Origin of the sequence: Bacillus sp. Nf3, from assembly GCF_003028545.1 — a bacterium.
GTDB lineage: Bacteria > Bacillota > Bacilli > Bacillales > Bacillaceae > Bacillus > Bacillus safensis.
Map to the genome: position 1 here is coordinate 1 of NZ_PYUA01000005.1, position 57,234 is coordinate 57,234.

The 57,234-nt window shown below is 41.1% G+C and carries 65 protein-coding genes, 2 tRNA genes, 1 riboswitch and 1 other annotated feature (1 of these 69 only partly in view); of the genes, 53 read left to right on the forward strand and 14 right to left on the reverse strand.

What is annotated here, in order from left to right; genetic code table 11:
• Positions 1-2 precede the first annotated feature (2 nt).
• The 17 genes from C9414_RS14420 to C9414_RS14505 all read left to right on the forward strand — a co-directional run bounded on the left by C9414_RS14420 (position 3) and on the right by C9414_RS14505 (position 15,403).
• Positions 3-87, forward strand: a tRNA-Tyr gene (locus C9414_RS14420).
• A 4-nt stretch (positions 88-91) separates the two neighbouring features.
• Positions 92-163, forward strand: a tRNA-Gln gene (locus tag C9414_RS14425).
• Between the two features lie 136 nt (positions 164-299).
• Positions 300-1,211, forward strand: a complete 912-nt coding sequence (gene rocF, locus C9414_RS14430) for an arginase (protein ID WP_107163888.1) — start codon at positions 300-302, stop codon at positions 1,209-1,211.
• A gap of 183 nt (positions 1,212-1,394) precedes the next feature.
• A complete protein-coding gene (gene sigW / locus C9414_RS14435) occupies positions 1,395-1,958 on the forward strand; it encodes an RNA polymerase sigma factor SigW (RefSeq protein WP_024424449.1) in 564 nt (187 codons plus the stop codon).
• A gap of 14 nt (positions 1,959-1,972) precedes the next feature.
• On the forward strand, positions 1,973-2,599 hold the full coding sequence (gene rsiW, locus C9414_RS14440) for an anti-sigma-W factor RsiW (RefSeq protein ID WP_024424448.1): 627 nt from the start codon (positions 1,973-1,975) through the stop codon (positions 2,597-2,599).
• A gap of 217 nt (positions 2,600-2,816) precedes the next feature.
• Positions 2,817-3,638: a diadenylate cyclase CdaA gene (gene cdaA, locus C9414_RS14445; RefSeq protein WP_008344027.1), complete on the forward strand. Its 822-nt coding sequence runs from the start codon at positions 2,817-2,819 to the stop codon at positions 3,636-3,638.
• Complete coding sequence (locus C9414_RS14450; protein ID WP_107163889.1) at positions 3,631-5,040, forward strand: CdaR family protein; 1,410 nt, start codon at positions 3,631-3,633, stop codon at positions 5,038-5,040. The genes cdaA and C9414_RS14450 overlap by 8 nt, the downstream gene beginning before the upstream one ends.
• A gap of 24 nt (positions 5,041-5,064) precedes the next feature.
• Positions 5,065-6,411, forward strand: a complete 1,347-nt coding sequence (gene glmM, locus C9414_RS14455) for a phosphoglucosamine mutase (RefSeq protein WP_107163890.1) — start codon at positions 5,065-5,067, stop codon at positions 6,409-6,411.
• A gap of 574 nt (positions 6,412-6,985) precedes the next feature.
• Positions 6,986-8,788, forward strand: a complete 1,803-nt coding sequence (glmS, locus tag C9414_RS14460) for a glutamine--fructose-6-phosphate transaminase (isomerizing) (protein WP_008360582.1) — start codon at positions 6,986-6,988, stop codon at positions 8,786-8,788.
• Between the two features lie 546 nt (positions 8,789-9,334).
• Complete coding sequence (locus tag C9414_RS14465) at positions 9,335-9,691, forward strand: DUF2200 domain-containing protein (RefSeq protein ID WP_107163891.1); 357 nt, start codon at positions 9,335-9,337, stop codon at positions 9,689-9,691.
• A gap of 366 nt (positions 9,692-10,057) precedes the next feature.
• A complete protein-coding gene (locus C9414_RS14475) occupies positions 10,058-10,975 on the forward strand; it encodes an ABC transporter ATP-binding protein (protein ID WP_107163892.1) in 918 nt (305 codons plus the stop codon).
• The gene (locus C9414_RS14480; protein WP_107163893.1) at positions 10,972-11,727 is read left to right on the forward strand and encodes an ABC transporter permease; all 756 of its coding nucleotides are present in this window, start codon (positions 10,972-10,974) and stop codon (positions 11,725-11,727) included. Before C9414_RS14475 ends, C9414_RS14480 begins: the two co-directional genes overlap by 4 nt.
• A gap of 115 nt (positions 11,728-11,842) precedes the next feature.
• On the forward strand, positions 11,843-12,244 hold the full coding sequence (locus C9414_RS14485; protein ID WP_047204169.1) for a RidA family protein: 402 nt from the start codon (positions 11,843-11,845) through the stop codon (positions 12,242-12,244).
• Between the two features lie 220 nt (positions 12,245-12,464).
• Positions 12,465-13,187, forward strand: coding sequence for an ABC transporter ATP-binding protein (locus tag C9414_RS14490; protein ID WP_107163894.1), 723 nt, complete (start codon positions 12,465-12,467; stop codon positions 13,185-13,187).
• Entirely contained in the window at positions 13,180-14,601 is a 1,422-nt protein-coding gene (gene skfF / locus C9414_RS14495) for a sporulation killing factor system integral membrane protein (protein ID WP_107163895.1), read from the forward strand. The genes C9414_RS14490 and skfF overlap by 8 nt, the downstream gene beginning before the upstream one ends.
• A gap of 19 nt (positions 14,602-14,620) precedes the next feature.
• Positions 14,621-15,136, forward strand: coding sequence for a HEAT repeat domain-containing protein (locus C9414_RS14500; RefSeq protein ID WP_107163896.1), 516 nt, complete (start codon positions 14,621-14,623; stop codon positions 15,134-15,136).
• A gap of 69 nt (positions 15,137-15,205) precedes the next feature.
• Positions 15,206-15,403, forward strand: a complete 198-nt coding sequence (locus C9414_RS14505) for a hypothetical protein (RefSeq protein WP_076839397.1) — start codon at positions 15,206-15,208, stop codon at positions 15,401-15,403.
• Positions 15,404-15,468: 65 nt separating this feature from the next.
• Here the strand turns inward: C9414_RS14505 and C9414_RS14510 are convergent, their stop codons facing one another.
• From C9414_RS14510 to C9414_RS14520, 3 genes are read right to left on the reverse strand one after another with little or no spacing between them, the layout of a single operon-like run.
• The gene (locus tag C9414_RS14510) at positions 15,469-16,389 is read right to left on the reverse strand and encodes an ABC transporter ATP-binding protein (RefSeq protein ID WP_107163897.1); all 921 of its coding nucleotides are present in this window, start codon (positions 16,387-16,389) and stop codon (positions 15,469-15,471) included.
• Entirely contained in the window at positions 16,389-17,078 is a 690-nt protein-coding gene (locus C9414_RS14515; protein WP_107163898.1) for an ABC transporter permease subunit, read from the reverse strand. Before C9414_RS14515 ends, C9414_RS14510 begins: the two co-directional genes overlap by 1 nt.
• 13 nt (positions 17,079-17,091) lie before the next feature.
• Positions 17,092-17,517 (reverse strand): DUF4064 domain-containing protein, encoded by a 426-nt coding sequence (locus C9414_RS14520; RefSeq protein ID WP_046313615.1) that lies wholly within the window; start codon positions 17,515-17,517, stop codon positions 17,092-17,094.
• 189 nt (positions 17,518-17,706) lie between these two features.
• Here C9414_RS14520 and C9414_RS14525 point away from each other — a divergent pair, with 189 nt between their 5' ends.
• From C9414_RS14525 to C9414_RS14585, 13 genes are all read left to right on the forward strand, one after another.
• Positions 17,707-18,009, forward strand: coding sequence for a DUF2089 family protein (locus tag C9414_RS14525; RefSeq protein WP_046313618.1), 303 nt, complete (start codon positions 17,707-17,709; stop codon positions 18,007-18,009).
• Positions 18,002-18,289 carry a hypothetical protein gene (locus C9414_RS14530; RefSeq protein ID WP_046313621.1) on the forward strand — a complete coding sequence of 96 codons (288 nt, stop codon included), beginning with the start codon at positions 18,002-18,004 and terminating at the stop codon, positions 18,287-18,289. Before C9414_RS14525 ends, C9414_RS14530 begins: the two co-directional genes overlap by 8 nt.
• Positions 18,290-18,465: 176 nt before the next feature.
• Entirely contained in the window at positions 18,466-19,593 is a 1,128-nt protein-coding gene (locus C9414_RS14535; protein ID WP_107163899.1) for a DUF418 domain-containing protein, read from the forward strand.
• A gap of 169 nt (positions 19,594-19,762) precedes the next feature.
• On the forward strand, positions 19,763-20,134 hold the full coding sequence (locus C9414_RS14540) for a GntR family transcriptional regulator (protein ID WP_107163900.1): 372 nt from the start codon (positions 19,763-19,765) through the stop codon (positions 20,132-20,134).
• Positions 20,135-20,139: 5 nt separating this feature from the next.
• On the forward strand, positions 20,140-21,015 hold the full coding sequence (locus C9414_RS14545; RefSeq protein WP_047204163.1) for an ABC transporter ATP-binding protein: 876 nt from the start codon (positions 20,140-20,142) through the stop codon (positions 21,013-21,015).
• Positions 20,999-21,604, forward strand: a complete 606-nt coding sequence (locus tag C9414_RS14550; RefSeq protein ID WP_047204162.1) for an ABC-2 transporter permease — start codon at positions 20,999-21,001, stop codon at positions 21,602-21,604. The genes C9414_RS14545 and C9414_RS14550 overlap by 17 nt, the downstream gene beginning before the upstream one ends.
• 187 nt (positions 21,605-21,791) lie before the next feature.
• On the forward strand, positions 21,792-22,007 hold the full coding sequence (locus C9414_RS14555; RefSeq protein WP_107163901.1) for a helix-turn-helix transcriptional regulator: 216 nt from the start codon (positions 21,792-21,794) through the stop codon (positions 22,005-22,007).
• Entirely contained in the window at positions 22,004-22,303 is a 300-nt protein-coding gene (locus C9414_RS14560; protein WP_047204161.1) for a hypothetical protein, read from the forward strand. Before C9414_RS14555 ends, C9414_RS14560 begins: the two co-directional genes overlap by 4 nt.
• Before the next feature lie 54 nt (positions 22,304-22,357).
• Positions 22,358-23,305 carry an alpha/beta fold hydrolase gene (locus C9414_RS14565; RefSeq protein ID WP_107163978.1) on the forward strand — a complete coding sequence of 316 codons (948 nt, stop codon included), beginning with the start codon at positions 22,358-22,360 and terminating at the stop codon, positions 23,303-23,305.
• Between the two features lie 197 nt (positions 23,306-23,502).
• Entirely contained in the window at positions 23,503-24,135 is a 633-nt protein-coding gene (locus C9414_RS14570; RefSeq protein ID WP_084096460.1) for a TetR/AcrR family transcriptional regulator, read from the forward strand.
• 50 nt (positions 24,136-24,185) lie between these two features.
• Positions 24,186-24,869, forward strand: coding sequence for a bacitracin ABC transporter permease (locus C9414_RS14575; RefSeq protein WP_107163902.1), 684 nt, complete (start codon positions 24,186-24,188; stop codon positions 24,867-24,869).
• Positions 24,870-24,895: 26 nt separating this feature from the next.
• The gene (locus C9414_RS14580) at positions 24,896-25,654 is read left to right on the forward strand and encodes a DUF4097 family beta strand repeat-containing protein (RefSeq protein ID WP_107163903.1); all 759 of its coding nucleotides are present in this window, start codon (positions 24,896-24,898) and stop codon (positions 25,652-25,654) included.
• 218 nt (positions 25,655-25,872) lie between these two features.
• The gene (locus C9414_RS14585; RefSeq protein ID WP_107163904.1) at positions 25,873-27,261 is read left to right on the forward strand and encodes an amino acid permease; all 1,389 of its coding nucleotides are present in this window, start codon (positions 25,873-25,875) and stop codon (positions 27,259-27,261) included.
• Positions 27,262-27,300: 39 nt separating this feature from the next.
• On the opposite strand, the gene C9414_RS14590 is transcribed toward C9414_RS14585, so the two are convergent.
• The 5 genes from C9414_RS14590 to fabF form a co-directional block, all read right to left on the reverse strand.
• Positions 27,301-28,182: a glycerophosphodiester phosphodiesterase gene (locus C9414_RS14590; protein ID WP_107163905.1), complete on the reverse strand. Its 882-nt coding sequence runs from the start codon at positions 28,180-28,182 to the stop codon at positions 27,301-27,303.
• Positions 28,183-28,274: 92 nt separating this feature from the next.
• Complete coding sequence (gene glpT, locus C9414_RS14595) at positions 28,275-29,609, reverse strand: glycerol-3-phosphate transporter (protein ID WP_024427473.1); 1,335 nt, start codon at positions 29,607-29,609, stop codon at positions 28,275-28,277.
• Between the two features lie 225 nt (positions 29,610-29,834).
• Entirely contained in the window at positions 29,835-30,605 is a 771-nt protein-coding gene (locus C9414_RS14605) for a SurA N-terminal domain-containing protein (RefSeq protein WP_107163907.1), read from the reverse strand.
• A gap of 152 nt (positions 30,606-30,757) precedes the next feature.
• Entirely contained in the window at positions 30,758-32,821 is a 2,064-nt protein-coding gene (locus C9414_RS20610) for a thioredoxin domain-containing protein (protein ID WP_107163908.1), read from the reverse strand.
• 141 nt (positions 32,822-32,962) lie between these two features.
• Positions 32,963-34,195, reverse strand: coding sequence for a beta-ketoacyl-ACP synthase II (gene fabF / locus C9414_RS14615; RefSeq protein ID WP_058837219.1), 1,233 nt, complete (start codon positions 34,193-34,195; stop codon positions 32,963-32,965).
• A 103-nt stretch (positions 34,196-34,298) separates the two neighbouring features.
• Between fabF and C9414_RS14620 the strand changes: the two genes are divergently transcribed.
• Positions 34,299-35,135, forward strand: coding sequence for a helix-turn-helix transcriptional regulator (locus tag C9414_RS14620; protein WP_047204154.1), 837 nt, complete (start codon positions 34,299-34,301; stop codon positions 35,133-35,135).
• A gap of 195 nt (positions 35,136-35,330) precedes the next feature.
• Positions 35,331-35,540, forward strand: a complete 210-nt coding sequence (locus C9414_RS14625) for a hypothetical protein (RefSeq protein WP_047204153.1) — start codon at positions 35,331-35,333, stop codon at positions 35,538-35,540.
• A gap of 145 nt (positions 35,541-35,685) precedes the next feature.
• Here the strand turns inward: C9414_RS14625 and C9414_RS14630 are convergent, their stop codons facing one another.
• Positions 35,686-36,192 carry a hypothetical protein gene (locus tag C9414_RS14630; protein ID WP_107163909.1) on the reverse strand — a complete coding sequence of 169 codons (507 nt, stop codon included), beginning with the start codon at positions 36,190-36,192 and terminating at the stop codon, positions 35,686-35,688.
• Positions 36,193-36,310: 118 nt separating this feature from the next.
• Here C9414_RS14630 and C9414_RS14635 point away from each other — a divergent pair, with 118 nt between their 5' ends.
• From C9414_RS14635 to C9414_RS14680, 10 genes are all read left to right on the forward strand, one after another.
• Entirely contained in the window at positions 36,311-36,625 is a 315-nt protein-coding gene (locus C9414_RS14635) for an ArsR/SmtB family transcription factor (RefSeq protein WP_047204180.1), read from the forward strand.
• Between the two features lie 85 nt (positions 36,626-36,710).
• Positions 36,711-37,139 (forward strand): DMT family transporter, encoded by a 429-nt coding sequence (locus tag C9414_RS14640; RefSeq protein WP_047204151.1) that lies wholly within the window; start codon positions 36,711-36,713, stop codon positions 37,137-37,139.
• 12 nt (positions 37,140-37,151) lie between these two features.
• Positions 37,152-37,616, forward strand: coding sequence for a DMT family transporter (locus C9414_RS14645; protein WP_047204150.1), 465 nt, complete (start codon positions 37,152-37,154; stop codon positions 37,614-37,616).
• A gap of 114 nt (positions 37,617-37,730) precedes the next feature.
• A complete protein-coding gene (locus C9414_RS14650) occupies positions 37,731-37,991 on the forward strand; it encodes a metal-sensitive transcriptional regulator (protein WP_003217059.1) in 261 nt (86 codons plus the stop codon).
• Between the two features lie 124 nt (positions 37,992-38,115).
• On the forward strand, positions 38,116-38,598 hold the full coding sequence (locus C9414_RS14655; protein ID WP_107163910.1) for a DsrE/DsrF/DrsH-like family protein: 483 nt from the start codon (positions 38,116-38,118) through the stop codon (positions 38,596-38,598).
• A 14-nt stretch (positions 38,599-38,612) separates the two neighbouring features.
• Entirely contained in the window at positions 38,613-38,966 is a 354-nt protein-coding gene (locus tag C9414_RS14660) for a rhodanese-like domain-containing protein (protein ID WP_107163911.1), read from the forward strand.
• Between the two features lie 47 nt (positions 38,967-39,013).
• Complete coding sequence (locus tag C9414_RS14665) at positions 39,014-39,574, forward strand: sulfurtransferase TusA family protein (RefSeq protein ID WP_058837228.1); 561 nt, start codon at positions 39,014-39,016, stop codon at positions 39,572-39,574.
• 15 nt (positions 39,575-39,589) lie between these two features.
• Positions 39,590-40,717, forward strand: coding sequence for an MBL fold metallo-hydrolase (locus C9414_RS14670; RefSeq protein ID WP_107163912.1), 1,128 nt, complete (start codon positions 39,590-39,592; stop codon positions 40,715-40,717).
• 33 nt (positions 40,718-40,750) lie between these two features.
• Positions 40,751-40,981: a sulfurtransferase TusA family protein gene (locus C9414_RS14675; RefSeq protein ID WP_047204144.1), complete on the forward strand. Its 231-nt coding sequence runs from the start codon at positions 40,751-40,753 to the stop codon at positions 40,979-40,981.
• Positions 40,982-41,039: 58 nt separating this feature from the next.
• Positions 41,040-41,816 (forward strand): sulfite exporter TauE/SafE family protein, encoded by a 777-nt coding sequence (locus tag C9414_RS14680; RefSeq protein ID WP_107163913.1) that lies wholly within the window; start codon positions 41,040-41,042, stop codon positions 41,814-41,816.
• A 35-nt stretch (positions 41,817-41,851) separates the two neighbouring features.
• Here the strand turns inward: C9414_RS14680 and C9414_RS20265 are convergent, their stop codons facing one another.
• Together C9414_RS20265 and proS are read right to left on the reverse strand one after the other, a co-directional pair.
• A complete protein-coding gene (locus tag C9414_RS20265) occupies positions 41,852-42,028 on the reverse strand; it encodes a hypothetical protein (protein WP_164512187.1) in 177 nt (58 codons plus the stop codon).
• A gap of 133 nt (positions 42,029-42,161) precedes the next feature.
• A complete protein-coding gene (proS, locus tag C9414_RS14685) occupies positions 42,162-43,595 on the reverse strand; it encodes a proline--tRNA ligase (protein WP_107163914.1) in 1,434 nt (477 codons plus the stop codon).
• 43 nt (positions 43,596-43,638) lie between these two features.
• Positions 43,639-43,834, reverse strand: a binding site (T-box leader).
• Between the two features lie 148 nt (positions 43,835-43,982).
• A riboswitch (purine riboswitch) is annotated at positions 43,983-44,082 on the forward strand.
• Between the two features lie 77 nt (positions 44,083-44,159).
• On the opposite strand from proS, the gene C9414_RS14690 reads away from it, so the two are divergent.
• On the forward strand, positions 44,160-45,332 hold the full coding sequence (locus C9414_RS14690; protein WP_041088815.1) for an MFS transporter: 1,173 nt from the start codon (positions 44,160-44,162) through the stop codon (positions 45,330-45,332).
• Between the two features lie 220 nt (positions 45,333-45,552).
• On the opposite strand, the gene C9414_RS14695 is transcribed toward C9414_RS14690, so the two are convergent.
• A complete protein-coding gene (locus C9414_RS14695) occupies positions 45,553-46,320 on the reverse strand; it encodes a GNAT family N-acetyltransferase (RefSeq protein WP_107163915.1) in 768 nt (255 codons plus the stop codon).
• A gap of 201 nt (positions 46,321-46,521) precedes the next feature.
• On the opposite strand from C9414_RS14695, the gene C9414_RS14700 reads away from it, so the two are divergent.
• From C9414_RS14700 to C9414_RS14720, 5 genes are all read left to right on the forward strand, one after another.
• The gene (locus C9414_RS14700) at positions 46,522-46,980 is read left to right on the forward strand and encodes a MarR family transcriptional regulator (protein WP_107163916.1); all 459 of its coding nucleotides are present in this window, start codon (positions 46,522-46,524) and stop codon (positions 46,978-46,980) included.
• A gap of 110 nt (positions 46,981-47,090) precedes the next feature.
• Positions 47,091-47,321, forward strand: a complete 231-nt coding sequence (locus C9414_RS14705; RefSeq protein WP_107163979.1) for a hypothetical protein — start codon at positions 47,091-47,093, stop codon at positions 47,319-47,321.
• Complete coding sequence (locus C9414_RS14710; protein WP_107163917.1) at positions 47,318-47,776, forward strand: 2-thiouracil desulfurase family protein; 459 nt, start codon at positions 47,318-47,320, stop codon at positions 47,774-47,776. The genes C9414_RS14705 and C9414_RS14710 overlap by 4 nt, the downstream gene beginning before the upstream one ends.
• 21 nt (positions 47,777-47,797) lie before the next feature.
• A complete protein-coding gene (locus tag C9414_RS14715) occupies positions 47,798-48,214 on the forward strand; it encodes a DUF5301 domain-containing protein (RefSeq protein ID WP_107163918.1) in 417 nt (138 codons plus the stop codon).
• 81 nt (positions 48,215-48,295) lie between these two features.
• A complete protein-coding gene (locus C9414_RS14720; protein WP_034283114.1) occupies positions 48,296-49,123 on the forward strand; it encodes an aldo/keto reductase in 828 nt (275 codons plus the stop codon).
• A 36-nt stretch (positions 49,124-49,159) separates the two neighbouring features.
• Here the strand turns inward: C9414_RS14720 and C9414_RS14725 are convergent, their stop codons facing one another.
• Complete coding sequence (locus C9414_RS14725; protein ID WP_107163919.1) at positions 49,160-50,257, reverse strand: iron-containing alcohol dehydrogenase family protein; 1,098 nt, start codon at positions 50,255-50,257, stop codon at positions 49,160-49,162.
• 195 nt (positions 50,258-50,452) lie between these two features.
• On the opposite strand from C9414_RS14725, the gene trhO reads away from it, so the two are divergent.
• Positions 50,453-51,421 carry an oxygen-dependent tRNA uridine(34) hydroxylase TrhO gene (trhO, locus tag C9414_RS14730; protein ID WP_039176148.1) on the forward strand — a complete coding sequence of 323 codons (969 nt, stop codon included), beginning with the start codon at positions 50,453-50,455 and terminating at the stop codon, positions 51,419-51,421.
• 342 nt (positions 51,422-51,763) lie between these two features.
• On the forward strand, positions 51,764-53,383 hold the full coding sequence (locus tag C9414_RS14735) for a glutamate/serine transporter AimA (protein WP_039176149.1): 1,620 nt from the start codon (positions 51,764-51,766) through the stop codon (positions 53,381-53,383).
• 35 nt (positions 53,384-53,418) lie between these two features.
• On the opposite strand, the gene C9414_RS14740 is transcribed toward C9414_RS14735, so the two are convergent.
• Positions 53,419-53,619 (reverse strand): hypothetical protein, encoded by a 201-nt coding sequence (locus tag C9414_RS14740; protein ID WP_047204103.1) that lies wholly within the window; start codon positions 53,617-53,619, stop codon positions 53,419-53,421.
• A 185-nt stretch (positions 53,620-53,804) separates the two neighbouring features.
• Between C9414_RS14740 and licT the strand changes: the two genes are divergently transcribed.
• The 3 genes from licT to C9414_RS14755 all read left to right on the forward strand — a co-directional run.
• Positions 53,805-54,641: a BglG family transcription antiterminator LicT gene (licT, locus tag C9414_RS14745; protein ID WP_039176153.1), complete on the forward strand. Its 837-nt coding sequence runs from the start codon at positions 53,805-53,807 to the stop codon at positions 54,639-54,641.
• A gap of 235 nt (positions 54,642-54,876) precedes the next feature.
• Positions 54,877-56,736, forward strand: a complete 1,860-nt coding sequence (locus C9414_RS14750; RefSeq protein WP_047204102.1) for a beta-glucoside-specific PTS transporter subunit IIABC — start codon at positions 54,877-54,879, stop codon at positions 56,734-56,736.
• 19 nt (positions 56,737-56,755) lie between these two features.
• Positions 56,756-57,234: the beginning of a glycoside hydrolase family 1 protein gene (locus tag C9414_RS14755; protein ID WP_107163920.1), read on the forward strand. Its footprint extends 943 nt past the window's final position; the window shows 479 of its 1,422 coding nt (coding positions 1-479); its start codon is at positions 56,756-56,758; its stop codon lies beyond the right edge, outside the window.

Genomic DNA, 57,234 nt, shown 5'->3' on the forward strand with positions numbered 1-57,234 from the left:
GTGGAGGGGTAGCGAAGTGGCTAAACGCGGCGGACTGTAAATCCGCTCCCTCCGGGTTCGGCGGTTCGAATCCGCCCCCCTCCACCATTTTTGGGCTATAGCCAAGCGGTAAGGCAACGGACTTTGACTCCGTCATGCGTTGGTTCGAATCCAGCTAGCCCAGTTAAGACACCTTTTTCAAAAAGGTGTCTTTTTTTATGTTGGCAGAGAGAATGTATAACTATTCAAAATGTTGTTGAGTTGAGTCAGAAGGCATCAAGAAAGTAAAATATAAGCATGAACGGAAAGGGGATGTACATATGGGAGAGCAAAAGAAGGTCACGATTGTTGGAGTTCCGATGGACTTGGGTCAAACGAGAAGGGGCGTCGATATGGGGCCGAGTGCGATTCGTTGTGCAGGCGTAAAAGAAAAATTGGAAACGCTCTCATTTGATGTGGAGGATCTCGGAGATATTCCAGTTGAACAAAGAGATGATGAGAAAGGTTTATATACAAGTGAAAAGCTAAAAAATTTGACCGAGAATGCTGGGGCTAATCAGCTGCTTGCTGAGAAGGTTGACAGTATTGTGCAATCAGGTTCGTTTCCGCTCATTTTAGGTGGCGATCACAGCATTGCGATTGGCACACTTGCTGGGGTAGCCAAGCATTATGAAAACTTAGGAGTCATTTGGTATGATGCGCATGGTGATTTAAATACGGAGGAAACCTCTCCTTCTGGAAATATTCATGGCATGCCGCTTGCTGTCAGTCTCGGTCTTGGGCATGCTGATTTAATAAACATTGGCGGTTATTCTCCTAAATTGAAGCCTGAAAATGTCGTTTTAATTGGTGCTAGATCCTTAGATGAAGGAGAGCGGGCTTTGATTCGAGAGAAAGGTATTAAAGTGTATACTATGCATGAAATTGATCGTTTAGGAATGACAAGGGTGATGGAGGAAGCTATTGCTTATCTAAAGGAAAGAACAGATGGTGTCCATCTCTCGCTTGATTTAGACGGGCTGGACCCAGCGGAATGCCCTGGTGTAGGCACTCCGGTAGCAGGCGGCATTAGTTACCGGGAGAGTCATCTTGCAATGGAGCTTTTAGAGGAGGCGGGTATTTTAACGTCTGCTGAATTTGTTGAAGTAAATCCGGTTTTAGATGAGAAAAACAAAACAGCAGAAGCGGCTGTGGCATTAATTGGATCGTTAATGGGTGAAAAGCTATTGTAGAGCGGGACTTGTTCCCGTTCTTTTTTGTTTTGGGAAAATTTAAGGATATGTTAAGGTTTTTACCGGTTGATAAGCGTAACACACTGTCAAAAATTTGTTACACTATTTTTTAGAGGAGAATGAAACCTTTTGGAAAGAGGTTCGTATACATAAAGACCGGTGAAGGCAGAGGTTGAATATACTATGGACACAATGATTAAAAAGAGAATTAAGCAAGTGAAAAAAGGCGACCAGAACGCATTTGCAGACATCGTAGACCTGTATAAAGACAAAATTTATCAGCTGTGCTACCGTATGCTTGGGAATGCACATGAAGCGGAGGATATTGCGCAGGAGGCGTTTATTCGTGCTTATGTGAATATCGAAAGCTTTGATGTGAATCGTAAGTTTTCCACGTGGCTGTACCGCATTGCAACCAACCTGACCATCGACCGTATTCGCAAAAAAAAGCCGGATTACTATTTAGATGCAGAGGTGGCAGGAACAGAAGGATTAAATATGTATTCTCAAATTGCTGCTGATGGCATTTTGCCAGAGGATGAGGTGGTGTCTCTTGAATTATCGAGCACCATTCAGCAAAAAATTCTAAGATTACCCGACAAATATCGTTCGGTCATCGTATTAAAGTATATTGATGAACTCTCGTTAAAAGAGATTAGTGAGATTCTAAATATACCAGTTGGTACGGTGAAAACGAGAATACACAGGGGTAGAGAGGCTCTCCGGAAACAGTTGAGAGACCTTTGAGTGAGGTGATTTTGATGAGCTGTCAGGATAGAATCGTCCAGCTTATGCATCAGTATTTAGACGGGGACATTGAGCCCCAAGACGAAAAAGAATTAAAAAGCCATCTGCAATCGTGTGAGGAGTGCCGTACTCATTTTCAACAAATTGAGAAATCCATCGCGCTAGTGCAGAGTACATCTCATATAGAAGCACCATCTGATTTCACTGCAAAGGTGATGGCAGGTCTTCCAAAGGAGAAAAAGCGTGTGTCGGTTCAAAGATGGATCAAAGCTCACCCGCTGATGGTAGCCGCTGCCCTCTTTCTCATTTTAATGGGAGGCAGTTTGTTTACGAGCTGGAATACCGATCATAATTTCAGTGTGTCAAAGCAGCCGAATCTCGTCGTTGAAAATGATACAGTGACCGTACCTAAAGGGGAAACCGTAAAGGGAGATGTCACTGTCAAAAATGGCAAGCTGATTGTAGAAGGCAAGGTTGATGGAAATGTCACCGTCGTCAATGGGGAACAGTTGACTGCTTCTGCCGGACAAGTCACTGGTCAAATTAATGAAATTAATGAAGTGTTTGATTGGATCTGGTACAAAATGAAATCAACAGCACAAAACGTAATGCGGGTCATTGGGCCAGAGGAGCAAAAGTAACTCAATCGGCTTAAAGAGCAGTCTCTAAGGGGGCTGCTCTTTTTCTATACATTGGTGAGATTCACGCATACTAGTAAGTCAGCCAGATATGGCAACTATTTTCCTTGCTGAAACAAAATGTGGTATAATAGCCACGCTATGTATTGATACATAGGCTCTTTTTATATTAAAAAATGCATCAAACGAAGAATAACTGAAAATTCTGGAGGACGAGGAAATGGCTTTAGGGGATATTCCTTTTTTGCAGTACCTCGGTAATGCTGTTGATATTCTCGTTGTTTGGTATGTGATATATAAATTAATGATGGTCATCCGCGGAACAAAAGCGGTTCAGCTTTTAAAGGGAATTGTGGTCATTGTTCTCGTCAGGATGGGAAGTGCGTATCTCGGTCTTAACACACTTCAATGGCTGATGGATCAAGCGATTACGTGGGGATTCCTTGCGATCATTATTATTTTTCAGCCAGAGCTAAGGAGAGCGCTTGAGCAGCTTGGGCGCGGCCGTTTCTTCTCAAGAAGCGGGACACCTGTAGAGGAACAGCAGCAGAAAACGATCGAGGCAATTACAAAAGCAATTAACTATATGGCGAAACGCAGAATCGGCGCGCTGCTGACAATTGAGCGCGATACTGGAATGAATGATTACATAGAGACAGGGATTCCTTTGAATGCAAAGGTGAGTTCAGAGCTGCTCATTAATATTTTCATTCCGAATACACCGCTTCATGACGGTGCTGTCATTATGAAGCGGGATGAGATTGCAGCTGCCGCTTGCTATTTACCGCTGTCAGAAAGCCCTTTTATCTCTAAGGAGCTTGGGACGCGTCATAGGGCGGCAGTTGGAATAAGTGAAGTGACAGACAGCTTAACTGTCATCGTTTCTGAGGAAACTGGCGGCATTTCTGTCGCAAGAAATGGTGATCTCCACCGAGAATTGACAGAAGAAGCGCTTGAAGAAATGCTGATTGCTGAATTTAGTAAGAACAGCAAAGATGCTTCCTCGACCAAATGGTATTGGAGGGGCAAGAAAAATGGATAAGATTTTGAATAATCGCTGGGCCGTTAAGCTTCTTGCATTGGTCTTCGCTTTATTGCTGTATGGTGCAGTCAATTCAGCGCAAGCGCCCACGCCGAAAAAAATCGGTGAATCCTTTTTCCCAACATCGACGACAGATGAAGCAACTTTAACCGACATTCCTGTTAAAGCGTATTATGATGACGAGAAGTACGTCGTCACTGGTGTGCCGCAGACAGTCAATGTCACGATTAAAGGATCAACAAGTGCTGTGAAAACAGCAAGACAAACAAAGAATTTTGAAATTTACGCAGACATGCAGAACTTATCGACAGGTACACATAAAGTGGAGCTGAAGGCAAGAGATGTATCGAAGGGGCTCACACTATCGATTAATCCATCTGTGACGACTGTGACGATACAAGAAAAAACGACAGCTGAATTTCCTGTTGAAACCGAATTTTATAATCAAAATAAAATCAAAGACGGCTATTCTCCTGAACAGCCCATTGTGAATCCGAAAAAGGTCACAGTCACTGGATCAAAGGACGTCATCGACAAAATTTCTGTCATTAAAGCTTTTGTGAACTTAGAGGATGTCGATCAGCAAATTGAAAAAGAAGCGAAGCTCACTGTGTATGATAGCAGTGGGAATGAGCTGCCAGTCGAAGTAAGTCCATCCGTGGTGGATATTACAGTCCCAATCTCGAGTCCGAGCAAAAAGGTTCCGTTTAAACTTGAGCGGACGGGCAGCTTGCCAGAAGGGATTAGCATCTCAAGCATTGAGACAAGCCCGAGTGAGGTCACAGTGTACGGCTCTCAAAAGGCACTGGATGCACTTGATTTTATTGATGGTGTCAAGCTGGACCTAAGCAAGATCAAAGATGATACGGAGATTGATGCCGACATTCCCCTGCCAGATGGTGTGAAAAAGGTATCACCCGAAACTGTAAAGATCAAAGTGAAGGTTGCAACAGCTGAAGAAAAAAAGATTGATAATGTACCGATTTCTGTCGTGGGTTTGAGCAAGGATCTCACATCTGATTTTGTGAGCCCATCTTCTGGACGGATCACGTTAACAGCAAAGGGATCAAAGAGTGCGATTGATAAACTAAAGGCTTCAGATGTTGAAGCTTATATCAATGCAGGGGACTTGAACGAAGGAACCCATGAGGTCAAAGTTCAAGTGAACGGTCCTCAAAATGTGACATGGACATTATCAAGATCAAAGGTCAAAGTGAAACTCACTTCTACTGATACAGAGGATCAGCCGGCTTCTACAAATGATCGGAAGGATCAATCATCTGATAAAGATGATCAGGATGAGAAGAGTAAAGAAGAATCCACGCAAGATAAAGCAAAGAAAGAATCAAATCAAAGACAGCCGGTCAAAGAAGATAAAAAAGAGGACGAAGCGTCCTCTTGAATGGAAAAAAGGAGCGATTGAAACATGGGCAAGTACTTTGGAACTGACGGTGTAAGGGGTGTAGCAAATAGCGAATTAACGCCAGAGCTCGCATTTAAAATTGGGAGATTTGGCGGCTATGTGCTCACAAAGGATAAAGAACGTCCAAAGGTACTCGTTGGACGAGACACACGTGTATCCGGTCATATGCTGGAAGGAGCGCTCGTTGCAGGCTTACTTTCAATTGGAGCTGAAGTGATGCGTCTAGGTGTGATCTCAACACCTGGTGTGTCTTATTTAACGAAGGCAATGGATGCTGAAGCCGGTGTCATGATTTCTGCTTCACATAATCCAGTTCAAGACAACGGCATTAAATTCTTCGGCGGTGACGGCTTTAAGCTGTCAGATGAACAGGAAAACGAAATTGAACAGCTGATGGATCAACCAGTCGATCAATTGCCACGCCCGGTTGGAGCGGATCTTGGAACGGTCAATGACTATTTTGAAGGCGGTCAGAAATACTTGCAATTCTTGAAGCAGACAGCGGATGAGGATTTCACAGGTATTCACGTGGCGCTTGACTGTGCACACGGTGCAACCTCTTCTCTAGCGACACATTTATTTGCAGATTTAGATGCTGATGTGTCTACAATGGGAACATCACCAAATGGATTGAATATCAATGATGGTGTCGGCTCGACTCATCCAGAGGCACTTTCTGCATTTGTGAAGGAGAAGGGTGCAGATATTGGTCTTGCGTTTGATGGTGACGGTGACCGTTTAATTGCAGTCAATGAAAAAGGTGATATCGTAGACGGCGATCAAATTATGTACATATGTGCACGTTATTTGAAGGATGAAGGCCGATTAAAGGATGACACCGTCGTGTCAACGGTCATGAGCAACCTTGGTTTTTATAAAGCGCTTGAGAAGCAAGGTATTAAGAGCATTCAAACAGCTGTTGGTGACCGCTATGTGGTAGAAGCGATGAAAAAGGATGGCTATAATGTCGGCGGTGAGCAATCAGGCCATTTGATTTTCCTTGATTATAATACGACAGGTGATGGCATGCTTTCTGCGATCATGCTTGTGAATACGCTCAAAGCGACAGGGAAAACATTATCAGAGCTTGCAGCGGAAATGGAAAAGTTCCCGCAGCTTTTAGTGAATGTGAAAGTGTCTGATAAATATAAAGTAGAAGAAAATGAAAAAGTAAAAGCGGTGATCCAAGAGGTCGAAAAAGAGATGAATGGTGACGGCCGTATTCTTGTTCGTCCATCTGGAACAGAACCGCTTGTACGTGTCATGGCAGAGGCAAAAACAAAAGAGCTGTGTGATGAATATGTAGCTCGAATTACGGCTGTTGTGAAAGAAGAAATGGGTATTGAGTAATAGATGAAAGCAAATCGCTAGCAGCGGTTTGCTTTTTTTTGAAAAAACGTCATAATTGGATGGATCTGTACGAATCATATAAGTGAGGGTAACTTGAAGCTGCCTTCATACATAGGAGAGCACATCAAAGGTAGAACGTGGCAAGCCTCATCGCATATAGTATATGGAGGTCTTACTTTCTCAAATGGAGGGGATCACCCTCTACGTTGTGATTGACGGAGGTCAGACCTTATAGTACAATCATCCTTGTGTTACTGGATTTTTTATTCTATGAGGAAAGGCAGGGTAGATGTTCAGGAACTCTCTTATAATTATAGCGCCCGAACTAAGCGATCGGACGAAAGATGCTTAGTTGACGAGGATGGAGGTTATCGAATTTTCGGCGGATGCCTCCCGGCTGATCAAAAAGAGATCACAGCCGTAAGTGTTTCTTTAAACCAAAGAGGTGACTCTTTGTACAAAGGGAATACACATGATCTCCCAAATTAAACATGTAGAGAGGGACGAAGAAATGTCCCTTCTATTTTAGTAGGCTTTCTTTGTCCCTTTCACATGATCGGGAGGAAGAATATTTATGTGTGGAATCGTAGGTTATATTGGTCAGAATGATGCGAAGGAAATCTTATTAAAAGGTTTAGAGAAGCTTGAGTACCGTGGGTATGATTCAGCAGGTATCGCTGTGGCAAACGAAGAAGGCGTGCACGTGTTCAAAGAAAAAGGACGTATCGCTGAGCTTCGTGAAGTTGTTGATGCAAACGTGGCATCTTCAGCGGGAATTGGACATACACGCTGGGCAACACACGGTGTACCAAGCCATCTAAATGCGCATCCGCATCAAAGTGCTTCTGGCCGTTTTACGCTTGTTCATAACGGTGTCATCGAGAACTATGTACAATTGACACGCGAATATTTACAAGACGTCACACTAAAAAGCGACACAGATACAGAGGTTGTTGTTCAAGTCATCGAACAATTTGTGAATAGAGGTCTTGATACAGAGGAAGCTTTCCGTCAAACGCTTCTTCAACTAAAAGGCTCTTACGCGATTGCCCTTTTCGATAACGAAAACAAAGAAACAATCTATGTGGCGAAAAACAAAAGCCCATTATTGGTTGGTTTCGGCGAAGATTTCAACGTTGTGGCTTCTGACGCAATGGCGATGCTTCAAGTAACAAACGAATATGCGGAATTAATGGATAAAGAAATGGTCATTGTTACTAAAGACGAGGTTATTATTAAAAACCTTGACGGTGATATCATGACACGTCCTTCTTATATCGCTGAGCTTGATGCAAGCGACATTGAGAAAGGCACATATCCTCACTACATGTTAAAAGAAACGGATGAACAGCCGCTTGTTATGCGCAAAATCATCCAAGAATATCAAGACGAAAACGGCAAGCTGTCAGTCGCTGGCGATATCGCAAGCGCAGTAGCAGAAGCAGACCGCATCTACATTGTGGCTTGCGGAACAAGCTACCATGCTGGACTTGTCGGTAAACAATACATTGAAGACTGGGCGAAAGTACCTGTAGAAGTCCATGTAGCAAGTGAATTCTCTTACAACATGCCGCTTCTATCGAAAAAACCGTTGTTCATCTTCCTTTCTCAATCTGGGGAGACTGCGGACAGCCGCGCTGTACTTGTTCAAGTTAAAGAGCTTGGTCATAAAGCATTAACGATCACAAACGTACCAGGATCTACGCTTTCTCGTGAAGCGGACTTCACATTGCTTCTTCATGCAGGACCAGAAATTGCAGTGGCTTCAACAAAAGCCTACACAGCACAAATCGCTGTACTTGCAATCCTTGCTTCAGTTGCAGCTGAATTAAACGGTCAATCTCTTGACTTTGATCTTGTGAAAGAGCTTGGGATTGTAGCAAACGCAATGGAAGCCCTTGTGGATCAAAAGGATGAAATGGAACAAATCGCTCGTGACTTCTTCACAGTGACACGTAACGCATTCTTTATCGGAAGAGGACTTGACTACTATGTGTGCCTTGAAGGTTCACTGAAGCTAAAAGAGATCTCTTACATCCAAGCAGAAGGCTTTGCTGGTGGAGAACTCAAACACGGCACAATTGCTTTAATTGAAGAAGGCACACCGGTCATTGCCCTTGCAACGCAAGAGCACGTGAACCTCAGCATTCGCGGTAACGTCAAAGAAGTCGTTGCACGCGGAGCAAACCCATGTGTCATCTCACTAAAAGGCCTAGAAGACGAAGGCGACCGTTTCGTCCTTCCAGCTGTACACCCAGCACTTGCACCACTTGCATCTGTTGTCCCATTACAGCTGATCGCTTACTACGCAGCCCTTCACCGCGGGTGTGATGTGGATAAACCACGTAACCTTGCGAAGAGTGTGACGGTGGAGTAGGGATTAAATAAGATCGGATTTTTGATACCCCTTTAGATATCGTTTTCTAAAGGGGTATTTTTATGTTAAAAGAACTAGTATTATAAAGATTTAAGCTGAACTTTGATTAATGGACAATATCTCCACTTGCTGTCATCATAAATATAGATACGTATTTTAAGGGGGAAATATTATTTTTATTCGATACGTAAAAAAAGAAAAATGGGGAATTGTTTTTTTTATAATTGGTTATATTGCATTGTTTATCATTTCTTATTGTTTAATTGGTGGTCCTGTCTCAAGTGGAGGACCAATAGGTGTATTCCTTGGATTTTGTATTGTTCAATTTCTTAAATATAGAGTTTTCAAAAAAGATGAAAGAAATAATAAAGGCATATATCATCGTTTATAAGTTGTATTTTATAGCACATTTTCATTTAGATGGACATGTATACTAAGTGCATTAAATAGAAAGGCTTGAACATAAAAAAAATAGGCATAATGAGAGAGCGGCCCCTTGAGAAAGCATGACAAGTTAAATATTTAACGAAGAAAGAGAGCAGACACATGACCAAACATAAAATCTACACAATGAGCTTTGCAAAAGTCTATCCTCTCTATATCGCAAAGGCGGAGAGAAAGGGAAAAACGAAGGCTGAAGTCGATACGATTATTTGTTGGTTAACAGGGTACAGTCCAGAAAAGCTGCAGGAACAGATAGATAAACAGATAGACATTGAAACCTTCTTTGCTGAGGCTCCTGAGCTTCATCCTTCTCGCAGTTTAATCAAAGGAGTCATCTGTGGTGTCCGGGTAGAGGACATTGAGGAAGAAACCATGAAAAACATTCGGTATATGGATAAGCTGATTGATGAGTTAGCCAAGGGAAAGAAAATGGAAAAGATTTTGCGAGATTCGTCATGAATATCACAAGCAAGCCTAGTGAATAACCTTCACTGGGCTTTTTTATATTTATAGACCATTCGATTAATAAAAATAAAATCCATTTGAACGAATTCTCTCTTCATGTCGTCAAAAGAAGTAATACCAAAACAAATTGGTGTTTGAAAAGGGAGTGGCGTGGATGGATATGAAGATGATTTTACCTCTTATTTTGCTGCAAGCCATTTTAATGGTGATTGGTTTGTTTGATTTGTTGAAAAGAGACCCATCGAGAATCAGAGGAGAGGTGAAATGGGTTTGAGCTTTGGTGATTGTGTTTGTGGCGAGTGCCGGTCCTATTGCGTATTTGATTTTTGGCCGTAAACAATCTTAGTAGGGGGGATTCGCTTGAATATGTTGGAGTGTTATGGGCTGACGAAATCGTATGGTCGGCATAAAGTTTTAAAAGATGTTTCGTTTTCTGTTGGGGAGGCTGGATGTGTTGGCTTTTTAGGAGCCAATGGAGCGGGGAAGACAACAACGATTCGGATTCTCACAGGGCTTGCTCGTCCTATGTCTGGTGTCGTGAAGGTGGCAGGTTTGGATGTCACAAAGCAGATGGATCAAATCAGTCATGTGATTGGATATTGTCCGCAGCATCCTGCATTTTATCAGGATATGACGGGGCAGGAGTGGATGCATTGGGTTGGTGGGTTATTTCATTTAGAGAAAAACATCATTCGCTCCAAAACAGAGGAGCTGTTGAAGCTTTGCCGCATATATGAGGCGAAGGATCGTGCCATTGGCAACTATAGTGGAGGCATGAAGCAGAGACTTGCCATTGCGCAGGCACTGATCAACAGCCCGAAGGTTCTGATCTTAGATGAGCCTGTGTCCGCACTTGATCCAATGGGAAGAAAAGACGTCTTGACGTTGATTGAGCGTCTAAAGCATGAAATGCTGATCTTTATGTCGACCCATATTTTAGATGACATTGAACGAGTGGCGGATCATATTATCATGATCAACAGCGGCAAAATTGAGATGTCCTCTTCGATAAAACAAATCAAAGAAGACTATATCCAGCCAGTGTTTGAATTTCAATTAGAACAACAGAATACGAAATTAGTGGCTTTGCTAAAAGAGCGGCATTGGGTGGAGGATTGCATTGAGACAGAAAACGCTTATCAGGTGCGAGTCAAAGATCAACAAACGGCATTGAAGGAGCTGCCTCGTCTGATCACTGAAGCTGGCGGTGTTCTCCTCCATTATCGACTATCTAAGCTGACGCTTGAAGATATTTTCATGAAGTTTGTGAATGCATAATGATGTTGAAAAAGGAATTTAGGGAATTATTCACTAGCTATAAAATTTTATTTGTTCCTATGATTTTAATGATCACACAGCCTATTACGCTCAAAATGCTGCCAGATTTTCTATCGAAATCAGCTAATTTACCTGAAGGGTCCACATTTTATATACCAGAGCCTAGTGCTGGAGAGGCTTTGGCGAGTGCATTGAGTAAATTTGATTCGCTAGGTGTGTTTATCCTGATTATGATCGTGATGGGGACGATCGCTGGAGAGCGTGCCTCTGGAGTGACCGCGATGATTATGGTGAAACCGATCAGTCGAACAAGTTATTATGTTTCAAAAATATGCGTCTATGCCTGTTTGACTTTGTTTAGTTTGGTGGTGGCGGTGCTTGCCTCTGTTTATTATGTGGACATTCAATTTGGGCATCTGGATTGGCTCAATGTGTTAAAAGGAACACTTCTTTATTATCCAAATTTATTGCTCATTGTGGTATCGACCATTTGTGCTTCGGCGTTCTTTCAACGTTCTGTCACAGCTGGCGGTATGTCGCTTTTGATCAATCTTATTCTGTTTACCGTTCCTTCATTTTATGAAGAGACATTAGGGAAGTTTGCACCTAAAGGCGTGACAAGTGCAGCCGAAGAGATGATTCATAAGGGGACTTATTCGGATCAGGCATTTACAAGTCTTCTAGGTGTATCGATATTGATTGTTTTCTTTTTTCTCATTGGATGGTTTCTTTTTAGAAGACAAGAATTATAGCAGGCTGTTGCAATTGTTTCTTCAGGTTTACTTTGAGCATAAAAATCTGAATATGGTAGAAAGTTTGATATGATGATAAAAAATGACTGTATTTTCAGAAAAGAGGTTTTTATTTATGAGAACATCACGTAATCCTGAGACCATTCATCCGCCAGTCGCACCATATACCCATCAAATAGAAACAACAGGACCTCAGCGGTGGTTAACCCTATCAGGTCAGGTGGGGATGGAAGCGGATGGGACAATCCCAGAGAGCCCGTTGGAGCAGCTCGAACTAGCGTTAGAGAATGTGAAGCGAAACGTTGAAGCGGCAGATATGGCTGTGGAAGATATAACGAAACTAGTATTTTATCTCGTGGGAGAGTTCGATGCTGAGAGCAGGAAACAAATCATGGGGCAGTTTTTAGGCGATCATCTGCCTTGTATGACGATGATTTATGTGGTGGCATTGGCATCTCCTGCTTTAAAGGTAGAGGTGGATGCTTGGGCGTGTCAGGAGATGGTTTTGGGTGAATAGATAAAAGATTGGGATACTGCAACCCAATCTTTTTTTATTTTGTACATAATCTTTTTTATTTTTCCGTTGTATATAGAATAGATTACCTCATTTCTATTACCTTGTTATTCTCCATATGGTAATATTAGGGTTAATAATTAGTGGGTCTAATGACATTCGTTTTTGATTTTTAACACACCATAGATAAGCATACATCACTCTAATAAAAGGGAGAGATTTGATGCCATTCATGGAGGTTCAGAATGTAAGCAAACGATATAGAAATGGTGATGGGATAGAGGATCTGTCATTTTCCATCGAACCAGGGGAGGTTGTGGCGCTGCTTGGGCCTAATGGTGCCGGGAAGACGACAACGATTCGGTGTTTAACAGGTCTATATAAACCAGATGGAGGGGAAATTCTCATAGAGGGTTTCCCGCCTGGTCATTCTCATGTCCAAAAACAAGTAGCTCTTATTCCTGATCAGCCGTATTTGTATCCAGACTTAACGGCTGCTGAACATGTTCAATTCCGTGCACGTGGATATCATAAAGGCTTAAAACAGATCAAGGAAAAGGTATATGAATCGTTGAAAGAAGTACATATGGAAAAGAAGATGAATGAACTGTGCGGAAGGCTTTCAAGAGGCCAAAAGCAGCGTGTCGTCTTAGCAGGAGCCATTGTTCAAGATGCCTCCCTTTTTATATTAGATGAACCGACTGTCGGGTTAGATATTCCGTCTAAACAGTGGCTGTCGGATTGGCTGAGACAAAAAAGCAGTCAAGGTGGGTCGGTCTTTGTGTCGACTCATAGTCTGGAGTTCGTTCTCGATACAGCCAGTAGGGTGGTATTGATTCGAGACGGTGCCATCATGAAGAGTATGGATGTTCCTCAATTAAAGGAAGAACAGGTTGAGTGGAGGGCAGAAGTTATTCAACTTTTGGGGGAGTGGTCAAGTGAATAACACACTCTCCCTTTTATGGATGAAATCTCAAAGGCGCTTGATCAGTAAAAATCAAGAAAAGAAAATGCCTTTTCTGATCTTACTTCTTTTCATAGCGGCAATTGGTTTTCAGCTTAGCGCGGTTTCAAGTATGGGTGATTGGGATACGAGTTCAGTGGGATGGATCATTGTCTGTTTGTTTGTTCTTTATACGGGGGTTGGCTTGTTTACAAATCGGCTGCCTAGCCAAATGAACGATATCATTTGGTTATATGGAAATGGCGTTTCTTTATGGACGGTTGTTATCAGTGTGTGGATGTATCACATTTTCTGGAGAGGGGCTCTTCTCATTTTCTCTGCTGTAGCTGCCGATCTACTCTTGTTTTTTATGACGCAGCAGTACCCGTTTCTGCTTGGAAAATCACTCATTCTGACAGGGCTGTTATGTTTGGTCGAAACTTGGATGATTGCGGTTTCTTGTGCTAGAACCATTCGAGTATACAAGCGTTTGCTCTTACTCGGTTTTGTCTTGATGTTTTTCAGCTTTGCACTACTTGTTTTGAATCAATTGGTGATGAAACAGCCTTCATTGATGAACATTGCTGATTCTTTAATGTTTCAAGTTGGACGTATGATCGAAGAGTTCTCCATTCTTTCTGTCTTCATTTTTATTGGAGTGATGTTTCTATCTTTCATGATGATGTACAGTGCTAGTCATCGTTTAGAGATGAAGGAGTCTTTAGTCAAGGAGGCAGTATTTTGGGAGGAATTTGAGGGGAAACATATTCAATCAAGTCCAATCGTTCAAAAAAAGAGCAGGACATGGTGGGGACTTCCAGCATTAACGGGCGTTTGGGCTTTTCTTTGGATTGAATTATTGCTGATTAAAAAGTATATGATTTTCCATGTACTATCTACCATGCTGTTAATTGGTACTTACTATGTCGTCTTTACCTATTTTTCAGATTGGCTGAATCTATTCTTGATCGTCATCGCGGCATCCGTTCTTTTTAGTTCATACTATGCAGGGATTGTAAGACACGCACAAACAGGAGTGCTCTACCTTTTTCCAGGTGCTTTATATCAAAAAATCATTCTGTTAGAAGTGTTTCAAACCTTTTGGCTGTATGCTTTCTACTTGATTTCTCTTTATTTGGTTGAGATTCAGGATGTTGTGTATTGGACCTTATTTGGTGGAGGAGTTTATATATGGTTTTTGGTCATACGACTCTTTGCCTTTATGCAGCCTCTGAGACGAGAAAGGAGTTTTGCTTTGGCCGCCTATTATCGATCATTGCTATTTGCGTCTGTGATCAGTGCGATGGTCATGATTAGCATTTATCTCATCACTGATGGCTTGTTGACTACAATTGTATCCCTAGCGGCTGGGGCTGGATTTTATGTGCTTTGTTATCGATACCGTGCGGTTCATTAAAAAGAGGAGTTGATTGTAAATGAAACCAGAAAATAAGCTGTCTCAATCCGTTCAACAATTGGCCAATACAAATGAAGTAACGATCGTTCAAGCAATGGGGGAATTGAGAAAGTCAGGAAAAGATGCAGTGCCAGTGCTTGTTGAAGCTTTAAAAGAAAAGGGGTCTCTGCGAAATATTGCCGCAGCAGTACTGGGTGAATTTGGAGCAGATGCGGGGGACGCAGCTGAACCGCTAGCACAGCTATTAGAAAGTGACGAAGAGGATACAAGAATGGCAGCTGCCATGTCACTCATGAGGATTGGTCAGCCTAGTCTGCCATTTCTTCTGCCATTAGCGAAACGTTATGAGGGACCTACTTGTTTTTGGGCATCATGGTGTATTTCTTGGATTGATCCATCAAAAATCGAAAAAAAAATGTACGAGTGCTTAAAACAAGAACAAGAAAATCCAACAGGCAGCGTTACTCCTTTTGCTGCAGAGGAAGCTTTAGGGAAAATTATCGCTTTTCAGCTAAAGGAAAAAGGGGATGAGTAATATTAAATGTGTATATGTTATAAAAATTACGCCACATAAACTTGGAATAAATAAGAGAAGGGGATCGTTATGTTTCGATCAAATAAAGAGTTAAAAAGAAATGCATTTTTCTATGCAGGAGTTGGTATCGTTCTAGTGATTATTTTCATTCTTGAAGTGGTGCCAATTAGTTCTGAATGGGAATTTTCCTTTATTTTTTTAGGATTGGCCATCTTGTTTTATCTTAAATTTGTCATGCGCATAGAAGAAGAACAGACATCATTATAAAGAGTATTCTTATCAACTGTAGATTTAATAAAATGTCGTTTATAAATCTACAGTTGATGGATTGTTTAAATGGGATTGTCAATGTTCATAAATATTTCTTCTAAAGAGGGCTCATCGACCTCTAATCTAAAAATATCAATATTTTTTGATAAGAATAGTTTGTTGATGGTTGGGATTCTTGCTTCGTCCTCAATCACTAGATGGGAATTTAATTCGTTAATTTTGCATTTTTCCACGTTTTCCTTCAAGTCTCTTAATAAAGATTCCTGCTGGTTCTTACAAATGGCACTGTGTTTAATATAAACAGTCAAATTCTTTTTATAGGTTTTTCTTAAATCCTCGATACTACCTTTCGCTTGAAGAACACCCTTGTTCATGATGGCCACCTCGTCACATAATTTTTCTACCTCATTTAAGTTATGTGATGTTAAAAATATAGTTGTCCCATTTGCAGCGATTTCTTTCAACATGGAATGGATTGTCAATGCTGAGTTCGCATCGACCCCAGAAGTAGGTTCATCTAAGAAAATGAGTTCTGGATTATTGATCAGTGCTTGTGCAATTCCCAGTTTCTTTTTCATTCCGAAAGAAAAGTGTTTAGTTTTTAATTTTGCAGCATCTTTTAACTCAACTTTATCAAGGAGTTCTAATAAATCCTCTTTCTTCAAATATAACTTCAATATTTTGCTGAAATACTCCATATGTTCAATGGCTGTCATATTTTCATAAAGTGATGAATAATCAGGAAGAACTCCTATTCTCCTCCAACATTCTTTTTGTTGCGCTTTTTTGTAACCTAATAATTCGTAGTATCCTCTGGTTGGTTGAATGATGCCTGTTATCATATTAATAAATGTCGACTTTCCAGCACCATTTTTCCCTAAAAACCCAAATATTTTTCCCTTTTCAATGGTCAAATCTATTTCATTAACCACGATCTTATTTCCATACTTTTTTGTTAGTTTTTTTGTTTTAAGTGCATACACTATAAATCCCTCTTTCTTAAAGTGATGATACTTATGAGTAAAAATATGACAGGGAATATGACCACAATATAAGTGAAGTCAGTCTGATCGTTTGTGAAATAATAATATGGTGTGATGTAACTTACGATTTGAATGAAAACATTTGTAGTTCCGATGCTGATCATACCAATGATCGGCAAAATAATGGATATTGTTATGCCTAAAAACATCGTAATTGAAGGGCTTGAAATAATAGTAGATAGCAGCAAGCTGAACCCTAAAAAGTACGAGATAAAGATGATGGACTGAATCAATTCTAAAAAGTAAAATGCGTTTGAGAAAGGCATTATTAGAATGAAAGAAATTGTTAAACATACAACCCAAAACAGAAAATTCCCGAGAAATTTTCCAAGTAAGATACTACTTCTGGACGTCTTAGTGACTAAGAAACGAACTGTACGAGAATAAACCTCTTGATTCACAGCGTTATGAGCGAGACTTGTGATAAAAAGTGGAGCGGCAATAAAAAGTAAAACCATTAATCCACCTACATATGCATTTTCATTTAGACCTAGAGAATCGAATTGATTACTAAATTGACTAAGGATTTTTGCAGTACCTGTTGAAATTCCAATGATGATAAAAACAATTAGGATGGATCGTATACTTTTAAACAGTACTTTAAACTCTTTCAATCCTATTGCAAACATGACATCCCCTCCTCTAAAGATGGATTTTATTTTTTGTGGCTGAATGATTTTTAGAAATTACAATCATTCCAGCTATTAAATATGCAGCACTGCCAATTAAGCCAGAGAAAACAGTTAATAAGCTACTTGAAATACCTGTTGTGATTAACATAATACCTGCAGCCCGCACATTTCTTTTCATGACTTGTAAAGAAATTGCCCCAACTAAGCTGCTTAGCATAGATAAAATGATCATATATATAGTTCCGTTCGAAAGAATTACAATTATTTGTTCTGGTGTGATACCTGTGATGTTTTCATCTTGTAAGAAGCTTTGAATTAAATTGTTTGTATCCTCACTATTTCTTGTACCTTCATGCAATATAAAACTTCCAATCGATAATAAAATAAATAATGAAATTCCTAAAAAAATAAGTGATTTTTCTAAAGTTTGATTCATAATAGCCTCCATAAATACCAATTTATTGTTTGGTTATCTTAAAAAGACAATATCATGGATCTAGTCCATTTATCCATATATTTTTTAATAAAGTTTAAAATAATTTAATATTGTTAAAAAAATTATTGAAATTATGATCATTTTTATTTAATATATGTTATGCTATTAGCTAAGAGAGGTTGTGGATACATGGAAAAAGATATTCCTACGTGGATTCTAGCTGTAGATGCTGAAGATAGAGAATTTATCAGAAAATTTATTCTCAGTTCAGGCTCTTTAAAACAAATGGCAAAAGATTATGATGTGTCCTATCCTACGGTCAGGACTCGTCTAGACAGAATTATTGAATTAATTCGTTTAAATGACACGTTAGAACAAGAAACATTGATTAAATATGTAAAAAAACTTGCAATTGAAGAGAAAATCAGTTTAGAAGTGGCCAAAGGTATAATAGAAAAATATAAAGCAGAAAGGGGTAAAGATGATGAATGAAATCTTGTACTTTCTTATAATCGTTAGCATTTTTGCTTTGCAGTATTTCTTATCAACACGAAATCATTTGATGTGGGGAGCGTGCATTCCTATTATCTTTTTAGTAGTAATGGGTTGGTTATATTTCACGTATCAGGTAAATCATCATATTGGTTTTATCATATTGCTGTTGGTGGGATTAGCTCTTTTGATCGAAGAATGGAATCGAGGCCGGAGAATGCTTCATCAAAAGAAGAAAAAAGAAATTGAAAAAATGAAATCACAGGATATTGTATTATAAATTTTTAAGTCATTTTATATGGAGATAGCATATTACATATTAATAGAAGATGATGAAACTCCTGTTCAAAATATCTTCAGTAAAATAGCAACTTTATAGGATGATATATCCTTAATTTTAAAAATAAGGTATGATAAATATGCTTTATCTTTATATTGTCCGAAGGAGTTGTCGAGTTGAAGGGATCTAGGGTTGAGTTTATTGATAGTTTACGTGGTTTTAGTTTATTAGGTATTTTGATCGTGAATATGCTTAATTTTCAATATGATTATGATTTTGAGAAAATGTTTGATTCGAGTTTTTGGGGGCAGGAATTCGGTGTATATGTGACGGAAATTTTGTTCCAAGGTTCTTTTTATCCGATTTTTTCCTTTTTGTTTGGGTATTCTTTTATCAAGCTGATTGAATCGACGAAGGCTAAGGGACTAAATACGAATGCCATTGTCGTTCGCCGAGGCTTTGGTCTGATTGTGCTTGGGATGCTGCATTACATCTTTATTTGGAATGGTGACATTCTTCTTTATTATGGAGCTTGTACGTTTTTCTTGATGATGTTTTTGAGCAGCCGGATTAAAACAATGCTTATTTGGTCGGGTGTGTTAGGTGCGTTGTCATTAGTTGTTTTGCCATACATGATGGAACTTGTTTATGGGACTGATGATCTTTTAACCGATGTGTATGCGAAGGGCGCTTATGGGGATATTTTGCTCAGCCGGATTACGGTTGAAGACGATATGATGATTGTGACTATTATTCTGGCGATCGCGACCATTACGCTTATGCCGATATTAGGGTTTCTTTTCGGTACGATCATGGTTGGCCCGTTTGCACTGCTTGGCATGGCGATCGGGAAAAAGGGTCATTTGACAAAAGAAGATCGAGGCATGGCTTATCGTAAAGGCTGGGTTTGGATGATTATCATCGGGCTTGCTTTAAAATGTGCGACGTTTATTGATGCTCCTTGGAGTGAAATGGTGTTGACGTTAGGAGCCTATGTCCTGACGATTGGTTATATTCAAGCCTTTATTGTTTTTTACTATTCAAAGGCTGCTCAAGGGTTGAAACGTCTGCTTGCAGGGCTTGGCCGTTTGTCTCTATCAAACTATTTGGCACAGTCGATTATTTGTACAACGATTTTCTATTCTTATGGACTTGGTCTATTTGGACAATTGGGGTCAATGTTTGGGCTACTTCTTGCTGTCGGACTGTACACAGCACAGCTGTTCATCAGCTATCTCTATTTGAAAAAATGGAGAAGAGGTCCTGTGGAGTGGCTTATGGGAAAATGGGTATATTGGAGATAAAGTATTTTGTTAAAGAACCGTATGGCTTTTGGGCTGTGCGGTTTTTTATTTTAAAAAAATGAGGAGAACATTTTTTAAAATGGTTGAATATTCTCTTAGTGTGTATATAATGTATATATAGTGTATATACAATATTTTGTTCCAACTATCTGAAAAAAGAGGTTTTTATATGCAAATTACGATTTCAAACCATTCTAAGGAGCCCATCTATGAGCAAATTACGAATCAAATCAAATCGATGATTTTAACGGGTGAGCTTGCAGAAGGCGCAGCACTGCCGTCTATTCGAAAGCTGGCGAAGGATCTACAAATTAGCGTGATTACAACAAAGCGAGCGTATGAAGAGTTAGAGAAGGCAGGATTTATTTATTCAATTGTAGGCAAGGGATCATTTGTTGCGGAACAAAACGTAGAAGTGATGAGAGAGAAGAAATTGAAGGTGATCGAGGAACAGCTTGGAGCGGTTGTCACAAACGGGAAAGAATTAGGCTTATCTTTTGATGAATTGCAGCAGTTATTAAAGTTCTTATTTGAGGAGTGAGATGAGTGGAGCATGTGATTGAATTCAAAGGAGTTTCGAAACGATTCAAGGATTTTTCAGTTCAGAATCTCGATTTACAGGTTAAGAAAGGCTTTGTTACAGGGTTTATTGGAGAGAATGGAGCGGGTAAGTCGACCACCATTAAAATGATCATGAATTTGTTAAAACCCGATTCAGGTGACATCAAGGTTTTTGGATTGGATTATCATACTCATGAAAAAGAGATTAAGGAACGGATCGGATTTGTTTACGATGCTAACGTTTTTTTTCCAGGATTAAATTTAAAAGACATCAAACGGATTGTGGCACCTGCCTATAAACGCTGGGATGACCAGCTTTTTGATCAATATGTTGAACAGTTTGGCTTGCCGCTTCATAAAGCGATTAAAACATTTTCAAAAGGGATGCAGATGAAGGCGTCACTTGCGATTGCGCTGTCGCATCATGCAGAGTTGATTATCATGGATGAACCAACGGCTGGGTTAGATCCGGTTTTTAGAAGAGAGCTGCTTGGCACGTTACAAGAGTTGATGATTGATGGAAATCGGACGATCTTTTTCTCGACGCATGTGACAACTGATTTAGACCGGATCGCGGATTATATTGCATTTATACAAAGTGGAAAATTGGTCTTTCAACAGTCGATACATGATGTAGCAGAGAGCTATGCGCTTGTGAAAGGAAGTCTTGATTTATTGGATCGAGATACAGAAAAGGCCTTTGTCCATATTCAGCGTACAGCAGCGGGGTTTGAGGCATTAACAGATCGGATTGATGAAGTGAATCTTATTTTTGGTGATGCTGTTGTGATTGAACCGGCGTCGCTTGAGGATATCATGTTTTATTTGAAAGGCGGGGTTGCTCATGTTTCATTTAATTAAGCGTGATGTGATTTTGCAAAAGAAGCAGTTACTTATTTTTATTCCGTTAATCTTATTTTTTATTTTCATGGATGTCCATCCAGTATTGACGTTTCTAGTTGCTAGTGTCTTCATTCCATTTAACACATATGCGTATGATGAAAAGGCAGAAACGAATATTCTATTAAACTCCTTGCCCTATACACGGAAAGAAATTATCGCATCACGTTATCTTGGCGCCATTTTCTATATGAGTATTGCGATCGTGCTGACAAGTGCTGCATTATTTGTGTTTGGAAAGCTATTTTCGCTGTCAGATATTGCGATTGGCAGCGGGTTGTTTTTATTGTTCGCGGCGTGTACGTTTCCATTGTTTTATATCTTAAAGCCTGGTTATATCACAACGGCAGTGCTCTTTGGCTTTATCCTATTATCTGCTATGGGACCGCCTGTTGTTCTCTATTTAGCAGAGCAATTCAGTGGGATCACTGATTTTATTATGAATTTATCGATCCCTATTTTATATACGGGATCAGCTGTGCTGATTATGCTTTTCTACCTGCTGTCTTGGGGGCTTTCTACTGCGATTTACCAGAGGAAAGTGTTTTAATTCAGATGATCAGATCATTTATAGAGAATCATTCATTTTGAGTAGGACTTTCAAAATGGATGATTCTTCTTTTTTGAATCAAGTGAAATTGACATACAGAAGAAAAAAAGGTTATTGTTATTTAACATAATGTTAATTATTTTTAACATTATGTTAAATAAAATATCCTTCAAGAAAGGAAATTGAAATGAAGATTAAAAATAGAATTAAGGTGTTACGGGCTGAAAAAGACTGGACACAAAAAGATCTGGCAGAGAAGTTAGGTGTGACTCGCCAAACGGTAGCAGCGATTGAAAATGGTAAATATTCTTTGTCTTTAAAACTAGCATTTCAAATTGCTAGAACATTTGAAGTTGATTTGTATGACGTATTTCAAGAGGTCGACAAGGAGGAACAACAATGATGACGACGATCATTCTTTATTCTTTGATTTTCCTTTCTGTTATAAGCACGGCCTTTCAATTTAAGAAAAGTCGTGAATATAAACATGATGAACGAGGTCAATTTATTTTAGCGAAAGCAGGAAGTTTTTCTATTATAGGTATTGCCTTAGCCTATATATTGGTTGCTGTTATCCAAGCTTCGGTCCATCAATTCTCATCTCCAAGAGAATGGTTTTATATAGCGATTACTTTTATGTATGTATCAAGTGTTTGCGCAAATACAATCGGTATCATCTATTGTGAAAGGAAATATTAATTCATCGCTAGATGTAAGCTGGAGTTCTTCATCATGAAGGGAAGAGAAAAACCAATGAAAAAAGTATTGAGAATCATGTTGATATCTATATGTACTCTTATCACGGTCATGGTTGTTTTTCTAGCTACTGTTTATTTTGTAAACCTCATTAGTAATGAAAGGGAGAAGGGGAAAATAGAAGATTATGGGCAAAAGGTTTTGATGGACGGGAAGCAGATGAATGTGCTCATTCAAGGCGATGGGAAAGAAACGATTGTACTTCTCCCGGGCTATGGAACTGCTTCACCAGTGCTGGATTTTATGCCGCTAGTAAATGAATTATCACCATATTATAGAGTCGTAGTGATTGAACCATTTGGATATGGTTTAAGTGACGATACAGATAAAGTACGGACAAGTCAAAACATTGTGGATGAGATTCATGAATGTTTGCAAAAGCTCGACATTCATAAATATACGTTGATGGGCCATTCGATTTTTGGCATTTATGGATTAGAATATGTAAATCAATATGAAAAAGAAGTGAAAGCATTTGTTGGAATTGATAATAGTGTTCCGAAGCAGGAGGATTCAGATGAATTGCCAGTCTCCAGCTTACAGCTGCTTCATCAATCCGGTTTTTACAGATTGATAGTGAAAATGAATCCAGATCAACTGGTGATGCCTAACGTGGATGATCAAACGAAAGATCAGATTAAAATGCTGACCTTCCGAAATTTCTTGGATAAAAGCCAAGCTAGTGAGGCGGAAAACTTTAGAAATAATTTTAATAACGCTCAACGCTTACATTTCCCTAAGAATCTCCCTGTTGTTTTCTACCTAGCGAATGAAACGGAGGAAGAAACACCAAGCTGGAAACCAATGCATGAAGATCTTCTGAAAAATGTAGAACACGGAAAAGTTGTTACTTTCAAAGGTGGCCATTATTTGCATCATACGAAATCTAAGGAAATAGCAGCTGATTTTAGAGAATTTCTATCTATCAACGAGAGTCACCGATAGTGAGGGATTCTGGTGGAGGCTTCTGCATTGCAGATGTTCAGTTTGCACTCGAGAAGACCGTGTGAGCGGTCTTTTTTTATTTTATATAAAGAACCGATATTGACAGTTTATCATGTAGTAGATTAAAATACATACCAACGGTCGGTATGTAAAAGGAGGCGTTTTAATTGGCCAGAAATAAATATCCAGAAAAGACGATCCAGCAAATTTTAGATGTGTCGACGAAGCTGTTTCAGGAAAAAGGGTTTGAAAAGACAAGTTTGCAGGATATCATCCATGAATTGAATATGTCTAAAGGGGCTATTTATCATCATTTCAAATCGAAGGAAGAAATATTACGTGCCGTGATGGAGAGGCAATTTCGCCATGCGACTAAGAAACTTGAAGATTTGATTGAGCATACAGAGGCAGCGCATGCGAAAGAGAAGCTGCAGCGTATTTTAGAGCAGCTTGTGGCAGATCCACAATCTCATTCGATAGATGGGATCTTGGTTGACCAGATCAAAAACCCGCAATTTGTGGTGGAGGGAATGAAGGCAGGCGTAAATCAGGATGCGCTTAAAATCAAACAGCTGATTCTTGAAGGGATTGAGGATGGTTCGATAACGACTGCTTTTCCTGGTGAAGTGGCAGAAGTGTTTATGCTTCTCGTGAATATATGGCTGAACCCAACGCTATTTGCTCGTGATCAGCAGGAAACTAGTCAGCGTTTGCTGTTTTTACAACAGATGATGAAAGGGCTTGGAGTGGATGTGGTGAGTGATCTATTCATTCAAAAGGTCACAGCGCATTATGCTGGGATTGGTGGATATGATCAGTCTGAAATCTAACTGGTCAAATAAGAGACAAAAGGAGAATTCATTTCATAGGAGGATGCCTTATGCTTCACTTCATAAAACTAGAGCTAAGAAAAAGTCATATGAAAAATTACATTCAAGCTAGTATGATCGCAAGCATTGTACTGTTGGTGTTTATCTATTTTGCCGCATTTGCTGCACGGGTTGAACAGGAAATAGGTTTTCAGCAATATCCGAATATCTATTTGTTGACCAGTATAGTATGGATGATCTTTTTTTCGATCGTCACAGCATGGATGTATTGTCGAGTAGTGGTGAATACATTGAAAGACTATGAAGCTCATTCACCAAGTTTGAAAGCATCACTCCTTCCGAGACTGGTCTGGATGCTGTGTTTTTCTACGATTGCTATGCTGTGTAGCATCATTCCTTCATTTGTTGTGTTTAGTGTTACTGAAACGTTCTTCCCTATTGTTCAGGATGCGCTGACTGCTGATGTGATGTTCAATGTGATCAAAACGTACCTAGTGTTTACTTGCTGTATCAATGGTATTGGCATGATTGCGATGAGAGTGGGATTAATGAAGAAATCTACCTTCATGACGATCATGACTGCGATTGTTCTATGTGCTGTTTTAGGAAACGTATGTATCGCAGTTGATGGAAATGATCAAATGAATGTCATTTTGTCAGGAGTCATGGTCGCAGCTGTTCTCATTGTAATGTTGGAATTGTGGGCCAGTATCACCCGGCTTCAAGCGAGATAAGCCACGATGAAAAAGGGGGAAGACATGTGGAGCATACGGTTCAAATTGAAGAATTGGTCGTAGAATTATCGCTTGATTGGCTGCTCGGAGAGGTGCGTATCCATCACCATGATCATCCTTATCTCATCATTCGTCAAACGACCAATCAAGTCTTTCCAAAGCGCTATTTGCTGCATCATCAGGTAAAAGATGGGCGGCTGGTCATTCAAGATAGGCGAAAAAAAATATTCAGCTTAGGACTGCACCTTTATCAAACAGATCTCTCTATTTATCTTCCGAAAAAACAATTACAGTCTATGTCCATTCGTTGTAAAGGAGCAAATCTTCAGGCAGAAGGGCTGAGGGTGGAAAATGTCTATGGTCATTTAACTTCTGGAAAGACGATGCTGTCAGGTGAAATCAAGCATCTTCTTTTAGAGACAGTTGGTGGACTTATTTCTAGCCGGCAGCTGGCCGCGCAGACATTGTCATTGCACGCCACGTCGTCAAAAGGTGAGTTGACGGGTGCTTTCTCAGAAGTTGATCTGCATGTAACAGGTAGAAGGATACAAATTCATTCTACAAGCATGCTACATTCACTTAAGTCTATTTCAACTGGAGCATATGTCAAAGTGGCGATTCCAGAAAATGATGGGTTTACTTGTTATGTAAAGAAAAGATCTGGCACTTTTCAGAATGACTTTCTTTGTTATCGAGAGCAGAAAAACTTGGTGCATAAGAATGGACAAAGATCCTTTGAGGTTGATATAAGAGGTGGTCATTTTCTATTAAGTCATCAGCATTGAAGTAACTTTCTTCCCTTGATTCAATATATCAATATAAAACAATTTGAAACTCTTTTTATGTCAGAATATTTTGTTAATAGTGTTTTCCTCAAAAAAACAATTGTTTTTTAAGGGTAGATTTATTATGATAATATACATCGAAAGATTGATGTTTCTCAATCAGAATGAAAATTCTGATTTTTGTTTTTTATGTTGTTTGTTGATGAGGGGGAAGAAAAGTGGCTCAAAAGGAATTGAAGAGAGGGTTAAGTGCCCGCCATATTCAAATGATTGCTCTTGGCGGCACAATCGGTGTTGGCTTATTTATGGGGTCAGCGAAGGCCATTCAATGGACAGGTCCATCGGTTCTTCTAGCGTACGCAGTGTGTGGTATTTTTATCTTTTTTATTATGCGAGCGATGGGAGAAATGTTATATCTTGAGCCGAGTACAGGGTCGTTTGCTACATTCGGGCATCAATATATTCATCCGCTTGCAGGGTATATGACGGCTTGGAGTAACTGGTTCCAGTGGGTCATTGTCGGAATGTCTGAAATTATTGCTGTTGGGGCTTATATGAAATATTGGTTCCCAGAGCTGCCTGCGTGGATTCCAGGGTTAATTGCGATGATCATTTTAGGAGCGGCCAACTTGATTTCGGTTAAGTCGTTCGGTGAATTTGAATTTTGGTTTGCGATGATCAAAATTGTGACGATTATCTTGATGATTGTTGCAGGTCTAGGCATTATTTTCTTCGGATTTGGAAATGGCGGGACGCCTATTGGCTTGTCTAATCTGTGGGCGCACGGCGGGTTCTTTACAGGTGGATTTACCGGATTCTTGTTTGCATTGTCGCTCGTCATTGCTGCCTACCAGGGTGTTGAGCTGATTGGGATTACAGCAGGTGAAGCACAAAATCCAGAAAAGACGCTGACCAATGCCATCAAAAGTATCATCTGGCGTATTTTGATTTTCTATATCGGTGCGATCTTTGTCATTGTGACTGTGTATCCTTGGGATCAGCTGAATACCCTTGGCAGTCCATTTGTGGCGACGTTTGCGAAGATCGGGATTACAGCAGCAGCTGGTATTATTAACTTTGTTGTGATTACAGCAGCGATGTCAGGCTGTAATAGTGGTATTTTCAGTGCGGGACGTATGCTTTATACATTAGGTGTAAATGGTCAGGCGCCTGCTTTCTTTACAAAAATTTCGAAGAATGGTGTACCGTATTTTGGGACATTCGCTGTGCTGATTGGTTTAGCCATAGGAGTGGTCCTGAATTATGTTTCACCGCCAAATATTTTCGTCTATGTGTATAGTGCGAGTGTACTTCCTGGGATGGTGCCTTGGTTTGTCATTTTGATTAGTCATATTGGCTTCAGAAAGGCGAAGGGAGCAGCGCTTGATCAGCATCCGTTCAAGATGCCGCTCGCGCCGTTTTCGAATTATCTCACAATCGGTTTCTTACTGATGGTGCTTGTGTTTATGCTCATTAATCAGGATACGCGTATTTCTCTTATTGTAGCAATTGGGTTCTTGATTTTAGTGGCACTTAGCTTTTTTGTATTTGGAATTGGAAAACGAAAACCGATTGAAACAGCTTCTTCTGATCAAACGGTGAAATAATCAAAAGCCTTGCGGAGTGAACCGCGAGGCTTTTGTCGTTTACAGAGAAGCTTTGACACGCTGAAAGACATCTGGATAGTTGGTGAAAAGACCTGTGACGCCGTATTGCAGAAGACGTGTCATGTCGGCTTCGCTGTTGACCGTATATGGATGAAGGAGGAGTCCGTGGCTTCTGACCTGCTGGGCGTTTTCAGGTGTTAAAGCTCTAAAATTCGGTCCGACTCCCACGGCGTACGTTTTAATAAAGTCGAGCTGATCGTCTGTGATGGATGTCATTTGGGTTCTGTCTAATAGCTGTACTTTTGGCAGGCGTGGAGCTAATTTCTGCAGCTTTAGCAGGCTGTCTTGACTAAAGGATTGTATGATAACCTGCCCTTTTCTTGTGTGTTTCCCAAGAAGATGATGTTTCTTTAAGGCGGCCAATAGTTTTTCTTCCATTTGCGGATAAAGGTCTGGTTTTTTTGTTTCAATATAATAATTCTCTCGTTTTCCGAAATAGCGCAACACCTCATCTAATGTAAGGACTCTCTGTCCGATATAGTTGGCATTTTGTCTGTCGGGATTGGCTTCGTTAAACCATGTGCCCGCATCAAGCTGTTTGATTTCGGCAAGTGTGAGGTCTTTGACCCACCCTGTTCCGTTTGTGGTCCGGTCAACGGTTTCGTCGTGCATCACGATGAGATGTCCATCCTTTGTCATTTGAAGATCGAGTTCGAGGTAATCTGCATTCATCTTTGTGGCGAGTTTATAGGAAGCCAGGGTATGCTCTGGTGCATACCCTGATGCTCCGCGGTGTGCAACGGTTAGGATACGATCTGGAGATAAAAGATGTTCATGAGCCGATATGGTGGCCGGCACCCACGCAAAAGACAGTAAAGCAAAAGAGAGCAACACGAAAGCAAGTAATCTACTTTTCTTCATATTTTAACCTCCTTTTACGGTAACTGCCTTCATCATAAGAAATAGATGTAAAGAGCATGTTGGGCGGATATGAATCTTTTATGTGATTTTCATTAAGCTTGCTCTACGCGTTTTCCTGTATTCCATGTCATCGCAAGGAAAACAATCGCAAGCACACAAGAACCAACCAGTAAAATGAAGCCTCCTGTCCAGTCATAGTGATCAACGACGACACCCATCATGGCATTGGCAAAGGCAGAGCCGCCAATGTAGCCGAAGAAGCCTGTCAGTCCGGCAGCAGTGCCAGCTGCTTTTTTCGGAGCGAGATCAATGGCTTGAAGTCCAATGAGCATAACAGGTCCGTAAATCAAAAAGCCGATGCTGATGAGGGCAATGTTATCGACCATTGGATTGCCAGCAGGATTTAGCCAGTAAACGAGAACAGCAATTAACACCCCGACCATAAAGATGACGCCAGCTGGTGCGCGGCGGCTTCTAAAGAAGCGGTCACTGATCCATCCGCACAATAATGTACCGGGAATGCCTGCATATTCATAAAGAAAATAAGACCAGCGTGAATGCTCTGGTGAAAAGCCCTTCGCTTCTGTTAAGTAGGTCGGCGCCCAGTCAACAACACCGTAACGGACGAAGTACACAAACACGTTGGCAATGGCGATATACCATAGGAATTTATTGTTGAGTACATATTTAAATAAAATCTCTTTCACTGTTAATTCTTTTTCTTGATCCTCATAGTGTTGTGCCGGATAGTCATTTCGATATTCCTCGATTGGCGGAAGACCAGTGGATTGCGGGGTATCCCGTACGAGAAGAATGATCACGAAGGAGACGATAATGGCAATGATGGCAGGGAAGAAAAAGATACTTTTCCACGTCGCAAACAGTACAATTCCTAATGTGATAAGCGGTGCAAGAATCCCCCCGCCGATATTGTGAGCGACGTTCCAAATGGACATTTTCGTACCACGTTCACTAACCGAAAACCAGTGCGCCATCGTACGTCCACATGGCGGCCACCCCATGCCTTGAAACCAGCCATTTAAGAACATGAACAAAAACATGATCCATACACTGGATGTGACCCACGGAAAAGAGACAAATAGGATATTGATAAGAGCTGATAAAAAGAGTCCGGCAGCTAAAAAGTATCTGGGGTTACAGCGGTCTGAGATCATCCCCATGATGAATTTACTAAAACCATAAGCAATAGATACGGCTGCGAGTACAAAGCCTAATTCACTTTTCGTGAACCCCTCTTCCTGTAGATATGGAATGGCAAAAGCGAAATTTTTGCGCAGCAAATAGTAGCCCGCATACCCGATAAAGATGCCTAGAAAGACTTGCAGCCGCAGCCGCTTATAGGTCTCGTCTGTTTTGGCATCATCAAGCCTGTCGATATGCGGAGCAGGTTTAAACCATTTAAACATAAAGATCCTCCTTTTGTAGATGTCCGATTGACTGAAGCAAAAGTACGAGAATGGCTTTTGATCCTGTACCTTTTCAGAGACAAAAGAATTGTTAGCGCTTTCTTTTGTACTCCCATCATATCGGATGAAAGAGACGTTTATGATGAGGCTTTTGTCATAAATTTTGGAAAAATGGTTCGTGAAGCAACAAAAAAATCCGCACAATGGCGGATTTTTTCTTAGCTGTTACAGAGACACATTAATTTTCGCAGATTTCTTTAGCTTTTCAATTTCTTTTTGGACTTCTTTCTGCTTTTCTTGAGATTCTAGCTGTTTTTTAATTTGTGATTTAACCTCTTTGTATTCTGGTGCTTTTTGCTTTTGTTTTTTCATTTGGTCTGCGTATTGGTCATAGTACGCTTTGACGTCTTTCTCAGAGACGGAGGCTGATTTGATTTCTTTGTCGACATATTGGCTGTACTTGATGCTGTCGGCAATGTCACTTTTCAGCTGATCCAATGTAAGTCCGCTCTTTTTCAGTGCTTCTTCGAATTGAGCGTTGTCTTTAAACTGTTTCTTTTCTTCCTTTAGCTGCTTATCTGCTTCTTTGTCAGAGGCTTTGAAGCCCTTCTTCTCAGCATCTTGCAGGATGAGCTCTTGGCCTACGAGCGCATCAATGGTTTGTTTCTTGACTGCTTTCTCGCCTTCTTTAGAAGTTGGGTCTTGCCCGGACTGCTGAAGCTGGCCTTGGATAGTAGATAAGGCGCTATTGTATTCACTGCCTGTGATTTTGTCTTTGTTGACGGTCGCAACGACCTTTTGATCATCGATTTTTTGTGCGTCTAATTTCTTTTGCATTTCTTCCATTTGCTTTTGCTGCTCTTTTTGATCAGCCTGTGTTGTTTCCTTGTTTTTGGCTGAATCGTTTTGCTTATCTTGTTTGGCATCGTTTGACGAGCAGGCTGCAAGCCCAACAGATAACAGACAAGCGATGAGTGTATATGATACCTTTTTCATCATTTTCTCTCCCTTCGGTATGAGAACATCTAGTGCGCATTCTAACCGTTTTAGAGGAAAAATAAAACCGTACAGACGATTTGTTAGCGGATTGACATGTTTTTTATCTGTTTGTCCTCATTTTGTCTTCTCATAGTCATCATGTGACAAACTTAATCGTGGAATAACTGTTCCATCACTTCGTCGATTTGGGTGATCGGCTGGCGGCAGCTGTAGTTTTCACAAATATACACGGTGGTTTTGCCATCGATTGTTTTGTAATCTTTTGTAAAGGGCGCGAGCTTCGCTAATTCTTTCCCTGTTTCGGCAGTCAATATGATATCAAATGGCACGAAGCGTTTTTGAAGCGCCTGTAAAAGCTGTTCTTTTTGAGGGTCGCCGTTTTTCCCAAGAATGATGAGTTCTCTTTTTGTCGCATATTGACTCAAGAGCCCTTGCAGAAACGCTGTGTGTCCGCTTGGGTAGGAAGAGACATCGACATAAAAGGCTTTGAACATCTGTTCTAATGTTTTCAGCCAGTCTTGACGTCCAGTCATTCTGCTTAGCTTCAGAAGCTGGTGGAGTGCGGTGCTGTTACCAGAAGGCATGGCACCGTCGTACACTTCTTTTTCTCGAACGAGGAGCGCTTCCGCATCTGAACCTGAGAAGAAAAAGCCCCCTTTTCCCTTGTCCCAAAACAGCTCAAACATGTTCTCCGCAATGGCTGTGGCTTTTTCCAGCCAATCTAATTCAAAGGTCGCTTCATATAAAGACATATACGCTTTTAGCATATGCGCATAATCCTCGATAAAGCCGAGATGCTTCACGTCACCTTCTCTGTAGCGGACCATAAGCCGCTCATGTTGAACAAGATGTGTTTCTAGAAAAGACATCGACTGCTGCGCCATAAGAATCGCTTCCTCTGAATCAAAGACACTTCCTGCTTTGGCGAGAGCCGCGATTATCAGCGCATTCCAAGATGTGAGCACTTTGTCATCTACAAGCGGCGCAGGTCGCTGCTGTCTGACTGATTGTAAAATGTGTCGGGCTTCTTGCAGCTTAGAGTGAAGTGTATGGTCATCAATTGAAATTGAGGCCTTGATGTCCTCAAAAGAGGTGGAAATGGTATGAGGGATGTTCTCCCCTTCAAAGTTCCCCTCTTCTGTGATGTGATAGACTTCGCAAAATAAAGCGCCGAGCTCCTCCCCTAAATGGGTGATGATCTCATCTTTTGACCAGACGTAATATTGTCCTTCTTTCCCTTCAGAATCTGCGTCTATCGCTGAATAAAAGGAGCCATCCGGATTCATCATCTCCTGTTTGATAAATTGAATCAGACGTTGGACAAGCTTTTCATATTCTGGTTTTGGAGTGAGCTGATACGCTTCTGTGTAAGCTTCCATCAGCAAGGCGTTATCATACAGCATTTTTTCAAAATGCGGCACAAGCCATTTTTCATCCGTCGAATAACGTGAAAAGCCCGACCCAATATGGTCGTATATACCGCCATTTGCCATGCCGTCTAACGTTTTCGTGACTGCATATAATGCGTTCTCCTGCCCTGTCCATTCGTAATAGCGCATCAGAAATGAGAGCATATGAGGTGCAGGAAATTTCGGCGCGGAGCCGAATCCGCCATACAGCGTATCAAAGCTGCTCATGAGCTGATAATAGGCTTTGTGAATTGCCTCTTGAGACAGCGTATTTTCTGTCTGCCCGGCTGCTTTGATCCGCAGGTTATTTGTTGCCTTCTCTGCCAATGATTCAATATGATCTCGGTCGTTATGGTACGCATCTAGCAATTGTGTCAGTGCCTCGATGAAGCCAGGCCGCCCGTATGCACTTCTCTTTGGAAAATACGTCCCCGCATAAAAAGGCTTTTGATCCGGCGTGACAAACACGTTGAGCGGCCAGCCGCCTTGCCCTGTCATCATCTGACAAACAGACATATACATAGAGTCGATGTCTGGACGCTCCTCACGATCGACTTTGATTGAAATGAAATGCTCATTTAAGATGTCAGCGACTTGTTGATCTTCAAAGCTTTCGTGTGCCATGACGTGGCACCAGTGGCAAGTGGCGTAACCGATGCTGACAAGCACAGGTTTATTTTCACGTTTGGCTTTATCGAATGCTTCTTGCCCCCATGGGTACCAGTGAACTGGGTTGTGAGCGTGCTGAAGGAGATACGGTGATTTTTCATGGATGAGTGGGTTGGTTGTTTGGTTGTTTGGCATGGAATCACCTTCCTTTCTAAATGTTTTTAGTATTTTCTTTTCTCTATTTAATATATCAGATTGCTGTTGCCCGTCATCATTTGTCTGTGAGGTATTCTCAAAATGAAAAAAATCAAGGGCTATAAACCCTTGATAGCTATATCAATCGTAATGCTTTAACAAGATGGCTGAATTATGTCCTCCAAAACCAAAAGAATTGGATAGCCCATATTTCAATGGAAGCTCCCTCGCTTCTAATACAACATCTAAATTGCAGTCTGGATCTTGATTCTCTACATTAATAGTTGGCGGAATCATTCCTCGTCTCAAACTTTCCACTAAAGCAATGGCTTCTACTCCGCCGGCAGCACCAAACATGTGCCCAGTCATTGACTTGTTTGCCGTTGTTGGAATTTCACCTGAACGATCACCAAATAATTTCTTAATCGCTAGAACTTCTGAACGATCACCTACTTGTGTACTTGTTGCATGAGCACTAATAACATCAATTTCATCTGTTGATATGTTTGCACTTCTCAATGCTTTTTTCATGGCTAAGTAGGCACCCTTACCTTCTGGGTGTGATGCTACCATATGATGAGCGTCTGAACTAGCTCCGTATCCCACTACTTCACATAATATCGGTGCATCTCTAAGAATTGCGTTTTCTAATGATTCTAATACTAAGATACCTGCGCCTTCACTCATCACAAAACCATCTCTATCTGTATCGAATGGACGGCTCGCTCGACTTGGATCTTGGTTTCTAGTAGATAGTGCATGTGCGTTTCCAAAACTGGCCAAAGATATTTGTGAGACGGCAGCTTCTGCTCCACCGGCAAATATAATATCTGCATCATCATTTCGGATCGCATTGAAAGCTTCACCAATAGAGGTGTTCCCAATAGAACAAGCTGTGACTGGTGACAATGATGGCCCTTGTGCCCCTAATCTTATGCTGATTTGGGCCGCAGCCGCATTTGAAATCATCATGGGGACAAGGCTGGGGCTTACTCTTGAGGGACCTCGTTTATCTAATACATTCACTTGATCAACAAGCGATTGGATACCCCCGATTCCTGAACCAACATATACGCCCAAACGTTCAAGATCAACTTGATCTAACTGTAATTGTGAATTTTCTAATGCTTGTTCGGCTGCTGCTAAGGCAAACTGACTAAAACGATCTAATCGTTTTGCTTCTTTTCTTCCCAATATTTTATCTGCATCGAAATCACGAACGATTCCGGCTATTTTTGTTTTATAATCAGTTGTATCAAAAGAATCAATGAGAGATATTCCCGATTGTCCTTTGATTAGTTGATTCCAAAAGCTATTTACATCATTTCCAAGTGGAGAAATAATTCCCATTCCAGTAATGACAACTCTTTTCATGATCATTCCCTCCTTGTTTTTATTAACTTTAGCCATTGTGTTATCCTATTACAAGTTGTTGTTTATCCTAGTATAATTAATAATATTTTAAAGGGAGATCTTCATGAAACCTGAAACAAGACTTCAAGCATTATCAGAATTTCTAAAAAACCAACGTTCGAAAATTACGCCCCAAATGGTTGGTTTACCTGTAGGAACCCGTAGAAGAACACCAGGATTAAGAAGAGAAGAAGTGGCTCAACTAGCCGGTGTGAGTCTTACTTGGTATACATGGTTAGAGCAAGGCAGAGATATAAAAGTATCTACTTCGGTATTAGATGCGATTTCTCGAGCATTACAATTAAATAACGATGAAAGGAGATATTTGTACGCTTTAGCGTTAGAGGAAGGAGTGAAACAATCCTTTATCATTGAGAATGAGAAGGAAATCAGTCCGGCTTTAGTGAAAATGTTGCAGGAGCTTCGTTATTGCCCAACGATTATATCTGATAGAAGAAGTCAAATTGTTGGCTGGAATCAAGCAGCAGCTAATGTATTTTTGGACTTTGAACAAATCATCCCGGCAGAAAGGAATATCATACGCTTACTATTCGCAAGAAAGGAATTTAAAAGTCTAGCCGTGAATTGGGAGCATTTTGTTAGAGGATATATCGCCATATTTAGAACGTATTATGGACAGTATGTGGCTGATGACTGGTATGAGCAATTTATCGAAGAAATGGAGCAGGCATATCCTGAGTTTCGTAAAATTTGGAATGAAAATGAGATCAGCTATGCGCCTGAAGTATTAATTGAATTTCGTCATGCTAAGGCAGGTAAAATGTTGTTTAATCTCACTTCATTACAAGTGTATGGGGATACTGATTTAAGATGCAGTGTCTATACTCCAGTTGAGGATACTGATACGGAGCTTAAGTTAAAACGTTTGATTGAAGGCTAGCTATTGTTTGGAGAGAAGAATTGATTTGAGGAATCGTTCTTGTTTAGAATGTAAATATATTAAGTATTTATGATAGAAATTATTTTTGTACTTTTTAAAACTTAATGATGACATTTAGCTTCTTTGGGTATCGCTGATTGAGACGTGCCTTCTATTCGCTTATCTAGTTCAAAATAATATGAATGGAGAGATAAAATGGATTATGTTTATCAGAAAAAGGAGAAGAAAAACGGTAATTGTGTTATTTCCGTTAGAGATAGATGGGAGAATTCAATTATCGAATTTGAAAAAAAGCAACATCATATTGATATAGTGGTTAATTACCGTAATGATAAGACAACGAAGTATTCAATACCAATAGAAATTTTTGAAAAAGTTTACGATGATCTGCACAGAGGTAATTGAGGGGATTTTGGTTCCTTCAACTACCTCCTTGTTACATTTATATGCGCTTTTCTATTAATAACTTCAATTGATCTTTGTTTAAGCAAGGTTACGCTTCTACAATCTCTAATAACACAGCATTTTGATGTTCCATATCAATTCTCCTCTACTTCTTCACCAGTACATATTGTAAGTTTTCTAACTCAAACATATCAATCAGTTCATCGATCCCTTTAAAATCAATATGTTTTCCAAACCGTTTTTTGCTTAGGTCAATTTCTACATCCAATTGAGCGTCCTTTTCTTTCGTTTCGAGTTCATTTAGACAAGAATAGATTTCGATGGTTTCTCCTTTTGATAGCTCTTTTTCAATGAATTTAAAAAGTGCACGAAGAGAATGAATGATGTCTAATTCATAAACAAAAGGATGCGTGAATTTGTTTCTTACCGCTTCATAGACAGGATCTAGATCATCAATGTGAATGCCTTCGAAATCCTCTTCTGTTTCAAATACTTCTATCAAAAGTTCTTCTTTTTGATAGGTTTTTGGCTTTTTTTGTTTTTTATCAAACATGTTGATATTGAGTTCAGAGAATGGTTTATAGGTAGGATTTTGACCAATGGTACCAAGCGGCAGTTCTTTGTTTGATCCAATATAATGCTGTAAAGTCATGGGTTGCCCTCTTTTCTTGAAATATTCCTTATAGAGTTGATTATTTCCTTTTTACCAATTTAGAGATGAATATGCAATGGCTTGACATATCGATATTTCTAGATATACAATGTCTTCCATGGAACCTATTGATGTGTTTAAGGCATTATCGAATGAAACAAGGTTGAATATTTTAAAGTGGCTCAAGGAACCAGAGAAGCATTTTCCTAAGCAAGGCGCTCATTTACCGAAGGAGGTTAGTTATAAGGGGGGCGTGTGTGTCGGAGATATACAAGAAAAGGCACAGGTTTCTCAATCAACCGTTTCTAGCTACTTACATTTGATGCAAAAAGCAGGTCTGCTTGAATCTGTTCGACATGGGCAGTGGACATACTACAGAAGAAATGAAGAATTTATCCAACAGATCGGTCAATATATGAAAACAGAGATCTAATAGGATGTGTGATTTCTGTTTTTTTCTATTTTTAACATCTGTTTTTCTAGATATATAAATATTTAAATTAAAAGGAGACTTGATGATGCGTTTGATTTTTTATGTACTTGCTCTATTAGCGGGTGCGGCACTTAGTTTTGAAGGAGCCATCTATGCGGAGCTTGGGAAGTCGATCGGACAGTTAGAAACAAGTTTTTATAACTTTTTTATCGGTTCTATTATCATGGGGCTCATGTTGCTCTTTTTTGGAAAGGGTGATCTTTCTTATACGTTGAAGGCACCGAAATGGTCACTACTTGGCGGAGCGATGGGAGTTGTGTATTTAACGTCTATTGTGGTGAGTGTTCCGTTTGTTGGTGTAGGTGTAACGATGGTGGCTGTTATTATTGGTCAGCTGTTGATGAGTATGGTGATTGAGCATTTTGGGTGGCTTGGGAGTCAGAAAACGAGAGTAAACAAAGAGAAGGTGTTTGCGGTCATTTCCATGATCATTGCCCTTATTCTCATTCATTAGGAGGAAATTGATATGGCATTATTACTGATTTTATTTACTTTAATCGGAGGCATTACGTTAAGTGCCCAATCTTCTATTAATGGTACGTTTAGCAGAAGAGCTGGGACGATTGAAACGACCTTTCTGACCTTTTTAACGGGTACGATGTTTTTGACCATTCTGATTTTATTCTTTGGGAGCGGACATCTGTTGAACCTGCTGCATGCTCCGAAGTGGCAGCTGAGTGCGGCATTTCTTGGAACGGCTTATTTGTTGCTTACAGTAATTGCTGTTCCGAGAATTGGCGTGATTGCAGCGAATATTGCGGGGATTGCTGGACAACTTGTCATTGGAATGGTCATTGATCATTTTGGCTGGTTTCATAGCTTGGTGATTTCACTTGATCTCAAACGCATATTGGCGTTGTTCTTTATGCTGATCGCTCTTTACTTTATCTACAAGGGAAATAAGCGCTCTAGGGAGGAAGCGAGTGCTTAAAAATGAAAGCTGCTGTGACATGTCAGCAGCTTTTTTTTAAATCATCAAGTTTGACTAAATACCTCTTAGGGTATAATATCTGTTCATAGAAAGAATAGAAAGGGGTACTTGTGCATGGAATATAATCAACAGATGAAGAACCGTCTTCGCCGGATTGAGGGGCAGATTAAAGGGGTTCTTGCGATGATGGAGCAGGGAAAGGATTGCCGCGAGGTGGTGACGCAGCTGTCTGCATCACGCAATGCCATTGATCGTGCAATGGGTGTGATTGTGAGTACAAATCTTGAGCAATGTGTCCGTGAAAGTCTTGAACAAGGCAAGGATACGGAGGGTCTTGTGAAAGAAGCGGTTGAGCTATTGGTGAAAAGCCGGTAAGAAATTCTTCAGCCTTTGGAGGTTGACGGATTTTTTTACTTGTTATAATATACCCTTACCGGTATATGTATATATTTTTTATTTTGTGTATACCCCTAAGGGTAATTGAAAAAGGAGGAGCAGAATGGAAGAACAGAAAAAACGCACGACGATTGTGCTATTTAGTGGAGATTATGATAAAGCGATGGCGGCTTACATTATTGCCAATGGTGCAGCAGCCTATGATCATGAGGTGACGATTTTTCATACGTTTTGGGGGCTGAATGCCTTGCGCAAGGATGAGATAGTGCCAATGAAAAAAGGTTTTTTAGAAAAAATGTTTGGCAAGATGATGCCGCGCGGGGCTGATCGAATGGGCATTTCAAAGATGAATTTTGCTGGAATGGGCCCAAAGATGATTAAGCACGTGATCAAAAAGCACAATGCCATGACTTTGCCGCAGCTTATTGATATGGCGAAGGAACAGGAGATTAACCTCGTGGCATGTACAATGACGATGGACCTTTTAGGGCTGCAGGAGAAAGAATTATTAGATGATATTCAATATGCTGGTGTGGCGGCGTATTTAGCTGAGGCTGAAATTGGGAATGTGAATTTATTTATCTAGTGAGGTGTTAATACATGATTCAAACACTTTTGATCATCATCGTCATTGGTTTGCTGGTGAGCCGTTTTCTCCCTGTAAAGGGTATAAAACAAATTGATGCAGCCGATATGAAACCTCAATTGCGTAGGCAGCATCAACAACTGATTGACGTTCGGTCTCCTGTAGAATTTCAAACAAACCATATTAAAGGATTTCGCAACATCCCATTACATCAGCTAAAAGAACGAGCAAATAAGCTTGCGAAAGACAAAGAGGTCTATGTGATATGCCAAAGCGGGATGAGAAGTATGCAGGCAGCTAAAATATTGAAGAAGCAAGGATTTACACATATTACAAACATCAAGGGTGGTATGAATGCTTGGCATTAAGTACGTATAAAAATATACCCCCACCCCTATATGAAGGAGGACATCACGTGCAGCAACCAACTGTCATTTTAGATGCAAAAGGATTGGCATGTCCGATGCCGATTGTGAAAACAAAAAAACAAATGAATGAGCTATTACCTGGAGACGTGCTTGAGGTGCAAGCTACCGATAAAGGATCAGCAGCGGATCTAGCAGCATGGTCAAAGAGTGCCGGCCACGAATTTTTAGGAACAAAAGTAGAAGGACAGGTGCTTCATCATTTGATACGTAAGGGTGGAGTGCAAGAGAAAGAAGGGGAGTCAATGATTTCGGAAATGTCTTTGAATACGTTCCAACAGAAGGTAAAAGAAGATCAATCTTTGTTTATTTTAGATGTACGAGAACTGGATGAATACGAGGCGGGTCATATTCCAGGAGCTGTTCATATCCCGCTTGGAGAAGTCGAACACCGTGCAGAAGAATTGAGCCAGGATACGCTTATTTACCTCATCTGTCATTCAGGCAGAAGAAGTGAATTAGCCGCGCAAAAGTTAAAAGAAAAAGGATTTCAACAATTAGTGAATATAGTGCCAGGCATGAACAGCTGGACAGGAGAGATTGAAAAATAGGAGCTGAATAAAACGATGTCTGTAAAAGCAATGACAGCAGAACAGTTAACAAAAAAGATTATCAACAAAGAGCCCATCTTTTTGTTAGATGTACGAAACGAATCAGATGTACAGGACTGGAAGATTGAAGGAAAAGCCGTTGATTATATCAATGTGCCTTACTTTGAGCTTCTTGATGGCGTAGAGGATATGGTCGAGAAAGTACCAACAGACCGAGAAGTGCTCGTTGTGTGTGCCAAAGAGGGCTCCTCTATTATGGTGGCGGAGATGCTGTCAGAGGCGGGCAGAACGGTCAGTTATTTACAAGGTGGTATGAAGGCATGGAGTGAGCATGTCGAGCCAGTGAAGATTGGTGATTTAAGCGGCGGTGGAGAGCTGTATCAATTTGTACGAATGGGTAAGGGATGTCTGTCCTATATGATCATGTCAAGTGGAGAAGCCGCTGTTGTGGATGCTGCTCGAATGACGGAGGTCTATATCGATTTTGCGAAAAAGCATGATGTTTCGGTGGCGCATGTGCTGGATACTCACCTTCATGCGGATCATATTTCTGGTGGGAAAAAACTAGCTGATCAGACAGGAGCTGCCTACTGGCTGCCGCCAAAAGATGCAGAAGAGGTAACCTTTGAGTACAAACATCTTGAAGAAGGACAGCGGATAACAATTGGGACGTCTTCCATTGACATTCACCCTCTTTATTCCCCGGGACATACGATCGGCTCAACATCTTTTATCGTAGACAATCAATTTCTTCTTTCGGGTGATATTCTGTTCGTTGATTCTATCGGAAGACCTGATCTTGCTGGACTGGCGGAGGACTGGGTAGGTGATTTGAGAGAAACACTTTATGACCGATATATGGCGCTTTCGAAAGAATTAATTGTTTTACCTGCGCATTTCATGGTCATGGAAGAAGTGAATGAAGACGGAAGCGTTTGGAAGGAACTTGGCGTTCTATTTGAAGAAAATCATGGACTGAACATTGAAGATGAAGATGTATTTAGACAAATGGTCACGAAGAATCTTCCTGCACAGCCAAACGCCTATCAAGACATTCGGTATACCAACATGGGGAAATTGACTCCAGACGATGAAGAGCAGCGGGAAATGGAAATTGGTCCAAACCGTTGTGCGATTCGGTAATGTTCAATAAAATAAGAAGAGAGGAATCATCAAATGACATCAGATGAAATTTTAGACGTAACAGGGCTTGCATGCCCAATGCCAATTATTCGAACGAAGAAAAAAATGAACGACTTGGCGGAAGGTCAAGTTTTAGAAATACATGCAACAGATAAAGGGGCTAAAGCTGACTTAGCTGCATGGGCAAAGTCAAGCGGACATGAATTGATCACGCAGACAGAAGAAGGTCACGTGCTGAAGTTCTGGATGAGAAAAGGGTCCTAAAGGATGTAGGGGTATCTGCTGAAGATCCCCTTTTCCTTTTGCAAAGGAGGAGACCAGCGTGGATTTTGCGTTTTTGATTACACTTTTTATCATCGGATGTATTGGTTCCTTCTTATCAGGAATGGTGGGGATCGGCGGATCTGTGATCAACTATCCCATGCTGCTTTATATCCCGCCTCTTCTCGGTGTGATGGCATTATCAGCACACGAGGTTTCAGGGATTGGCGCCATTCAAGTGCTTTTTTCGACGCTGGGTGGTGTACTGGCGTATCGGAAAAGCGGATATTTACATCGCTCGCTGATTTTATATATGGGAAGCAGTATATTGGCGGGCAGCTTATTAGGCAGTTATGTATCACATTTTATGCAAGAGAAAGGGATGAACCTCGTCTATGGATTACTTGCCATTGTGGCGGTTATTCTCATGCTGATTCCGAAAAAAGGACAGCGTGCAGACGCAGAGGGAGAAGTCACTTTTCATAAAGGACTGGCATCAGGTATTGCCTTTGTAATTGGCAGTGTTTCTGGGGTATTAGGCGCAGGCGGTGCATTTATTTTAGTGCCTGTCATGCTGTCTATTTTAAAAATTCCTGTACGGATGACGATTGCGTCGTCACTTGCGATTACGTTTCTTTCTGCGATAGGCGCATCGACTGGAAAGGTATTGACGGGTCAAGTCATGCTTCTTCCTGCGATTGTGTTGATGGCGGCAAGTTTGGCAGCCGCTCCGCTTGGTGCTAAGGTCGGTCAGAAAATCAATGCCGTCTATTTGCAATGGGCCCTTGCTGTGATGATTACGGCGACAGCGGTTAAAATTTGGCTTGATATTTTATAAAGAAAAGACCAACAAAGCAAACATGTTGGTCTTTTTTATTTGACGTCATCGTGCTCGATATATGTTTCTAGTGCGGGGTGGTACTCTTTTTGATAATGAAGGTTAGGACATGTTTTCACGACTTTGCCTTGCAGGGCATTGGACTTTGAGACTTCTAATGCTGTTCTACATTTAGGGCAGCGTTCGGCAAAGAATGAGGGCCAGCGTTTCATATATCACCACTCCAATTAAAGTCTTAAAAACCGATTATATTAATATGAATTATAGGGGATCGTGGAGGTGAGGTCAATGGGTGTTTGGGTCTTTTTAACAAAAAAAGAAGCATCCTGAGATGCTTCTTTATTCTTAATAGGCTTTCGCCCAGAACACCATATCAGATGCAGGCTTTCCGCAGCAGACACATGTGTCGGAAATGGTTTCCTGTTCGAATGGGATACAGCGTGAGGTCGCACCTGTTCTTTCTTTTATGTCGTTTTCACAGGCTTCGTCACCGCACCACATGGCTTTAATCAATCTGTTTTCTTCCGCAAGAATTTGCTCGATGTCTTCGATCGTGTGGGCTTGTGATGTTTTTTCATGTAATCGTTCTTTTGCCTTTTCGTACATGGTCTGCTGGATGTCTTCAAGCGTTGCTGTGATGGTTTGTTCAAGTGCATCTAACGTGACAGCTTGCTTTTCACCAGTGTCTCGTCTTGCGAGCATCACCTGTCCTTTTTCGATGTCCTTTGGTCCTACTTCTACACGAAGCGGAATACCCTGCATTTCACATTCGTTGAATTTCCAGCCAGGCTGTTTATCGCTTGCATCGATGTCAGCACGTGCGATGCGGGCGAGGCGATCCTTCAATTCGTAGGCATGATCCAGCACACCTTCTTTATGAGAAGCGATTGGCACGATACGCACTTGGGTTGGCGCAATATTTGGTGGGAGGACAAGCCCTCTGTCGTCACCATGCACCATAATCATGGCGCCGATGATTCTTGTTGTGAAGCCCCATGAAGTCTGCTGGACATGCTCTAGTTTTCCTTCACGGTTTAAGAATTCGATGCCAAATGCTTTGGCAAATCCGTTCCCGAAGAAATGAGAAGTGGCAGTTTGGAGTGCTTTTCCATCATGCATCAAGCTTTCGACTGTATAGGTGAAGCGGGCGCCGGCGAATTTTTCCTTCTCTGTTTTTCTCCCTTTAATGACAGGAATGGCAAGGAGATTTTCGCAAAGAGAAGCGTAAGTGTGAAGCATTCTTTCTGTTTCTTCAATCGCTTCTTGCTCAGTCTCATGGCACGTGTGTCCTTCCTGCCATAGGAATTCAAGGGTTCTAAGGAAGGGACGTGTTGTCTTTTCCCAGCGGACGACATTGGCCCATTGGTTATATAGCTTTGGTAAATCGCGGTAGGAATGAATAATGTTTTTGTAATGCTCAGCGAACAGCACTTCAGAGGTTGGTCTGACGCAGAGCCTTTCTTGTAATTCGGATTCACCGCCATGTGTGACCCACGCCACTTCAGGAGCAAAGCCTTCGATGTGATCTTTTTCCTGCTGCAGCAGGCTCTCTGGGATAAAGAGCGGCATATAGACATTCTCATGACCCGTTTCTTTAATCTGGCGGTCAAGTTCGTCGCGAATATTCTCCCAAATTTTAAAGCCGTACGGCTGAATGATCATACTGCCTCTCACGCTTGAATAATCGACGAGCCTCGCCTTTGTCACAACATCTGTATACCATTGGGCAAAGTCGTCTTCCATGCTTGTAATTTTCTCAACAAATTGTTTCTTTGACATTGCAGGTTCCTCCTTTTTAAAAATCAAAAAAGCTGTACTTTAAGTTAGGGACCATTCCTGGTGGTACCACCCTAATTTAAAGCACAGCTTTACACTCAATCATGATAACGGTATGAACCGCTGTATGAAACAGAACTAAATCGGCAGGTTCACTTGAAGATGTCAGTAGGAACTTCTCAGCACCGTTCCCTCTCTGTTAAAGATCGATTCAAGTTACTATTCCAGATCTACGTTGATCCTTGTACGTTGATTTTTCATCAGTTTACCTGTAAATGAAGGAGAAAGCAAGTTGTTCTGATTCCCTTTTTGACGCCTTTTGCTTAGGGATTGGAATGGCAGTATTTTTCTATTTTTACAGCTTGCGAGTTATGAAAGGCTATGCTAATATATTTGAAGAAAAAATAGACTTGTATAACCTCAATAATATGGTTTGAGGGTTTCTACCAGGATCCGATAAATCCTGATTACAAAAGCGCGCTTTCCTTTTTTGTAATCAGGGTTTTTTTGTTTGTCTACACCCTGTATCAAAAGTGAAAGCGATGATATAGAGAAGGGATGTTAGACATGAACTGGAGAGTATATTTATTAGCCGTTTCTACATTTGCGGTTGGATTAGTTGAGCTTGTGGTTGGGGGTATTCTGCCAAGCCTTGCAGAGGATTTGAATGTGTCTCTGGCAACAGCGGGGCAGCTCATTACGGTATTTGCGATTGTGTATGCCATTTCAGCACCCGTGCTGCTGACTGCAACAGCCAAAATCGAACGAAAGCGTCTTTATTTAATCGCGTTATTGGTGTTTACATTAGGAAATGTGTTCACTTATTTTAGTTCGACCTTTGCCCTTGTGATGATCTCACGGGTATTGATCGCAATGAGCACAGCGCTTGTGGTGGTGTTATCTTTGACGATCACTGCCAAATTAGTGGAACCAGCGCATCGTGCGAAGGCTTTAGGGCTGATTTTTATAGGAATTAGTTCTTCACTTGTTCTCGGTGTACCGATCGGTATTTTTATTACTGAGAGCTTTGGCTGGAGAGTGATGTTTTTAGGAATCAGTATTCTTTCTGCCATATCGATGGTGCTGATCTATTTTCTATTGGAAAAAATGCCTGTTGAAAAAGTGACGCCTCTTAGAGAGCAGATTCGCTCTTTAGGGCATCCGAAAATTTTTAGTGCACACCTGATTAGTTTGTTTATGCTTGCAGGGCATTATATGCTTTATTCTTATTTCACGCCATTTCTGATGGAAGTTCTGCATATGACCCCGTTTTGGATTAGTATTTGTTATTTGATCTTCGGACTTGCGTCTATAGGCGGGAATGGGTTTGGCGGCTGGCTGAGTGACAGACTGGGTTCAGGGAAAGCCATTTTGCTTGTGACAATAGCGTTTGCGGTTGTCATGTTTACCATTCCTTATACAGCGGGTGTGTTCGCGCTCTTTATGGTGATGGTTGTCCTTTGGGGTGCGCTCAGCTGGGCATTGACGCCTGCTTTGCAGAGCTATTTGATTCAAACTGATCCGGTCACGTCGGATATTCAGCAGAGCTTGAATACATCGGCCTTGCAAATCGGCATTTCGATTGGATCAGCGGTTGGGGGAGTCATGTTTACGATGACCGGTTCATCTGTTGATCTGGCTAAATTCGGTGCCGTGTTTGTACTGATTGCCTTTAGCTGTGCGGTGATTTCGCTTAAGAGACCGCCGCTTTATATGGATCGTCAGCATCATGCTGAATAGCTGCCTAAAGGTAGGCAGCTTCAGTGTGTAGACAAACCCTCGCATTCGGTGTCAGGTCTGCGCTCCGGTGCTCGTCCTTCCTAGGCTGCAAAGGTTTTCTATCACGCTGAAAAGAAGACAAAGGGCTAAAATCAAGATCATTTTAGCCCTTTGTCAACAATCTATGGCTGCCTAAAGATAGGCAGCTTTTTTATGTTCATTTCAAATTCAAAATACCATTCTATTCAAAAACGGCCATTTCGCTGATTGGTTGGAAGCCGGCACGTTGGTAAATATTTTTGCCATCCGCTGATGCTTGTAAGATGACACACTTTTGTTTATTCTCTGTCTGGGTTAGAAGGTAATGAAACATGTCACTGCCAAGTCCTTTTCCGCGGTGTTCTGCCCTTGTTATGACATCATAAATGCCGTAGCTGTCGTTTGTCTCGAATAATAAGCCTGTTGTGACCGGCTTATTGTGTTCATACCCCACGAACATGCGGGCTTTTGAGTGTAATGATTCAATCGAAAAACGCTGGAAATAAACTTCTAAGGCGGCGGCCTCAGTCGACCCTTCGAATAGTTCAATAAAGATACGTTTGTAATCAAAGAGTGTCTGCTCATCAAGTACTTCCTTGATTGTAAGTGATGAGGATGTGACTGGATCAATATCACCTGTATGCTCAAGCATCATGATGGTATTGCGTTCGACCTCTTGAAGCTGATATTCCTTCAATAAGTCAGCCCAATTAGTATGGAGTAAATGGTGATCGATCCATGTGCTGAAGATGAGTTTCTGTGACCGCATGTGTTCAATGGCTGCTTTCACTTTTTTCGGATCTTGGATTTGAGCTGATGTGGGTAAGAGCAAATTGAACGTGTCAGTCGATATATGAGTATTGGATAGAACGAAATCGTCAGTTGCGAGAAAGGTTCCGTTCACAGCAGAAGAAAACAGGTGTATCTTCTCTTCTAATTGGCGAATGGCCATTTGTTGTTCGGGTTTCATTTAGCTCACCTTTTCATTATGATAAATTGGATGACATCCCCATGATTATAGCATGTGACAGGATGAGGGGAATCTAGTAAAAAAGTACATATGCAATTTTCAGGTCTGTTGACCTATTATTTTACTCACGTCGACATTTCTTTTGACTCCTTTCTTAATTATTAGTACCATTTTATTAACCAGTTAAGAGTGGAGGTTCAGATGGAAACAAAAGAGCAGATTGTATTAAAAGCGATTCAAGATCTGATTATGCATAGGGAAAAGAGACGGAATGATCCAACAGATCCACTGATTACCACGACTGATACACTCAAACAAGAATGGACACTCACACAGCTTCACATTTTATCCATGATTCAAGCCAATCCAAACGAATCAAACAATACATTTCTATCTCAACAACTGAAACTATCAAAGCCAGCAATTACAAAGGCCGTGAAAAAACTAATTGAAAAAGGCATGGTGGACTATTGTCACCGGCAAGGGGATAAGAAATCTGTCTATTATTCTTTGACAGAGGAAGGGCAGCAATTGGCTGCACTGCATGATGAACTACATGATAAAGCAGTCACGTCCTATTTAGAATTTCTCCAACAGTTTCATGAGGATGAATTACAAATCATTGAGCGCTTTTTAAAGGCTTGGAAAGAAAAGATATAGATAAAAAACCGAAACCATCGCACAAAAGGAGATGAGGGTTTCGGTTTTTTATGGTAAAATTAACATATATTGACGTTGTTCTTAGCCATGATGAAAGGGAGGGAGCCTCATTGAATAAAGAAATGATAGAAAATTATAAAAAATACGCATTCATCATGCCGTTCGTGGGATTGTTTGTCAGCTTGCTATTATTTGTTTACTTTTTTGGCATCACAGGAGTTGAAGGATCAATTTGGGCTGCTGCTTTGTATTGTGCTCTGCCCTTTTTGGTGAATACGATATGTTTCTTGCCTGTATGTATTTATTTTAAAGTCAGCAAAAAAAGTGAGGAACATACATGATTGTCGTCAGTGCTTGTCTTGCTGGATTGAAGGTTCGTTATAATGGCAGCCATCGATTAGATCAGCGTATTGAAGAGCTTGTTCAAGAGGGAAAGGCAGTCACAGTTTGCCCTGAGCTGCTTGGCGGTTTCTCCACGCCAAGACCTCCCGCGGAAATCATTGGAGGAGACGGACATGATGTATTACAGGGCCTCGCCTCCGTGATCGATGTGCATGGAACTGATGTCACGGAGATGTATGTAAAAGGTGCGACGGCCACGCTGGGACAGGCTCAGTCTCTGAAAGCGACAGCAGTTGTGTTAAAAGAGTACAGCCCTTCCTGCGGCAGCCGGATGATTTATCGCGGAGATTTTAACGGCAGGACAAAAGCTGGAGATGGTGTGACATCCGCCTTGCTGAAACAGCATGGGATTCGGGTATTCTCTGAGGAGGATGACTGGATCTCGCTGTTTTGATAGGTAGAAGGAGGAGTTAGGTTGAAAAAGTGGATAATTGGTTTAGTCGTCATTATTTTATTAGGAATTGGTCTTTATTTTATGATTAATGAAAAAACATACTCTTTTGATGATGTGGCCTCAATTGATCAAAACAAGGTGACTTCGATTCAAATTGAGCATGATAATGAGCGCGTTAAAGTGGAAAAGAAAGAGGATATTCAAAAGCTGCTGAAGGAATTTTCAGGTATGAAATTAAAGAAAGCGAATGAGGTTAAAAAAGCCTCAAAAGAGTCTTATTGGATTAGAGTGTATGAGAACGAAAAAGAAATTTATGGATTTGTCTTTTATGATCAAAGCTTTTTAGAGATATATGATTTTTCTAAAACAAAAGATCAAACCAGCGAATATCAAATCGTTGATGCCAATCAAGTCGATATAGGAAAATATATCAAATAAATCAGTCAGAATTTCATGCATGATCAATAGAAAATTCGGGTATAGTGCTTGGTAAGTAAAAAGGAAGCGGAGGTTTGTTTGATGAGTGGATTAACAGATACAGTCACATTAGCAAACGGAGTAAAAATGCCGAAGCTAGGCTTTGGTGTATGGCAGGTAAAAGATGGAGATGAGGCTGTAAATGCCGTCAAAGACGCTCTTGAAGCGGGCTATCGCAGCATTGATACAGCAGCAGCCTATCAAAATGAAGAAGGGGTAGGCAAAGCCATTCAGCAATCAGGCATCTCTCGCGATGATCTATTCATTACGACAAAGGTCTGGAATAATGATCAAGGCTATGAATCAACACTCGAAGCCTTTGAAACAAGTATGAACAAGCTGGGGCTAGATGTATTAGACCTTTATTTAATTCATTGGCCTGTTGAAGGCAAATATAAAGAAACATGGAAAGCGCTAGAAAAACTATATAAGGATGGACGCGTTCGAGCGATCGGAGTGTGTAATTTCCATCAGCATCATTTAGAGGATTTATTGGAAGAGGCTGAAGTTGTGCCAATGGTGAATCAAATCGAGCTGCATCCGAAGCTGACGCAGGAGCCTTTACGAGACTACTGCAAATCGAAAGGAATTCATGTAGAGGCGTGGTCACCATTAGGAAGCGGGAAGCTTCTAAACCATCCTGTTCTTCAGGATATCGCGAAAAAACATGATAAGTCAGTAGCGCAAGTGATTCTTCGCTGGGACTTGCAGCATGGCATTATCACCATTCCAAAATCTGTGACGAAGAGTCGAATCATCGAAAACACACAAGTCTTCGATTTCGAGCTGTCCGCACGTGAGATGGGTGTCATTGATCAGCTCAATGAAGATGAGCGCACAGGTCCAGATCCAGATAACTTTGATTTTTAATCGAAAGAAAAGCATAGGTGCGATGCCTGTGCTTTTTTATTTGCCTTCATGAGTAGATATTTTTTGAGGTTGAAAGGTCTCAATGATTTGAATGGCGTCGATAATCTTTTCTTTAGCATAGTCTCCAATCAAACAAAAGGTTTCATCTTTACGTGCAGCATGGTTTGCCACTGTAAGTGCCGCCTCGTCCAGCTGAGTTGTAATACCAAGATCGCGCATATTTTTAGGTAATCCAAGTGTTTGGTAGAGTTCAAGTAATTCTTCTACCTCGGACATTCGGTTTTCTGCGGCAAGCTGGACAAGGATGCCATAAGCCACTTTTTGTCCATGTAACACATGATGCGTTTCTTCAATAAATGTCAATCCATTATGAACGGCATGGGCTCCTGCCATTCTTCCATAACGTCCCCCGTAGCCTCCGACTGTTCCGGCTAACGTAATAATCGTATCTGTTACATCTGCAAATGCTTGTGAAAACTGACCTGTTTTTAAGCTGTTCACCGCTTCTTCACTATGAGAAAGAAGAATGTCTCGAACATATACCGCCTGCTTTAGTGCAGCATGCACCATGAGCGGCAAGGCGCCTTTTATGTTACGAATAATCGCTTCCGCTTCATACCATTTTGCCAGCGTATCACCAATTCCGCTTTGAAGGTAGGAAAGAGGAGAGGAAAGCAAAAAAGTATGATCAATTACGGTGAGGTAGCTGGATCGTTTATGATAATCGACTCTCATGAAATTACCCTTTTCATCATAAATGACGCTGAGTGGTGTAGAGGCAGCACAAGTGCCGGGAATCGTTGGTACCATGATAACTTCGATTTGAAGAGCGTCTGCAACTGATTTGGCGGTATCTAAAATCGTTCCGCCTCCGATGCCAATAATCACATCCGACCCGTTAAGCTCTTCTGCGATCCGTGTGACCGCATTGGGTGAACTGTATCCTTTGTGCTGAATGACAGGCCACTCGGTCGGCAGCTTTGTGTATTGTGAAAAAGCTTGGTATGAATCATATCCTGTCACCACAGCAGGTGACTGAAAAGCAGATACAAGGGAATCTAGTTCATGATATATTCCCTTTTGAGAAATAAATTGGTTAGGACCGCTTCTGACAATATCTTCTGGCTGGATCATGGATCATCATTGCTCCTTTACTACATCATATTATTCATAAATCATCTCATTTTACAGAAAGTTCTGTCAAATAAATATGAGAAGAAAGACCCTTCCGTTTTATGGAATTAAGCCGCCGACATTGCCTTTAGGTATGTATTTCCTGTATGATAAAGAATGGTATGTTTTGATTAAATTTAAGAGGTGTTTATATAGATGGAAAAACAATATCGCGTTTTACTTTACTATCAATATGTCCCCATTGAGGATCCAGAGACGTTTACAGCAGAGCATTTAGCATTCTGTAAGGAGCTTGGTTTGTTAGGCCGTATCCTCGTGTCAGCAGAAGGCTTGAACGGAACGGTTTCTGGAACCATTGAGCAAACGGACAAGTACATGCAAGCGTTAAAAGAAGATCCGCGCTTTGCGTCTATGCCGATCAAAATTGACGAAGCAGATGGTCATGCTTTTAAGAAAATGCATGTCCGCCATCGGAATGAACTAGTGAACCTTAGCCTTGAGGATGACGTGAATCCGTTAGAATTAACGGGGAAACATCTTAGCCCGGTCGAATTTTACGAGCAAATGCAATCACCTGATACTGTTGTGATTGATGCACGTAATGATTACGAGTTTGATGTGGGTCACTTCAGAGGGGCAGTCCGTCCTGATATTGAGACATTCCGTGAATTACCTGAGTGGATTCGTGACAATAAAGAGATTCTTGAAGGAAAAAAAATCCTGACTTATTGCACAGGCGGCGTACGCTGTGAGAAATTCTCCGGCTGGTTAAAGCGTGAAGGCTTTGAAGATGTCTCTCAGCTTGACGGCGGAATTGTCACTTACGGAAAAGACCCAGAAGTACAAGGAAAGCTATGGGACGGTCAATGCTATGTATTTGATAATCGCTTAACAGTACCAGTGAATCAAACAGAGCATGTGGTTGTCGGAAAAGATTTCTTCACTGGTGAGCCTTGCGAGCGTTATGTGAACTGTGCGAACCCTGCATGTAACCGCAAGATGATTGCCACTGAAGAGAGTGAGCATAAATATATGCGCAGCTGCAGTCATGAATGCCGCACAAGCGAACGGAACCTGTATGTGAAACAGCACAATTTATCTGAAGAGGAAGTTCAAGAGAGACTAGCTGTCATTGAAAAAGAACAAGCGATTTCACAAGGATAGAGGGAACCCCCTCTATCCTTTTTTTCTATACATGGCGGGGTTTAGAAGGGAGAGGAAGTCATTTCCTCTATCTTTTTTGTTTTGTTTTTTTCAAAATAAGGGTAAAGGTAGTTAATCAGTCTAATAGATTGAACAGTTGAAAAAGCGCTTTCTTTTGAAATAAGCATGTTCGACTATTTCAGAAAATGAAGAATTGAGAGATAATATAACAGGCGAAAAAATGAACAAGGATAAAGGTTCATTAGAAGAAATATTTGCCAGTAAAATGAAAAGTGAGCTGCTTTGAAAGAGAGATGCTTGCTTGACACATGCTCTGTATTTTAATCGAAAGGTGTTATGAACATGAATCATTTGCATCGTAGGATGGGAACTTTCGCTTTAATGATGGTAGGTCTTGGCTCAATCATTGGTTCAGGATGGCTCTTCGGTGCTTGGCGTGCGGCTCAAATCGCCGGCCCTGCTGCTATTTTATCCTGGCTGATTGGGATGGTTGTGATTTTATTTATCGCTTTGTCTTATAGTGAACTCGGATCGATGTTTCCAGAGGCAGGCGGAATGGTGAAATATACGCAATATTCACACGGATCTTTTATTGGGTTTATTGCAGCTTGGGCGAACTGGATCGCCATCGTTTCTGTCATTCCTGTTGAGGCGGTTGCTTCTGTCCAGTACATGAGCTCGTGGCCTTGGGAGTGGGCAAAGTGGACAACCCATTTGGTTACAAAAGGGGTGTTGACGACAGAAGGGCTTATGGTTGCCAGTGTGCTTCTTGTGATTTACTTTCTGCTGAATTATTGGACAGTTGGGTTATTTTCAAAAGCGAATACATTCATTACCGTGTTTAAAATTGTTATTCCAGGATTAACAATTGGTGCGCTCTTATTCGTAGGTTTTCATAGTGAGAATTTTACTTCTGGAACAAGTATTGCTCCTAACGGCTGGGCGAGTGTGCTGACGGCTGTTGCGACATCAGGGATTGTGTTTGCCTTCAATGGCTTCCAAAGCCCGATTAATATGGCCGGTGAGGCAAAAAATCCAGGTCGGTCGATTCCAATCGCCATTGTCGGATCGATTTTCATTGCAACTGTGATTTATGTCCTTTTACAAATCGCCTTTATCGGTGCTGTTGATCCATCTATGATTGTGAATGGATGGGGCCATTTGAATTTCAACTCGCCATTTGCGGACCTTGCCATTGCACTTGGGATTAACTGGCTTGTTCTGATTTTATATGCGGATGCATTTGTGTCACCTTCTGGTACAGGAATTACGTATACCGCAACGACGTCTCGTATGATTTATGGAATGGAAAAAAACAAATACATGCCAAGTGTGCTTGGCCGTCTGCACCCTATTTACGGCGTGCCTCGTCCAGCAATGTTTTTTAACTTAGCCGTATCGTTTATCTTTCTGTTTTTATTTAGAGGCTGGGGTGTGCTTGCTGAAATTATCTCTGTCGCAACGCTCATTTCTTATTTGACTGGACCAGTGACCGTCATGACGCTGAGAAAAACAGGGACAGATTTATATCGACCGCTTCGAGTAAAAGGACTCAGCATCATTGCTCCTCTCGGTTTTGTTTTTGCCTCATTGACGCTGTATTGGGCAAGATGGCCGTTAACAGGTCAAGTGCTGTTCATTATTCTCATTGGTCTCCCTATCTATTTTTACTATCAAGCAAAAGCGAAGTGGAAAGGCTTCGGCCGCAACTTTAAAGCGGGTGCTTGGATGGTTGTGTACCTGCTTGTGATGATGACGATTTCCTGCCTTGGTAGTGACAAATTCGGGGGCTATAACGTCATTCATTATGGCTGGGACATGGCACTGATTACAGTGGTTGCTCTGCTATTTTATATGTGGGCACTCAAAAGTGGATATGAAACAGAGTTTTTAGAGGATGCGAAAAAAATTAATGATGAGCTGCGAGCTTCTCAGAAAGAAGCTGCGGCAACCAAAGAATAAAGAAACGGCTGCCTGAACATTGCGGGCAGCCGTTTTTATTTGGATGAATGATGCATCACATGCTGCCTCAGCCAAGTGGTGACGCCGCGCAAAACGGCAGCTGTGACAAGTGAAATGAGCACATATCTCCAAAGCTGACCTAAGCCTTGTCCACTCAGCCAGAACACGATGCCTAGAATGATGAGGGTGAACATAAGCAAGAATAAAAATGATGCAGACCAGAAAAAAGCCTTCATAGAAGGTCACCTCCTCAGGAGTATTGTATGCAGGCTGATGCACGATCAGACCAGCATTGAAGAGGTAGAATATTGATGAGAACTATTGCTAAAGTCAGATAAAAACACCAAGTGATTTGACAGTTGTGTTAAGATGAGAGCATATTTTGAGTAAAGTTGTTGGTCATAGACGGAGGTGTTTGGAAATGCAGATTCAAAAGGTTCTAAACAATAATGTCATTAGTGTCATAGATGAACAAGGGAAAGAAATCGTCGTCATGGGAAGAGGCATCGCTTTCAAGCGACGTCCCGGGGACCCGGTGGATGAAGCGTTAATTGATAAAGTCTTCCGCCTAGAGGATCATTCCGTTCACGAGCGGATGAAAATGCTGCTTCAAGAGGTTCCGTATGATGTGGTCAAGGTGACGGAGGAAATGATCCAATATGCACATACAAAGCTGAACCGAAGATTAAATGAAAGTCTGCATGTATCGCTGGCAGACCATATTCATTACGCCATCGAACGGTTGAAGAAAAATCATCTGATTGAGAATTCGCTTATTTGGGAGATTAAACGCTTATACAAAGATGAATTTCTTGTCGCAAAGGAATGTCTTGAGATGATTAAAGAGCGTCTTCATATTGAACTGCCTGAGGATGAAGCAGGTTTTATTGCCATGCATATCATTAACGCAGAGCTTAATGAGGATATGAATACGACGGTCAATATCACAAAGGAAGTCAATGCCATTCTCACCATTGTGAAATATCATCTCAACATGGAATTTGATGAAGACTCACTCAACTTTTATCGTTTTCTCACGCATTTGCGCTTTTTCGTTCAGCGTTTGATTAATGAAACACTGCTTGTCAGCGAAGATCAGGATTTATATCAGCTGATTAAAGTGAAATATCCGAAAGCATACGATTGCGCAAAGAAAATCGCAGAATATGTCTATCAAACCTATCACCGAGATCTCACATCAGAGGAGATGCTGTATCTATCAATTCATTTGAATCGACTGATCAAACGAGAAAAATAATGATAGATTTTAAAAGAAAGCGTTGACATGAGAAAAGGTGAGTGGTACTATTTGCTCATAAACATAAAAGAATACGGTTTCACAATGATCGTCTTAGAGGATTGTGACTGTTCGGCAGGCAAAACCTAAACGTTCACTGAAAAAGCGCAACAGCAAGCTGCGACTATTTTTGGTGCCCGTTTAGGTTTTTATTTTGCCCAAAAAAGTATTTTTTTCAAAAAAAGGGGGTTTTTGTATGAGTCATCGTCAATTAGCAGAAGACATTATCAAACACATTGGTACAGAGAAAAACGTTCATTCATTGGTGCATTGCGCCACAAGACTTCGATTCACTTTAAATGACAGATCAAAAGCAGATAAAGCGGCCATTGAAAAGTTAAATGGTGTCGTCACAGTCATGGAAAGCGGCGGCCAATTTCAAGTGGTCATTGGCAATACCGTACCAGAGGTTTATCGAGAAATTGGAGAGTTTACGAATCTATTAGAGGATTCCTCTGCTTCATCTGCAAAATCAGGTGAAGAGAGCACAAGCCTTTTTGGAAAATTCGTCGACATTGTATCAGGGATTTTCACACCACTTCTCGGTGTCATGGCGGGTGCAGGTATTTTAAAAGGTCTCTTAGGCATCTGTATCAACGCGAAATGGTTATCTCCTGAAGATACGTCGTATCAAATTTTATTTGCTGCATCTGACAGCTTGTTCTACTTCCTGCCATTATTGCTCGCATTCACTTCTGCCAGAAAGTTTAAAGCGAATCCGTTTGTCGCTGTGACGATTGCAGGTGCACTGATTTACCCAACCATTCAAGAATTGTCAAAAGGCGGCGGAGATGTGACCTTCTTCGGAATTCCAGTCGTCTTAATGTCTTATACATCGACGGTCATCCCAATCATTTTGGCAGTGTTTGTCATGGGATATATCGAACGTTTCTTTAACAAAGTCATTCATGAAAGTGTTAAAAACTTTATTACACCACTCATTTTACTTGTCACGGTTGTTCCGCTGACACTCATCGTATTCGGACCATTTGGTGTGTATGCAGGGAACGGCATCGCAGCTGTTTTACTAAAAGTATTCTCCTTTAGTCCTACACTTGCAGGTGCTTTAATTGCGATGGCTTGGCAGATTCTTGTCATCTTCGGTATCCATTGGGGACTTGTGCCAGTGATTTTAAATAATATCGCAGTCCATGGGAAAGATCATATCAAGCCGGCTACTGCGCCAGCTGTATTCTCACAAGCCGGTGCTTCAATTGGTGTTATGCTGAAAACAAAGAATAAAAAGCTGAAATCCTTGGCTGGATCAACAGCAGTTTCTGCCGTGTTTGGGATCACAGAGCCAGCTGTATACGGGGTCACGCTTCGTTTGAAAAAACCATTTATTGCAGCTGTTATCTCTGCCGGAGTCGGCGGTGCGATCATCGGTTATTCACAAAGTATTGCGATTGCGTCAGGTCTTCCAAGTTTACTGACACTTCCGATTTTCTACGGTCAAGGTTTTACAGGGTTCATCATCGGAATCTCGGTCTCGTTCGTCCTTTCTATCATCCTAACCTATTTGATTGGATTTAAAGATCCAGTAGATGAAGATGAAACGCCGGCAGCAGGTACTGTGCCAGTTATTGAAAACGAACATGGAGTCAAAGCCGCTCATGTGAAAAGTCCTTTAAAGGGAGAGGTCATCAAGCTTGAGGAAGTACAGGATAAAGCATTCTCATCTGGAGCACTAGGAAAGGGCGCAGCCATCATTCCATCAGAAGGCAAGCTGTTTGCACCAGTGTCAGGAGTCGTGACAACGGTGTTCCCAACTGGACATGCGTACGGTCTTACCTCTGAAAGCGGAGCAGAAGTACTCATTCACATTGGGCTGGATACCGTACAATTAGGCGGAAAGCATTTTACCCCGAAGGTTACTCAGGGGCAAACTGTAACAGAAGGTGAACTGCTTGCTGAGTTTGATATTGAAGCTATCCAAGCAGCCGGTTTGTTAGTCACAACACCAGTGATTATTACCAATTCCGGTGAGTTTAGCGATATTATTGAAACAGAGGAGAAGCAAATTGCTCCGGGCCAGTCATTTTTACATCTAGTTTAATTATGAGGAGGAAGAAATTATGAGATATTCAACACTAGCACCATTTCCAAAGGACTTTTTCTGGGGCGGATCGACTTCCGCCTATCAAGTAGAAGGTGCGTGGAATGAGGATGGCAAAGGGCCTTCTGTCATTGACATGAGAGCCAGTTATCCTGAAGGCACAACGGATTTTAAAGTCGCAAGCGATCACTATCACCGCTATAAAGAGGACGTGAAGATGTTTGCAGAAATGGGTTTGAAGGCTTACCGCTTTTCCATTGCGTGGACACGGATCATTCCAGATGGAGATGGGGAGATCAATCAAAAGGGGATTGAATTTTATCATTCTCTCATCGATGAATTGCGCAGCTATGACATTGAGCCAATCGTGACAATGTATCATTTTGATCTGCCTCATGCGCTTCAAGTAAAGGGTGGATGGTCAAATCGTGCGACAGTGGATGCATTTGAACGCTATGCCGAGGTGCTATTCAAGGAGTATGGTCAGAAGGTGAAATA

Coding starts and splice junctions, on each gene's coding strand:
- rocF (WP_107163888.1), top strand. CDS start 300: ATGGGAGAGCAAAAGAAGGTCACGATTGTTGGAGTTCCGATGGACTTG.
- sigW (WP_024424449.1), top strand. CDS start 1,395: ATGGACACAATGATTAAAAAGAGAATTAAGCAAGTGAAAAAAGGCGAC.
- rsiW (WP_024424448.1), top strand. CDS start 1,973: ATGAGCTGTCAGGATAGAATCGTCCAGCTTATGCATCAGTATTTAGAC.
- cdaA (WP_008344027.1), top strand. CDS start 2,817: ATGGCTTTAGGGGATATTCCTTTTTTGCAGTACCTCGGTAATGCTGTT.
- C9414_RS14450 (WP_107163889.1), top strand. CDS start 3,631: ATGGATAAGATTTTGAATAATCGCTGGGCCGTTAAGCTTCTTGCATTG.
- glmM (WP_107163890.1), top strand. CDS start 5,065: ATGGGCAAGTACTTTGGAACTGACGGTGTAAGGGGTGTAGCAAATAGC.
- glmS (WP_008360582.1), top strand. CDS start 6,986: ATGTGTGGAATCGTAGGTTATATTGGTCAGAATGATGCGAAGGAAATC.
- C9414_RS14465 (WP_107163891.1), top strand. CDS start 9,335: ATGACCAAACATAAAATCTACACAATGAGCTTTGCAAAAGTCTATCCT.
- C9414_RS14485 (WP_047204169.1), top strand. CDS start 11,843: ATGAGAACATCACGTAATCCTGAGACCATTCATCCGCCAGTCGCACCA.
- C9414_RS14490 (WP_107163894.1), top strand. CDS start 12,465: ATGCCATTCATGGAGGTTCAGAATGTAAGCAAACGATATAGAAATGGT.
- C9414_RS14500 (WP_107163896.1), top strand. CDS start 14,621: ATGAAACCAGAAAATAAGCTGTCTCAATCCGTTCAACAATTGGCCAAT.
- C9414_RS14505 (WP_076839397.1), top strand. CDS start 15,206: ATGTTTCGATCAAATAAAGAGTTAAAAAGAAATGCATTTTTCTATGCA.
- C9414_RS14515 (WP_107163898.1), bottom strand. CDS start 17,078: ATGTTTGCAATAGGATTGAAAGAGTTTAAAGTACTGTTTAAAAGTATA.
- C9414_RS14520 (WP_046313615.1), bottom strand. CDS start 17,517: ATGAATCAAACTTTAGAAAAATCACTTATTTTTTTAGGAATTTCATTA.
- C9414_RS14525 (WP_046313618.1), top strand. CDS start 17,707: ATGGAAAAAGATATTCCTACGTGGATTCTAGCTGTAGATGCTGAAGAT.
- C9414_RS14530 (WP_046313621.1), top strand. CDS start 18,002: ATGAATGAAATCTTGTACTTTCTTATAATCGTTAGCATTTTTGCTTTG.
- C9414_RS14540 (WP_107163900.1), top strand. CDS start 19,763: ATGCAAATTACGATTTCAAACCATTCTAAGGAGCCCATCTATGAGCAA.
- C9414_RS14550 (WP_047204162.1), top strand. CDS start 20,999: ATGTTTCATTTAATTAAGCGTGATGTGATTTTGCAAAAGAAGCAGTTA.
- C9414_RS14555 (WP_107163901.1), top strand. CDS start 21,792: ATGAAGATTAAAAATAGAATTAAGGTGTTACGGGCTGAAAAAGACTGG.
- C9414_RS14560 (WP_047204161.1), top strand. CDS start 22,004: ATGATGACGACGATCATTCTTTATTCTTTGATTTTCCTTTCTGTTATA.
- C9414_RS14565 (WP_107163978.1), top strand. CDS start 22,358: ATGAAAAAAGTATTGAGAATCATGTTGATATCTATATGTACTCTTATC.
- C9414_RS14575 (WP_107163902.1), top strand. CDS start 24,186: ATGCTTCACTTCATAAAACTAGAGCTAAGAAAAAGTCATATGAAAAAT.
- C9414_RS14590 (WP_107163905.1), bottom strand. CDS start 28,182: ATGAAGAAAAGTAGATTACTTGCTTTCGTGTTGCTCTCTTTTGCTTTA.
- glpT (WP_024427473.1), bottom strand. CDS start 29,609: ATGTTTAAATGGTTTAAACCTGCTCCGCATATCGACAGGCTTGATGAT.
- C9414_RS14605 (WP_107163907.1), bottom strand. CDS start 30,605: ATGAAAAAGGTATCATATACACTCATCGCTTGTCTGTTATCTGTTGGG.
- C9414_RS20610 (WP_107163908.1), bottom strand. CDS start 32,821: ATGCCAAACAACCAAACAACCAACCCACTCATCCATGAAAAATCACCG.
- fabF (WP_058837219.1), bottom strand. CDS start 34,195: ATGAAAAGAGTTGTCATTACTGGAATGGGAATTATTTCTCCACTTGGA.
- C9414_RS14620 (WP_047204154.1), top strand. CDS start 34,299: ATGAAACCTGAAACAAGACTTCAAGCATTATCAGAATTTCTAAAAAAC.
- C9414_RS14625 (WP_047204153.1), top strand. CDS start 35,331: ATGGATTATGTTTATCAGAAAAAGGAGAAGAAAAACGGTAATTGTGTT.
- C9414_RS14630 (WP_107163909.1), bottom strand. CDS start 36,192: ATGACTTTACAGCATTATATTGGATCAAACAAAGAACTGCCGCTTGGT.
- C9414_RS14635 (WP_047204180.1), top strand. CDS start 36,311: ATGGAACCTATTGATGTGTTTAAGGCATTATCGAATGAAACAAGGTTG.
- C9414_RS14640 (WP_047204151.1), top strand. CDS start 36,711: ATGCGTTTGATTTTTTATGTACTTGCTCTATTAGCGGGTGCGGCACTT.
- C9414_RS14645 (WP_047204150.1), top strand. CDS start 37,152: ATGGCATTATTACTGATTTTATTTACTTTAATCGGAGGCATTACGTTA.
- C9414_RS14650 (WP_003217059.1), top strand. CDS start 37,731: ATGGAATATAATCAACAGATGAAGAACCGTCTTCGCCGGATTGAGGGG.
- C9414_RS14655 (WP_107163910.1), top strand. CDS start 38,116: ATGGAAGAACAGAAAAAACGCACGACGATTGTGCTATTTAGTGGAGAT.
- C9414_RS14660 (WP_107163911.1), top strand. CDS start 38,613: ATGATTCAAACACTTTTGATCATCATCGTCATTGGTTTGCTGGTGAGC.
- C9414_RS14670 (WP_107163912.1), top strand. CDS start 39,590: ATGTCTGTAAAAGCAATGACAGCAGAACAGTTAACAAAAAAGATTATC.
- C9414_RS14675 (WP_047204144.1), top strand. CDS start 40,751: ATGACATCAGATGAAATTTTAGACGTAACAGGGCTTGCATGCCCAATG.
- C9414_RS20265 (WP_164512187.1), bottom strand. CDS start 42,028: ATGAAACGCTGGCCCTCATTCTTTGCCGAACGCTGCCCTAAATGTAGA.
- proS (WP_107163914.1), bottom strand. CDS start 43,595: ATGTCAAAGAAACAATTTGTTGAGAAAATTACAAGCATGGAAGACGAC.
- C9414_RS14690 (WP_041088815.1), top strand. CDS start 44,160: ATGAACTGGAGAGTATATTTATTAGCCGTTTCTACATTTGCGGTTGGA.
- C9414_RS14695 (WP_107163915.1), bottom strand. CDS start 46,320: ATGAAACCCGAACAACAAATGGCCATTCGCCAATTAGAAGAGAAGATA.
- C9414_RS14700 (WP_107163916.1), top strand. CDS start 46,522: ATGGAAACAAAAGAGCAGATTGTATTAAAAGCGATTCAAGATCTGATT.
- C9414_RS14710 (WP_107163917.1), top strand. CDS start 47,318: ATGATTGTCGTCAGTGCTTGTCTTGCTGGATTGAAGGTTCGTTATAAT.
- C9414_RS14720 (WP_034283114.1), top strand. CDS start 48,296: ATGAGTGGATTAACAGATACAGTCACATTAGCAAACGGAGTAAAAATG.
- C9414_RS14725 (WP_107163919.1), bottom strand. CDS start 50,257: ATGATCCAGCCAGAAGATATTGTCAGAAGCGGTCCTAACCAATTTATT.
- trhO (WP_039176148.1), top strand. CDS start 50,453: ATGGAAAAACAATATCGCGTTTTACTTTACTATCAATATGTCCCCATT.
- C9414_RS14735 (WP_039176149.1), top strand. CDS start 51,764: ATGAATCATTTGCATCGTAGGATGGGAACTTTCGCTTTAATGATGGTA.
- C9414_RS14740 (WP_047204103.1), bottom strand. CDS start 53,619: ATGAAGGCTTTTTTCTGGTCTGCATCATTTTTATTCTTGCTTATGTTC.
- licT (WP_039176153.1), top strand. CDS start 53,805: ATGCAGATTCAAAAGGTTCTAAACAATAATGTCATTAGTGTCATAGAT.
- C9414_RS14750 (WP_047204102.1), top strand. CDS start 54,877: ATGAGTCATCGTCAATTAGCAGAAGACATTATCAAACACATTGGTACA.